The sequence below is a fragment of the Streptomyces sp. MUSC 14 genome (assembly GCF_001866675.1).
Taxonomy (GTDB): Bacteria; Actinomycetota; Actinomycetes; order Streptomycetales; family Streptomycetaceae; genus Streptomyces.
Window position 1 is genome coordinate 1 of the sequence record NZ_MLYN01000020.1, and the last position, 41,435, is coordinate 41,435.

At 72.8% G+C, this 41,435-nt stretch carries 31 protein-coding genes and 1 pseudogene; 18 read left to right on the forward strand and 14 right to left on the reverse strand.

The genetic code is table 11. The features are described from left to right. The 8 genes from BIV25_RS12400 to BIV25_RS12435 all read left to right on the forward strand — a co-directional run. Positions 1 to 467, forward strand: a 467-nt coding sequence (locus tag BIV25_RS12400) for an alpha-glucosidase C-terminal domain-containing protein (protein WP_143076618.1), incomplete at its 5' end; no start/stop codon positions are given. 30 nt (positions 468 to 497) lie between these two features. Further along, positions 498 to 1,862: a maltokinase gene (locus BIV25_RS12405; protein ID WP_071372320.1), complete on the forward strand. Its 1,365-nt coding sequence runs from the start codon at positions 498 to 500 to the stop codon at positions 1,860 to 1,862. Between the two features lie 4 nt (positions 1,863 to 1,866). Then, positions 1,867 to 4,080: a 1,4-alpha-glucan branching enzyme gene (glgB, locus tag BIV25_RS12410; RefSeq protein ID WP_071372321.1), complete on the forward strand. Its 2,214-nt coding sequence runs from the start codon at positions 1,867 to 1,869 to the stop codon at positions 4,078 to 4,080. Between the two features lie 92 nt (positions 4,081 to 4,172). After that, the gene (locus BIV25_RS12415; RefSeq protein ID WP_071372322.1) at positions 4,173 to 5,261 is read left to right on the forward strand and encodes a glutamate--cysteine ligase; all 1,089 of its coding nucleotides are present in this window, start codon (positions 4,173 to 4,175) and stop codon (positions 5,259 to 5,261) included. Between the two features lie 203 nt (positions 5,262 to 5,464). Continuing rightward, positions 5,465 to 7,363: a long-chain fatty acid--CoA ligase gene (locus tag BIV25_RS12420; protein ID WP_071372323.1), complete on the forward strand. Its 1,899-nt coding sequence runs from the start codon at positions 5,465 to 5,467 to the stop codon at positions 7,361 to 7,363. A 242-nt stretch (positions 7,364 to 7,605) separates the two neighbouring features. Next, on the forward strand, positions 7,606 to 8,982 hold the full coding sequence (locus BIV25_RS12425; RefSeq protein ID WP_071372324.1) for an NAD(P)/FAD-dependent oxidoreductase: 1,377 nt from the start codon (positions 7,606 to 7,608) through the stop codon (positions 8,980 to 8,982). 180 nt (positions 8,983 to 9,162) lie between these two features. After that, positions 9,163 to 11,412: an FUSC family protein gene (locus BIV25_RS12430; RefSeq protein ID WP_071372325.1), complete on the forward strand. Its 2,250-nt coding sequence runs from the start codon at positions 9,163 to 9,165 to the stop codon at positions 11,410 to 11,412. A 280-nt stretch (positions 11,413 to 11,692) separates the two neighbouring features. Continuing rightward, positions 11,693 to 12,151, forward strand: a complete 459-nt coding sequence (locus BIV25_RS12435; RefSeq protein ID WP_071372326.1) for a cyclic nucleotide-binding domain-containing protein — start codon at positions 11,693 to 11,695, stop codon at positions 12,149 to 12,151. 228 nt (positions 12,152 to 12,379) lie between these two features. Here the strand turns inward: BIV25_RS12435 and BIV25_RS12440 are convergent, their stop codons facing one another. Next, positions 12,380 to 13,681 (reverse strand): MFS transporter, encoded by a 1,302-nt coding sequence (locus BIV25_RS12440; RefSeq protein ID WP_071372327.1) that lies wholly within the window; start codon positions 13,679 to 13,681, stop codon positions 12,380 to 12,382. Positions 13,682 to 13,764: 83 nt separating this feature from the next. Then, complete coding sequence (locus tag BIV25_RS12445; RefSeq protein WP_071372328.1) at positions 13,765 to 14,379, reverse strand: LysE/ArgO family amino acid transporter; 615 nt, start codon at positions 14,377 to 14,379, stop codon at positions 13,765 to 13,767. A gap of 66 nt (positions 14,380 to 14,445) precedes the next feature. Between BIV25_RS12445 and BIV25_RS12450 the strand changes: the two genes are divergently transcribed. Further along, a complete protein-coding gene (locus tag BIV25_RS12450) occupies positions 14,446 to 15,330 on the forward strand; it encodes a LysR family transcriptional regulator ArgP (RefSeq protein WP_071372329.1) in 885 nt (294 codons plus the stop codon). Between the two features lie 287 nt (positions 15,331 to 15,617). Further along, positions 15,618 to 15,869 carry a WhiB family transcriptional regulator gene (locus tag BIV25_RS12455; RefSeq protein WP_071372330.1) on the forward strand — a complete coding sequence of 84 codons (252 nt, stop codon included), beginning with the start codon at positions 15,618 to 15,620 and terminating at the stop codon, positions 15,867 to 15,869. A gap of 34 nt (positions 15,870 to 15,903) precedes the next feature. Here the strand turns inward: BIV25_RS12455 and BIV25_RS12460 are convergent, their stop codons facing one another. The 6 genes and pseudogenes from BIV25_RS12460 to BIV25_RS12485 all read right to left on the reverse strand — a co-directional run bounded on the left by BIV25_RS12460 (position 15,904) and on the right by BIV25_RS12485 (position 23,054). Further along, positions 15,904 to 17,751 carry a cell wall metabolism sensor histidine kinase WalK gene (locus BIV25_RS12460; RefSeq protein ID WP_071372331.1) on the reverse strand — a complete coding sequence of 616 codons (1,848 nt, stop codon included), beginning with the start codon at positions 17,749 to 17,751 and terminating at the stop codon, positions 15,904 to 15,906. A gap of 35 nt (positions 17,752 to 17,786) precedes the next feature. Further along, positions 17,787 to 18,491 carry a response regulator transcription factor gene (locus BIV25_RS12465; RefSeq protein ID WP_071372332.1) on the reverse strand — a complete coding sequence of 235 codons (705 nt, stop codon included), beginning with the start codon at positions 18,489 to 18,491 and terminating at the stop codon, positions 17,787 to 17,789. Positions 18,492 to 18,519: 28 nt separating this feature from the next. Beyond that, positions 18,520 to 18,748: pseudogene (locus tag BIV25_RS54320) on the reverse strand (hypothetical protein); the annotation flags it as partial. 269 nt (positions 18,749 to 19,017) lie between these two features. Continuing rightward, entirely contained in the window at positions 19,018 to 20,445 is a 1,428-nt protein-coding gene (locus tag BIV25_RS12475) for a M1 family metallopeptidase (protein WP_071372333.1), read from the reverse strand. A 261-nt stretch (positions 20,446 to 20,706) separates the two neighbouring features. Then, positions 20,707 to 22,380, reverse strand: coding sequence for an FAD-binding dehydrogenase (locus BIV25_RS12480; RefSeq protein ID WP_071372347.1), 1,674 nt, complete (start codon positions 22,378 to 22,380; stop codon positions 20,707 to 20,709). A gap of 35 nt (positions 22,381 to 22,415) precedes the next feature. Continuing rightward, on the reverse strand, positions 22,416 to 23,054 hold the full coding sequence (locus BIV25_RS12485; protein ID WP_371273015.1) for a TetR/AcrR family transcriptional regulator: 639 nt from the start codon (positions 23,052 to 23,054) through the stop codon (positions 22,416 to 22,418). Positions 23,055 to 23,178: 124 nt separating this feature from the next. Between BIV25_RS12485 and BIV25_RS12490 the strand changes: the two genes are divergently transcribed. From BIV25_RS12490 to BIV25_RS12500, 3 genes are all read left to right on the forward strand, one after another. Then, positions 23,179 to 23,808 carry an alpha-ketoglutarate-dependent dioxygenase AlkB gene (locus BIV25_RS12490; protein WP_071372334.1) on the forward strand — a complete coding sequence of 210 codons (630 nt, stop codon included), beginning with the start codon at positions 23,179 to 23,181 and terminating at the stop codon, positions 23,806 to 23,808. Between the two features lie 81 nt (positions 23,809 to 23,889). Continuing rightward, positions 23,890 to 24,636, forward strand: a complete 747-nt coding sequence (locus BIV25_RS12495) for an MBL fold metallo-hydrolase (RefSeq protein ID WP_071372335.1) — start codon at positions 23,890 to 23,892, stop codon at positions 24,634 to 24,636. A 247-nt stretch (positions 24,637 to 24,883) separates the two neighbouring features. Beyond that, positions 24,884 to 26,119 carry a DUF4032 domain-containing protein gene (locus BIV25_RS12500; protein WP_071372336.1) on the forward strand — a complete coding sequence of 412 codons (1,236 nt, stop codon included), beginning with the start codon at positions 24,884 to 24,886 and terminating at the stop codon, positions 26,117 to 26,119. A 1-nt stretch (position 26,120) separates the two neighbouring features. Here the strand turns inward: BIV25_RS12500 and BIV25_RS12505 are convergent, their stop codons facing one another. Next, positions 26,121 to 26,987, reverse strand: a complete 867-nt coding sequence (locus BIV25_RS12505; RefSeq protein ID WP_071372337.1) for a universal stress protein — start codon at positions 26,985 to 26,987, stop codon at positions 26,121 to 26,123. A 241-nt stretch (positions 26,988 to 27,228) separates the two neighbouring features. Between BIV25_RS12505 and BIV25_RS12510 the strand changes: the two genes are divergently transcribed. The 3 genes from BIV25_RS12510 to BIV25_RS12520 are packed head-to-tail and all read left to right on the forward strand — an operon-like array spanning position 27,229 to position 30,758. Next, positions 27,229 to 28,905 carry an FAD-dependent oxidoreductase gene (locus BIV25_RS12510; RefSeq protein ID WP_071372338.1) on the forward strand — a complete coding sequence of 559 codons (1,677 nt, stop codon included), beginning with the start codon at positions 27,229 to 27,231 and terminating at the stop codon, positions 28,903 to 28,905. 36 nt (positions 28,906 to 28,941) lie between these two features. Beyond that, the gene (locus BIV25_RS12515) at positions 28,942 to 30,402 is read left to right on the forward strand and encodes an ATP-binding protein (RefSeq protein WP_071372339.1); all 1,461 of its coding nucleotides are present in this window, start codon (positions 28,942 to 28,944) and stop codon (positions 30,400 to 30,402) included. Next, on the forward strand, positions 30,399 to 30,758 hold the full coding sequence (locus tag BIV25_RS12520) for a UBP-type zinc finger domain-containing protein (protein ID WP_071372340.1): 360 nt from the start codon (positions 30,399 to 30,401) through the stop codon (positions 30,756 to 30,758). The genes BIV25_RS12515 and BIV25_RS12520 overlap by 4 nt, the downstream gene beginning before the upstream one ends. A 22-nt stretch (positions 30,759 to 30,780) precedes the next feature. Here BIV25_RS12520 and BIV25_RS12525 read toward each other — a convergent pair whose 3' ends face one another. From BIV25_RS12525 to BIV25_RS12545, 5 genes are all read right to left on the reverse strand, one after another. Then, positions 30,781 to 32,001 carry an SGNH/GDSL hydrolase family protein gene (locus BIV25_RS12525; protein ID WP_071372341.1) on the reverse strand — a complete coding sequence of 407 codons (1,221 nt, stop codon included), beginning with the start codon at positions 31,999 to 32,001 and terminating at the stop codon, positions 30,781 to 30,783. Continuing rightward, entirely contained in the window at positions 32,001 to 34,349 is a 2,349-nt protein-coding gene (locus tag BIV25_RS12530; protein WP_071372342.1) for a glycoside hydrolase N-terminal domain-containing protein, read from the reverse strand. The genes BIV25_RS12525 and BIV25_RS12530 overlap by 1 nt, the downstream gene beginning before the upstream one ends. 14 nt (positions 34,350 to 34,363) lie before the next feature. Continuing rightward, the gene (locus BIV25_RS12535) at positions 34,364 to 36,166 is read right to left on the reverse strand and encodes a carbohydrate-binding protein (RefSeq protein WP_071372343.1); all 1,803 of its coding nucleotides are present in this window, start codon (positions 36,164 to 36,166) and stop codon (positions 34,364 to 34,366) included. A 36-nt stretch (positions 36,167 to 36,202) separates the two neighbouring features. After that, positions 36,203 to 37,390, reverse strand: a complete 1,188-nt coding sequence (locus BIV25_RS12540; protein WP_071372344.1) for an ROK family transcriptional regulator — start codon at positions 37,388 to 37,390, stop codon at positions 36,203 to 36,205. Between the two features lie 159 nt (positions 37,391 to 37,549). After that, positions 37,550 to 39,328 carry a M4 family metallopeptidase gene (locus BIV25_RS12545; protein ID WP_071372345.1) on the reverse strand — a complete coding sequence of 593 codons (1,779 nt, stop codon included), beginning with the start codon at positions 39,326 to 39,328 and terminating at the stop codon, positions 37,550 to 37,552. A 309-nt stretch (positions 39,329 to 39,637) separates the two neighbouring features. On the opposite strand from BIV25_RS12545, the gene BIV25_RS12550 reads away from it, so the two are divergent. Then, the gene (locus tag BIV25_RS12550; protein WP_071372346.1) at positions 39,638 to 40,819 is read left to right on the forward strand and encodes a serine hydrolase; all 1,182 of its coding nucleotides are present in this window, start codon (positions 39,638 to 39,640) and stop codon (positions 40,817 to 40,819) included. 76 nt (positions 40,820 to 40,895) lie between these two features. Next, on the forward strand, positions 40,896 to 41,435 hold a 540-nt coding region (locus BIV25_RS12555), incomplete at its 3' end, for a TerD family protein (RefSeq protein ID WP_143076619.1).

Genomic DNA, 41,435 nt, shown 5'->3' on the forward strand with positions numbered 1-41,435 from the left:
AGTGGACCCCCGACCGCAACGCCGGCTTCTCCAGGTCCGATCCGGGGCGCCTGTACCTGCCGACGATCATGGACCCGGTCTACGGCTACCAGGTCACCAACGTCGAGGCCTCGATGTCCTCGCCGTCGTCGCTGCTGCACTGGACCCGGCGCATGATCGAGATCCGCAAGCAGAACCCCGCCTTCGGGCTCGGGTCGTACGACGAACTCCAGTCCTCCAACCCGGCGGTGCTCGCCTTCCTGCGCGAGTACGGCGACGACCTCGTGCTGTGCGTGCACAACTTCTCGCGCTTCGCCCAGCCGACCGAACTCGACCTGCGCGCCTACGACGGCCGGCATCCGGTCGAGCTGATCGGCGGGGTGCGGTTTCCCGCCATCGGCGAACTGCCGTACCTGCTCACCCTGCAGGGCCACGGCTTCTACTGGTTCCGGCTCACCCGGGCCACGTCCCGCATCGGCAGCCGCTGAACGCCCGACGCCGAGGAAAGGACGCGCGTCATGCCGAAGACCATCACTGTCGGACCGGGAACCGCGACCGGTCGGGGCGGGCCGCCGGCCTCGCTGGGCGGGCTGTTGCGCGAGTGGCTGCCGAGGCAGCGCTGGTTCGCGGGCAAGGACCGCCCCGTCACGGACCTGTCGGTGCTGCACGGGGCGGAACTGTTCCCGGGCTGTCTGCATCTGCTGGTGCACGCCTCGCACGCGCCGGTGCCCACACCCGGCGGCACTGCCCCGCCCGGCGACTGCTACCAGCTGCTGCTGTCCTTGCGCGAGCAGCCCGCTCCGCGGCTGGAACGGGCGTTCCTCGGCCGCGCGGAACAGGGACCTCTCGCCGGGCTCGCGGTGTACGACGCGCTGCACGACCCCCGCTCGGCGCATCTGTTGCTGGAGCGACTGCGGCACCCGGGCGCGGCGGGCCCGCTGCGGTTCGAGGCGGACCCGGCCGTCCGGGTGCCCGGCGGGCTGCCGCCACGGCTGCTGGACGCCGAGCAGTCCAACACCTCGCTCGTGTACGGCGACGCGTACATCCTGAAGGTCTTCCGGCGCATCCAGCCGGGTGTCAATCCGGACCTGGAGGTGTCGGCCGCGCTGGCCGCGCAGGGGTGTACCCGGGTACCGGCGCCGGTGGCCTGGTTCGGCACGAGCGCGCCGCAGCCGGCGACGCTCGGGGTGCTCCAGCCGTTCCTGCCGGACGCGACCGACGGCTGGACGCTGGCGTTGCGCGCGCTCGCCGCGGGCGAGGACTTCACGGCCGAGGCCTGGGAGCTGGGCCGGGCGATGGCCGAGGTGCATCTGGCGCTGGCCGAGGCGTTCGGCCCGGCCGGGCCGGGTGAGAACGGCCGTACGGCGCAGGCGATGTCCGCGCGGCTGGACGCGGCCGCGCACGCCGTACCGGGGCTGCGGCCGTTCGTGCCGGGGCTCAGGGCCGCGTTCGGGGCGCTCGCCACGTGCGACGCGGGGCCGCCCGCGCAACGGGTGCACGGCGACCTGCATCTCGGGCAGGTGCTGCGGGCCGGCCGGGACTGGTTCGTCATCGACTTCGAGGGCGAGCCGTCCCGGCCGCTCGCCGAGCGCAGGGCCCCGCAGTCCCCGGTGCGGGACGTGGCGGGGATGCTGCGCTCCTTCGACTACGCGGCCCGGCAGCGCCGCCCCTGGCGACCCGAATGGGCGCGCCGCTGCCGGGAGGCGTTCTGCGCGGGCTACGCGGCCCGCGCCGGCTGGGATCCACGCAAGAAGCACGCGCTGCTGCGCGCGCACGAGACGGACAGGGCGGTCTACGAGGTGCTGTACGAGGCGAGACACCGGCCGGACTGGCTGCCGGTACCGATGGCGGCGATCAAGCGGCTCGCCGTGTGGGGAGGCTGACGGCATGGCTCTGCGTGACACCTCGCTCCCCGAGGCCGCCGGTCCCGCACCGGTCACGGCCGGCCCCCTGGACCCGGCCGAGCGCGGCCGGCTGCTGGGCGGCGCCCATCACGATCCGCACGCCCTGCTGGGCGCCCGTCCGGTGCCGGGCGGCATCCTGTTCCGGACACTGCGCCCGAACGCCCGCGCGGTGAGCGTCGTGGCCGGCGGCACGCGCCATCCGCTGGTGTCGGAGGGCGGCGGCCTGTTCGCGGCCGTGCTGCCGCTGCCGGAGGTCCCGGAGGCGTACACGCTGCGGGTGGCGTACGACGACACCGAGCAGGAGGTGCACGATCCGTACCGGTTCCTCCCCGCGCTCGGCGAGCTGGACCTCCATCTGATCCGGGAGGGCCGGCACGAGCAGCTGTGGCAGGCGCTCGGCGCCGAGCCGATGACGCACCAGGGCGTGGCCGGCACCCGCTTCACGGTGTGGGCGCCGAACGCCCAGGGCGTGCGGGTGGCCGGGGACTTCACGTACTGGGACGGCACCCAGTACCCGATGCGCTCGCTCGGTGCGTCCGGGGTGTGGGAGCTGTTCCTGCCCGGGATCGGGGAGGGCGCCCGGTACAAGTTCGAGATCACCTCCCGGCACGGCGACCGGTTCCTCAAGGCCGACCCGATGGCCCGGTGTACGGAAGTGCCGCCGGACACGGCATCGGTCGTCACGGTGTCGCGGTACGAGTGGGACGACGCGGAGTGGATGGCCCACCGGGGCGACACGCCCGTGCACCAGGCGCCGTTCTCGGTGTACGAGGTACATCTCCCGTCCTGGCGGACTGGATTGACGTATCGTCAGCTGGCTGACGAACTGCCCGCGTATGTAAAGGAGTTGGGCTTCACACATGTGGAGCTGATGCCGGTCGCCGGGCATCCCTTCAGCGGCTCCTGGGGCTACCAGGTCACCTCCTACTACGCGCCGACACCCCGGCTCGGCTCGGCGGACGACTTCAAGTACCTGGTGGACGCGCTGCACCGGGCCGGGCTCGGCGTGATCATGGACTGGGTGCCGGCGCACTTCCCGAAGGACGACTGGGCGCTGGCCCGGTTCGACGGGGAGCCGCTGTACGAACCCGGGGACTGGCGGCGGGCGGAGCATCCGGACTGGGGGACCTACGAGTTCGACTTCGGCCGGACCGAGGTGCGCAACTTCCTCGTGGCCAACGCCGTGTACTGGTGCCAGGAGTTCCACATCGACGGGCTGCGCGTGGACGCCGTCGCGTCGATGCTGTACCTCGACTACTCGCGGGACTCCGGGCGGTGGCAGCCGAACGTCTTCGGCGGGCGGGAGGACCTGGACGCGGTCGCCTTCCTGCAGGAGATGAACGCCACGGTCTACCGGCGGTGTCCGGGCGTGGTGACCATCGCCGAGGAGTCCACGGCCTGGGACGGGGTGACCCGGCCGACGGACACCGGCGGGCTCGGCTTCGGGCTGAAGTGGAACATGGGCTGGATGCACGACTCGCTCCAGTACGTCCAGAAGGAGCCGGTGCACCGCAAGTACCACCACCACGAGATGACCTTCTCGATGGTGTACGCCTACAGCGAGAACTACGTCCTGCCCATCTCCCACGACGAGGTCGTGCACGGCAAGCAGGCGCTGGTGTCGAAGATGCCCGGCGACTGGTGGCAGCGGCGCGCGAACCACCGGGCCTACCTCGGCTTCATGTGGGCCCACCCCGGCAAGCAACTCCTCTTCATGGGGCAGGAGTTCGCGCAGGGCGCCGAGTGGTCCGAGGCACACGGCCCGGAGTGGTGGCTGCTCGACGACGACTACCACTCGGCCGGCGACCACCGGGGCGTGCGGGACCTCGTACGGGACCTGAACAGGAAGTACCGGGCGACACCGGCCCTGTGGCAGCGGGACACCGATCCGGGCGGTTTCCAATGGGTGCTGTGTGACGCTGCGGACGACAACGTATTCGCGTTCCTTCGCTTCGGCGCCGAGGGCTCGGCGCTGCTCGCGGTCTCCAACTTCTCGCCGGCCGTCCGCGCCGACTACCGGCTGTGGGTTCCGGATTCCCTCCCGGCCTGGCAGGAGGCCCTGAACACGGACGACGCCCGCTACGGCGGCAGCGGCGTCGGTGCCGGGCAGCCCGGCGCGGTGCTGCGGCCCGAGCACGGATTCCTCCGGGTCACGCTGCCGCCGCTCGCCACTGTCTGGTTGACGCCTGTGCGCTGAACTCGCAGGAGTCGGCCGGACGCCCGAGGGGCAGTCAGGGTCGTACAGACTTTCGTCTGCCCCTCGCGGTCTGAACAGAAGGGCGGCCCCACGTGCGCACTGTCGGTGTGGAGGAGGAACTCCTTCTGGTCGATCCGGACAGCGGTGAGCCGAAGGCACTGTCGGCCGCCGTGCTGACCCGGGCGGTCCAGGACGATCCCGGGCAGGACCTGTTCCAGCTGGAGCTGTTCGGGCAGATGCTGGAGCTCGCCACGCATCCGCACACGGACATGGCCGAGCTCGGCGCCGAGATCGTGCGCTCCCGCAAGGAGGCGGCCCGGGTCGCGGGCGAGGTGGGCTGCGCCGTCGCCGCGCTGGCCACGTGCCCGATACCGGTCACGGGCGCGCTCACCGCGGACGACCGCTACCGGTGGATGGCCGGGCGGTTCGGGATCGCCACCCAGGACTGGCTCGTCTGCGGCTGCCACGCGCATGTGGCGGTGGACTCCGACGAGGAGGGGGTCGCGGTCCTCGACCGGCTGCGGCCCTGGCTGCCGGTGGTGCGCGCGCTCAGCGCCAACTCGCCGTACTGGCAGGGCCGGGACACCGGGTACGCCAGCTTCCGCAGCCGGCTGTGGAGCCGTGGTCCGTCGGCGGGGCCGACCGAGCTGTTCGGCTCGCCCGCGGGCTACCACCGGCGGGTGGCGGACATGCTGGCGAGCGGGGTGATCCTGGACCACGGGATGGTGTACTTCGACGCGCGGCTGTCCGTGAAGTACCCGACGGTGGAGATCCGGGTGGCGGACGTGTGCCTGCGCGCGGAGACCGCGGTGCTCGTCGCCGCGCTGGTCCGCGCCCTGGTGGAGACGGCCGCGCGGGACTGGCGGGCGGGCCGGCCGCCGGCCCGCCACAGCGTGAGTCTGCTCCGGCTGGCCGCCTGGCACGCCGCACGCTCCGGCCTGGAGGGGGAACTGCTCGACCCCGCGACGATGCTGCCCCGGCCTGCGCCCGAGGTGGTGCGCGCGCTGCTGGAGCACACCGCGGAGGCACTCGCCGACAGCGGGGACGCGGCCCTGGCCGAGGAGGCCGTCGGCGAACTGCTGGGCCGCGGGACGGGCGCGCGCGAGCAGCGCGGGGTGCTGGAGCGGGTCGGCAGCCTGCGGGAGGTCGTCACCGAGTGCGTACGGCGCACCCAGGGCTGAACACCCGGGCCGAGCCGGACGTATGACCTGCCGGATCCGTGCCGTGGAGGTCGTACGGCACCGGTTCGTGACACGGCCGGATCATCAACCGATCACGACTTCACCGTTCCCCGCACCGAACGCGCTCGCCTCGGCTACATTCGAGCACCGCCGACCACAGAGCCGATCGGCGGAGTGACCCTCCGTACATCCAGGAGCAGCGCATGCGCGACGTCGCCCTCGCTCCCGCCGTGGCCCCGCCGCTCGTCGGGGGCCTCGCCGACAGCCTCTTCGAGACCGCGGAACGCAGCCCTGCCCTGCCGCTCCTCGCGTACCGCGCGGACACCGCCGCCGGCGGCTGGCAGGAGATGACCGCGGTCGAGCTGCGCGACGAGGTCGTCGACGTGGCCAAGGGGCTGATCGCCACCGGGATCTCGCCCGGCCACCGGGTGGCCGTGATGGCCCGCACCCGCCACGAGTGGACGGTCTTCGCGCACGCGCTGTGGACCGTGGGCGCGGAGGTGGTGCCCGTCCATCCGGCCTCCTCGCGCGACCAGGTCGAGTGGATCCTGCGGGACGCCGGCTGTGTCGCCGTGATGCTGGAGGACGAGCAGGGCGTCATGACCGTCGGCACGGTGTGCACCCGGCTGCCGCGGCTGCGCCATGTGTGGCAGCTGGACGCGGGCGCGCTGCCCGAACTCGTCGAGCGGGGCGCGGTCGTGCCGTTCACCACCGTGGAGTCGCTGCGCCGGATCGTGCTGCCGGACGCCACGGCGGCCGTCGTCTACACCTCCGGCACCACCGGCCACCCCCAGGGCTGCGCGCTCAGCCACCGCTCCCTCGCCTACCCCTGCGACACTCTGCTGGCCGGCTGGGCGCATGCCGCGGCGCCTGCGGGCGAGCAGCCGTCCGTGCTGGCGTTCCTGCCGTTCTCCCATGTGTACGGCATCATGATCATGCTCACCTGTGTCCGCGGCGGCGCCCTGATGGCGCACGAGCCGGAGCTGTCCGAGGCCGCCCTCGCGTCGGCGCTCGGCACGTTCCGGCCGACGTATCTGTACGGCGTGCCGTCGGTGTTCGAGAAGCTCTACAAGATTTTCCTGCGCACGGCCGAACAGACCGGCCGGGGTGCCCTGTTCGAGCGGGCGGCGCAGACCGCGCGGGACTTCGCCGCGGCCGAGGAGCGCCGGCGGCTGGGCACGGGGCCGGGTCCCGGTCTCGAACTGCGCCTCCAGCACGCCCTGTTCGAGCGGACGGTGTACCGCAGGCTGCGCGCGGCGCTCGGCGGCCGGGTGGTGCGCGGCACCTCCGGCGGTTCCTCGCTCAGCCGCGAACTGACCCTGTTCTACGAGGGGATGGGTGTCGTCATCACCGACGGGTACGGACTCACCGAGTCCTCCGGCGGGATCACCATGCAGCCGCTCGGCCGGGAGAAGTCCGGGACCGTGGGCCGGCCGCTGCCCGGCACCGACGTCCACGTGGCGGACGACGGGGAGATCCTGGTGCACGGTCCGTCGGTGTTCCAGGGCTACATCGGTGACGAGGCGGCGAGCCGGGCCACGCTGCGCGGCGGCTGGCTGGCCACCGGGGACATCGGACGGCTGGACTCCGAGGGCTATCTGACGATCACCGGGCGCAAGAAGGACATCATCGTCACCAGCGGCGGCAAGAGCGTCGCCCCGGCCCCGCTGGAGCAACGGCTGCGCATGCACCCGCTGATCCACCAGGCCGTCGTGCTCGGCGACGACCGGCCGTGCGTGGGCGCGCTGATCACGCTGGACCCGGAGTTCCTCGCGCACTGGCGGGCCGCCCTCGCGCTGCCGGGCGGCAGCCCCGGCCGGGAGGGCCGGGAGGAGAACGCGCTGCGGGAGGAGATCGCACGGGCCGTGGCCTCCGCCAACAGCGCGGTGTCCCGGGCGGAGTCGATCCGCGTCCACCGCGTCCTGCCCGAGCCGTTCGCCGTGGCGGACGGGCTGCTCACCCCGTCGTTGAAGCTGCGCCGGGACGCGATCGTGCGGCACTACGCCGCCGAGATCGAGGCGATGTACCAGGCGCGCTCGCGGGCCGGACGGGGGGTGCGGGAGCCCGCGGACTGGGACGAGCCGGACGACGTCTTCCGCTGAGCGGACCCGCTTGATCCGCTCAGCGGACACGGCCTGACCGGCGCCGACAGTTGTCCGACGGTTTTCCGTGCGACAACCGCTCACCCGGCCCTGATCGGGTGCATGCTGGTGGCCACGCGTTCGTCTGCCTGCCGCACCCGGCTGGCGGAACGGCTCGGTGCGCGGTGGGATCGGACATGGTGCGAGGCGGTCCAGGGCATGCGAACGGCGTCGAGTCGGATCGCCTGGAGCCGCAGAAAGGGATGAACACCGTGACACGACCCAGGATCCTGGTGGTTGGCGCCGGCTTCGCCGGAGTCGAGTGCGTCCGCCGCCTGGAGCGGAAACTCGCCCCCGACGAGGCCGACCTCACCTTGGTGACGCCGTTCTCGTATCAGCTCTACCTGCCGCTGCTGCCCCAGGTCGCCTCGGGTGTGCTCACGCCCCAGTCGATCGCGGTCAGCCTGCGCCGCAGCAAGAAGTACCGCACCCGGATCCTGCCGGGCGGCGCGATCGGCGTGGACCTGAAGGCCAAGGTGTGCGTCGTCCGCACCATCACCGACAAGCTCGTGAACGAGCCGTACGACTACCTCGTGCTGGCCCCGGGCAGCGTGACCCGGACCTTCGACATTCCCGGGCTGACCGATCACGCCTTCGGGATGAAGACCCTCGCCGAGGCCGCCTACGTGCGCGACCACGTCATCACCCAGCTCGACCTCGCCGACGCCAGCGACGACCCGGCCGAGCGGGCCGCGCGGCTCCAGTTCGTGGTGGTCGGCGGCGGATACGCGGGCACCGAGACGGCCGCCTGCCTGCAACGGCTCACCCACGCCGCCGTGCAGCGCTATCCACGCATCGACCCCGGCCTGATCCGCTGGCACCTGATCGACATCGCGCCCCGGCTCATGCCGGAGCTGGGCGAGAAGCTCGGCCGCAGCGCGCAGGAGATCCTGCGCCGGCGCGGTGTCGACGTCTCGCTGGGGGTGTCGATCGAGAAGGCGGGCGCCGAGGAGGTCACCTTCACCGACGGCCGGGTGGTGCCGACGCACACGCTGATCTGGACCGCCGGGGTGGTCGCGAGCCCGCTGATCGGCACGCTCGGCGCGGAGACGGTGCGCGGCCGGCTCGCGGTCACCGCCGAGATGACCCTGCCCGGGCACGACGGGGTGTTCGCGCTCGGGGACGCGGCGGCGGTGCCCGACCTGGCCAAGGACGAGACGGGCGCGGTCTGCCCGCCCACCGCGCAGCACGCCATGCGCCAGGGCAAGAAGGTCGCCGACAACGTCATCGCGACCCTGCGGGGCGAGCCCCTCGTGCCGTACGTGCACAAGGACCTGGGCCTCGTCGTCGACCTCGGCGGCAAGGACGCCGTGTCCAAGCCGCTCGGCATCGAACTGCGCGGGGTGACCGCCCAGGCCGTGGCCCGCGGCTACCACTGGTCGGCGCTGCGCACCAACGTGGCCAAGACCCGGGTCGCGACCAACTGGCTGCTGAACGCGGTCGCGGGCGACGATTTCGTCCGCACCGGATTCCAGGCCCACCGGCCCGCCCGGCTGAAGGACTTCGAGTACACGAACTCGTACCTGACACCGGAACAGGTGCGGGCGCGGGTGGAGGGCGGGGCCGGGACGAAGAGCTGATGCGACCCGGATGACCGGGCGGGACACACCGGCATGACGAAGCACATGGAGCTGGTCGCCGCGACCCTGGCCGAGAGCCAACAGTTCGGGCACTCGTGCGATGCTGGAACGTAGATCGATTTCTGGCACGGGAGAGAGCGCGGCGGCGTGAGGGCAGCGGGACGGTCGGGACGGGTACGGATGCGGGACCGGCTCGCGGCGTCCGATCCCGGGCTGCTGCGGCTCACCGCGGGGCTGCGCACGGTCACCGCGATCGCGCTCACTCTCGCCGTCCTGGCCGCCCTGCGGGTGCCGGTGCCGCAGCTGGTCGCCGGTGCCATAGCGGCGATGGTGGCGACCTTCGCCATCCGGGAGAAGTCGCGCGCCCAGCAGGCGATCACGCTCGCGCTCGGCCTGCCGGTGGCCCTGGCCTCGGTGTCGCTGGGCGCACTGCTGAACCAACGGGTCGTCGCCGGCGACCTGTTCTTCGTCGCCCTCATCTTCAGCGCGGTCTACGGCCGCCGTTTCGGTGACCGCGGTACGGCGCTGGGCCTGATCGGATTCCAGGTCTACTTCCTCTCCCTGTTCGTCCACGCGACCACCGCCCTGCTGCCCGCGCTGTGCGGGGTCATCTGCGTGGCGTTCGCCTCCAGCGCCCTCGCGCGGTTCGTGCTGCTGCCGCAGACCCCGGCGGGCACCCTGGACCGGCTGCGGCGGGCGTTCCGCGCCCGGCTCGCCCAGCTGATCGCCGTACAGGCCGAGTTGCTGGACGCCGGTCCGGACGACGTGGACACGGTTCTGGAGGACCTGCGCACCGCCACCGCCCGGCTGCACGAGACGGCGCTGATGATCCAGGGGCGGCTGGAGGACGGCACCTCCGAACCTGCGGTGGCCCGGCTGCTCCAGCGGCGGATCGCCGACGCCGAGATCGCCTCCGAGCGGCTCGGTCTGCTGCTGCTCACCGCGCGCAGCGCCGAGCGGACCGACACCCTGACCCTGCACCTGCCGGGCGCCCATCTGCCCTCGGGCGGTGCCCTGCCCGTGCGGGACGAGGCGACGGAGGCGCTGCGCCGGGACCTGGAGGCGCTGCGGCTCTTGATGCTGCGGCCGGTGGGCGAGGCCCGCGGCACCGCGCTCGCCCATCTGCGCAACCGGCTGCTCGGCTACCGCGACGAGGAGAACCTGCCGAAGGCCTCCCCCGCCGTGCAGGACGTCTTCCGTGGCCTCGGCGAGGCCGCCCGTGCCGCGCTCGGCCTGCGGGTCGCCCTGGACGGGGCGCTGGACGAGTCCGACGACAGCCCGGCGACCGTCCGCTCGCGGGCGGAGCTGGACGCGGAGGACGCCGCGATCGAGGCAGTCGACGCGGGCGCGGAGAGCGGGGGCGAGGAGCCGGAGCCGACCGGTCTGCGCCGGCCCACGACGCGGGCCGCGGTCCAGGTGGCCGTCGGCTCCTCGCTGGCCATCGCGGGCGGCGAGCTGCTGTCCAGTCAGCGTTGGTACTGGGCGGTGCTGACCTGCTGGATCGTGTTCATCAACACCGCCTCCACGGGCGAGATCCTGGTCAAGGGCTACCGTCGGCTGCTGGGCACGGTGCTCGGTGTGGTGGCCGGCATCGGGCTCGCCGGGCTGGTCGGGCACCACACCTGGACGGCGTTCGCGCTGGTGCTGCTGTTCATCTTCGCGATGTTCTACACGGCGCCCCTGTCGTACACGTTGATGTCGTTCTTCGTCACGGCGATGCTGGGGCTGCTGTACACGCTGCTGAACACCTACAGCCTGTCGGTGCTGGTGCTGCGGATCGAGGAGACGGCACTCGGTGCGGCCTGCGGGGTGATCGCGGCGGCGGTGGTGCTGCCGATCCACACCGACCGCCGGACCAACGAGCTGCTTGTCCAGGTGCTGGAGCGGCTGGAGGTCGTCACCCGGGCCGCCGTCGAGCAGCTGAGCGGTGGGGCGGGCGCCGATCTGGTGGAGCAGGCGCGCGAGCTGGACCAGGCGCTCGCCGACCTGCGCGCGGCCACCGACCCGCTGACGCATCCGATCACCCCGATGCGCTCGCGACGGGACACCGCCCGGTACGTGGTGGCGCTGCTGGAGACGTGTGCCTATCACGCGCGTTCCCTCGCAGCCACGGCCGAGCTGCTGCCCACGCACCCGTCGATAGCGGCGGATCCCCGGCTGAGCGGGGCGTGTGCGCGGATCCTGCACAACATCGGGGCGATCGCCGAGCATGTCGCCGATCCGCGTTCGCCGGTCATGACCGAGACCGGCCCCAGCATCGCCTCGATGCTGGAGCCGGGCACCCTGCGCACCCCCCGCTACGGCCGGGTGACCGACCGGGTGCTGCGCCACCTCCAGCGTCTGGACGAGGCGGTCTCGGGTCTGGCCCGGCCGCTGGGCGTCCCCCGGCCGGCTGCCGGTGCGGGCGGGAAGGTGAAACCGGTCACGTGACCCGTTCGGGATTGCACACCCGCACCCCAGATGGTTTATCGTTCATACATACGTGATGCCGGAGCGGACCGGAACGTCCTTCCCGCCCGCTACGCGTCACCTCAAGCTGCCCTGGCCGGCCTCCCCCGTCCGGCCAGGGCTTTCTCATGCCCGCATGCGCCACCGGACAGGTGATCCGGCGCCCGGCTCCGTGTCCTTCGAGGTGCCCCGATCGGCGGCAGCGGCTGAAATGGGCTTACACACATCACCCGGAACCGCCGCCGGCGAGGAGCCCCGCGCCATGACCAAAGCGATCAAACTGCTCACCGCGCTGCCCCAGGCACAGCGCGAGCGCCTGATGGAGCTGGCCGAGGAGGTCTCCTTCCCGGAGGACACCCGCATCTTCGAGGCGGGCGGCACCGCCGACCGGTTCTGGGTGATCCGGTCGGGCGCGGTCCACCTGGACACGGAGGTCACCTCGCGGCAGCGGGTCACGGTGGCCACGCTCGGCGCGGGCGACCTGCTCGGCTGGTCCTGGCTGTTCCCGCCGTACGCGTGGGACTTCGGCGCGGTCGCCTTCAGCAACGTGCGGGCCTACCAGTTCGACGGGCCCGCCGTGCTCGCGCTGTGTGTGGAGGATCCGCTGCTCGGGCTGTCGCTGGTGCGGACGGTGGCCGAGATCCTCGCGGGCCGCCTGGAGACGACCCGCGGCAAGCTGATGGACCAGTACGCCATCCGCCGGCGCAGCGGCCTGATCTGACACCGGGTGCGCCGCGCACCGGCCGGAACCTGCCATCGAACGCCCGCTGCGGGCCCGGCAGGCGGAAGGACGGCGGGCGGCGGGCGGATGACGGACGCCGGACGGACGACGGGCTGACGACGGACGACGGGCGGGCCGACAGGGGACGCCGGACGGACGGCGGCGGCAGGCAGCGGGCGGACGGCAGCGGACAGCGGCGGGCGGACGGGCCTGGCGGTGCGCCGCGGGTCAGATCCGGTACCGCCGCAGCGCCGGGGCCGCGGCGGCCAGGATCAGCATCACGACGACGACCAGGGCGCCGCCGCCCGCCACGGCCGCCCGGGGGCCGAGGACGGAGCCGGCGGTGCCGTGGAGCACGTCGGCCAGGCGAGGTCCGCCCGCGACGACGACCGTGAACACGCCCTGCATCCGGCCGCGCATCTCGTCGGTCGCGGCGGACAGCAGGATCGCGCCGCGGAACACCATCGAGACCATGTCGGCGACCCCGGCCAGGGCGAGGAAGGCCATGGCGACCCAGAGGTTGCCGCTCAGCCCGGACGCGGCGACCGCCGCGCCCCAGCCGACGACCGCCCCGATCACCATCCAGCCGTGCCGCCGGGCCCGCGAGAACGCCCCGGAGAACAGGCCGCCGAGCACCGCGCCGACCGGGATGCCGGCGAACAGCACACCGAGGGCGAGCCCCTCGCCGTACGACTGGTAGGTCTGCGCGGCCAGTTGCGGGAACAGGGCGCGGGGCATACCGAACACCATCGCGACGATGTCGGCGAGGAAGGACAGCAGCAGCACCTTGTGCCGGGATATGTAGGCGAAGCCCTCGGCTATCTGCCGTATCCCGGCCCGGCGGGCGGGGGCGTCGCCGAGCGGCGGCAGCGCGGGCAGCCGGAAGACGGCCCAGACGGTGACGCACAGCGCGAGGGCGTCGACGAGGTAGAGCTCGGGCAGCCCGATCACCGGGATGAGCACACCGGCGAGCAGCGGACCCGCCACGAGTCCGGTCTGCATCACCGTGGAGCTGAGGGCGTTGGCAGCCGGCAACTCCTCGGCGGGCACGAGCCGGGCGACGGAGGCGTTCCGGGCCGGGGAGTTGAGACCGAAGAAGGCCTGCTGGAGGGCGAGCAGCAGCATGAGGACGACGACCGAGTCCAGGCCCGCGATCGCCTGCGCCCAGAACAGCAGCGAGGTCACCGCGATGCCGCTGTTGGTGACCAGCAGCAGTTTGCGCCGGTCCACGGTGTCGGCGACGGCCCCGCCCCACAGTGCGAACACCACCATGGGCACGAGCCCGGCGAGGCTCGCGTAGCCGACCCAGGCCGAGGAGTGGGTGATGTCGTAGATCTGCTTCGGCACGGCGACGGCGGTGAGCTGACTGCCGACGGCGGTGACGATGGTCGACGTCCACAGGCGCCGGTAGGCGGGGATCCGCAGGGGGCGGGTGTCCATCGCCCAGCGCCGCCAGCCGCGCCGGGGCGGTGCCTTCGTCTCCTCCCGTATCGGTCCCGGTTCGGTGGTACTGCTCTCACTCGTGTCCACAGGTGTCCTGGTTGCTCGCTACATCTTTTCCATTCGAGAGCCTAACTATCTCAGCAACACCCGTGTTCGCCGAACCCGTTGTCTCAGGATCCGGCCATGAGCGTGGCGCCGAGCGCCAGCATCGTGACGGCGACCAGGCCGTCCAGCACCCGCCACGCGGCGGGCCGGGCCAGGAAGCGGCCCAGCAGCCGGGCGCCGAAGCCGAGCGCGGTGAACCAGCACAGGCTGGCGAGCGCGGCACCGAGCCCGAAGGTCCAGCGCAGCGCACCCCGGTCGGCGGCGAGGGAGCCGAGCAGGAACACCGTGTCCAGGTAGACGTGCGGGTTGAGCCAGGTCATGGCGAGGCAGGTGAGCACCGCACGGCGCCGCGAGCCGGCCGCCTCGCCCTCGGTGCGCAGGCCGGGGCCGGGCCGCAACACCCGGCGGGCGGCGAGGGCGCCGTAGCAGAGCAGGAAGGCGCCGCCGACGAGTCCGACGGCACGGACGGCGCCCGGCCAGGCCACCACGACCGCCCCGACCCCGCCGACGCCGAGCGCGATCAGCACCGCGTCGGACACCGCGCAGATGCCGACCACGGCGAGCACGGCGTCGCGACGCACCCCCTGCCGCAGGACGAAGGCGTTCTGGGCGCCGATGGCGACGATCAGGGAGAGTCCGCTGCCGAATCCGGCGGCCGCGGCGGTCAGTGCGTGGTTCATGCGGTCGACGCTAGGAAACGGATCCGGGCAAGTACAGCTAAATATTCTTACGTATCCTTAGCACTCGTGATGGCAGAGCTTCCCCTGGAGCAGGTGCGCACGCTGCTCGCCGTGGTGGACGAGGGCACCTTCGACGCCGCCGCGGCGGCCCTGCACGTGACGCCGTCGGCGGTCAGCCAGCGGGTCAAGGCGCTGGAGCAGCGCACCGGCCGGGTGCTGCTCCAGCGCACCAAGCCGGTGCGGCCCACCGAGTCCGGGGCGGTGCTGGTGCGCTTCGCCCGGCAGCTCGCGCGGCTGGAGCGGGACGCATGGGGCGAGCTGGGGCTGAGCGGCGCCGGGGAGCCGACCCGGGTGTCGGTCGCGGTGAACGCGGACTCGCTCGCGACCTGGTTCCTGCCGGCGCTGACCCGGGTGGCGGGACTCTGCTTCGAGCTGCACCGGGAGGACGAGGACCACACGGCGGCACTGCTGCGCGAGGGCCTGGTGATGGCGGCGGTGACCACCCTGCCCGAGCCCGTGCCGGGCTGCTCGGTCCGCCCGCTCGGCCGGATGCGCTATCTCCCGGCCGCCGCGCCGGAGTTCGCCGAGCGTCATCTGGCGGGCCCGCTGCCCGAGCTGCTGCCCGCGGCCCCCGTCGTGGTCTTCGACCGCAAGGACGACTTCCAGGACGGCTTCGTCCGCCGGCTGGGCCGCGGAGCCGCGAGCCCGCTGCGCCACTACGTGCCCACCTCCGAGGGGTTCGCCGACGCCGTCGCCGCGGGCCTCGGCTGGGGCCTGGTCCCCGAGGCCCAGGCCGAACCGCTGCTGGCCGAGGGGCGGCTGCGGCTGCTCACACCCGGGCGGTGGGTGGACGTCACGCTGTACTGGCAGCAGTGGAAGCTCGACTCCCCCGCGCTGGCCGCGCTGGCCGACGCGGTGACGGCGACGGCGGCCGACACACTGCGCGGCTGACCCCGGCGCCCGGTCCGTCACGGGACGGTGCCGGGCGGCGGATGGCGGAGTACGGTGGTGGACGGTCGCGCGGCGGACCCCGGTTCGTCCGGTCGTCGTCCCCAACTCCGCGCCCCTGCTGCCCGGTCGGACACGGCTGCCCTCGGCCCTCGCGGCCCTCCGCCCCGTTTCCCTGTCCGCCCGGCGCGAGCGGCTCGCCCTCTTCCGGTTTCCCGTCGCGCCGACCGGTCACCCGCATCCCGAGAACGGTTCCGATCCAGTCCAGCAGACGCATCCAGGAGACCCCGATGGACAACTGGCGCGACCACGCCGCCTGCCGTCATGTGGACCCCGATCTGTTCTTCCCCGTCGGCACCACCGGACCGGCACTGGTGCAGACGGAGCGGGCCAAGGAGGTGTGCGGGCTGTGCCCGGCCCGCGAACCGTGCCTGGACTGGGCGTTGGCCACCGGCCAGGGCGCCGGTGTGTGGGGCGGGACCAGCGAGACGGAACGCCGGTCGCTGCGTCACCGGGCCCGCTCCCGGCCGCGCTCGCGCTGATCCGGCGCCGCCTCGGCGTTCGCCGCCCGTGCCGTCAGGATCCGTCGGCCGGGGCCTGGATGCCGGGCAGCCGCAGGGTGAGGACGGCGCCCTCGCCGGGAGCGCTCGCGGCCTCGGCGGTGCCGCCGTGCGCGGCGACCAGGTGGCGCACGATGGACAGGCCCAGGCCGCTGCCGCCGGTGCGCCGGCTGCGGGACTTCTCCGCGCGCCAGAACCGCTCGAAGACATGCGGCAGATCCTCGGCCGCGATGCCCGTCCCGGTGTCGCCGACGCGGAGCACGACGTCGGTGTCCTCGCGGCGGGCGGCCAGGGTGACCGTGCCGTCGGCCGGGGTGTGCCGCAACGCATTGGAGACCAGGTTGCCCAGGGCCTGCCGCATCCGCACCGGGTCGGCGTCCAGCCAGGCGGCGGGGTCGGCGGCGGTGTGCAGGGCGACCCCGGCGGCGTCGGCGGCGACGCGGTGCGCGGCGGCCACCTGGTCCAGCAGGTCGGCGGCGCGCAGCGGTTCACGGTGCAGCCGCAGCGTGCCGGCGTCGGCGGCGGCGAGGTCCTGGAGGTCGTCGATGATCCGCTGGAGGACGAGCGCCTCCTCGTGCAGCGAGTCCAGGAGGGCCGGTTCGGGCTCGACGACGCCGTCCCGGACGACCTCCAGCCAGCCGCGGATGTTGGTCAGCGGGCTGCGCAGTTCGTGCGCGATATCGCTGACCATCGCCTTGCGCTGGGCCTCCAGGCGTTCACGCCGCTCGGTCAGGTCGTTGAACGCCTCGGCGAGGATGCCCGTCTCGTCCCGGGTGGTCACCGGGACCCGTACGTGCAGCTCGGGCGGCGCCCCCGCGGCCTCGGTCAGCGCGCGCAGGGGCCGTACCAGCCGGATCGCGACGACGGCGGTGACGGCGACGGTGACGGCGAGGACCAGTCCGGCCGCGCCGATCACCTTGGCCTTGTTGGCCGTCGACATGTCGAAACGGCCCGGGCTCTGGTCGCCGATGCCGAGGAACAGCTCGGCCACCGGGGCGACGTAGGGCTCCAGTTGGGTGCGCCGGGCGCTCAGGAGGCACGTCCGGGCCGCGCGTTCCGTGGCCGCCGGGCTCGCCCTGGTGGTCCTGCTGACGTACTTGGCGATGAGGTGGTCACCGGAGAGGGGGTCCTTGGCGGCGGGGTCGTAGAGGGGGAACAGCGGGCCGACGACGTCGAGTCCGGCCTTGTTCAGGCAGGGGCGGGCCAGGTCCGTGAGCGCGTCCAGGGCCCTGCTCTCGGTCGGGGTGGGCGTGCCCAGCCTGCCGTCCTCGCAGTCGGTGGCGCCGTAGCCCGCGGGGTCGGTGCCGTCCGCGGTGGTGACGACGGGCCTCCCGCTCGCCGTCCGGACGATGCCGGCCTGCAGGCCGTGGCGTGCGTAGCACCGCTTGCGGGCGGCGGCCAGCGCGTCCAGCGTCGCCCGCTCCGCCGCCGGGAGCCGGTACGGGCCGACCACCCGGGGGTCGATGCCGCTGAGCTGGGCGCCGGTCTCACTGTAGGTGTCGGTGCGCAGCGGGTCGACGGTGGCGGCGGGCCGGGGTGGCAGCGGGGTGCCGCGGGGCGCGGAGTCGGCGAGCACGGTGCGGTCGGCGGTGGTGAGCGCGATCCGGCGCCCGGTCCTGGCCGCCAGGTCCTGGACGGTGCGCCGAGCACCGGACCAGTCGGCGTGTGTCGCGGCGTACCCGCTGAGTTCGGCCAGGATGCTGTTGTCGGCCGCGAGGTCCTGCCCCTGTTCCTCCTTGAGCGCGCTGGTCGTCGTCGTGACGGCGAGCCAGGCAGTGGCGGCCACCGAGCAGACCGCGATCAGGGCGGAGACGAAGAGCAGCCGGACGAGCAGCCGTTTGCGCACCGGGATCCGCCGCCGCACGCGCGTCTCCTGCCCCGCTCGCGACCGCCCGCGCATCACGGCCGGGTGCCGGTCAGCTTGTAGCCGACGCCGAAGACGGTCAGCAGGCGGACCGGGCGGCGGGGGTCGGGTTCGATCTTGCGGCGGAGGTTCATGATGTGCACGTCCACGGCGCGCTCGGTGGAGGCCCGGTCGAAGCCGCGGGTGCAGTGCAGCAGTTGGCGCCGGGTGAAGACGCGGTCCGGCTCGCCCGCCATGGTCAGCAGGATCTGGAACTCGGCGGGCGTGCACTCCACCGGTGCGCCGTCGCAGCGCACCTCGTGCCGTTCGGGGTCGACCGCGAGCCCGGCGGCCCGGACGACGAGGTCGCCGTCGCGGGCACCGCCGCCGTGCCCGCTGCGCCGGAGCACCGTACGGATGCGGGCCATCAGCTCGCGCGGGCTGTAGGGCTTGGTCAGGTAGTCGTCGGCGCCCAGTTCGAGGCCGAGCAGCACGTCGTCCTCGGCGGCGCGGGCGGTGAGCATGACCACCGGGATCTCCGGGTCCGTGCCGCCGCGCAGTACCCGGCACACGCCGAAGCCGTCGACGACGGGGAGCATCAGGTCGAGGACGACGAGGTCGGGCCGCAGGCGCCGGGCGGCGTCCAGCGCGGCGCCGCCGTCGTGCACCACCGTGGCGGTGTGTCCCTCGGCCAGCAGCGAGCGGCGGATCAGCTCGGCCTGTTTCTCGTCGTCCTCGGCGACCAGCACATGTGCGCACACGAGTTCGGATCCTAAGCGGCGCGGCGGCTCAGACGGCCGGCCGGTCGGCGTGTCCCGTGACGACGACCGGATGCCGGGTCGGGTCGGGGGTGCGCAGCAGGTCCTTCATACGGGCCTTGGAGACGCTGACGCAGCCGTGGGCGGTGCCGCCGTGGTCGACGTGCGGCCACACTCCCCCCGCCCCGTTCCGCGCCGAGCGGCCGGGTCCGGTCCAGGGGCGAGGTGCCCGGCTTCCGGTTGTGGTCGATGGCGACGACGGCCTGCGTGCGGCGTGCGGGTGTCGCGGCCTGCCGGGTGGGGCCGAGGCCGGGTATGCCCTGCGGTGCCTGGGCGGCCTGGACGTGGGAGGTGGGGGTACCGGTGGGCGCCGGACGGCCGCCCGGCGCCCGGCGCCCGGTCGCCTCGGCTCCGCCGCCGCAGCCGGTGAGCAGCAGCGTAGAGGCGAGGAGAGCGACGGCGGTTCCGCGCTGGATCATGGTGCCGACCTTGGCCGACACTTGTTTGAAAAGGGTTAGGGGTTAAGGATTCAGGTGCGGTTCGGCTTTCCCCTGGTGAACAGCCAGGTGTGGAACAGCCCGTCGAGCCGCTTCCCGGACGCCCGCTCGGCGAGCTGCGTGAACTGTGCGGTCGTTCCGTGGCCGTCGCGGTGCTGTGCCGCCCAGTCGCGCAGGATGCGGAAGAATTCCCGGTCGCCGACCGCCTTGCGCAGCTCGTGCAGGGCCATGGCGCCGCGGGCGTAGACGGGTTGGCCGAAGATGTTCTTGCCGCTGCCCGGGTCACCCGGCGGGTACGCCCACAACGCGCCGCCGGGCGGGGTGGCGTAGAGGGCGTCGAAGGCCTTCTGGGCGCTGTCGCCGCCGTGCTGCTCGGTGTAGAGCCACTCGGCGTAGGTCGCGAAGCCCTCGTTGAGCCAGATGTCCTTCCAGGTGGTCAGCGACACGGAGTCGCCGAACCACTGGTGGGCGCTCTCGTGGACGAGGGTGGCGAGGTCCGGCGCGGAGTCGTACAGCGGCCGGGTCTGGGTCTCCAGCGCGTAGCCGATGCCCGGGGCGTGGTCGACGATCGCCCCGGCGGACCGGTAGGGATACGGTCCGAACAGCCTGCTCTCCCAGGCGAGGACGGACGGCAGCTGCCCCAGCACCGGCGCGGCGGCGCTCGCCTCCCGCGGGTCCACGGCGTTGTAGACCTGGATGCCGTCGCGGGTGGTGTAGCGCTGGACCTGGAAGGTGCCGATGGTCGCGGTGGCCAGGTAGGCCGCCATCGGGCGGTCCTCGCGCCAGTGGAACGTCGTCCGCCCCTGTGCGGTGTGCTGCGCGACCAGTGTGCCGTTGGCGACCGCGGTGCGGCCCTGCGGGACCGTGATCGTGATGTCGTACGACGCCTTGTCCTTCGGGTGTGCGTCGGCCGGGAACCAGGTCATCGCGCCCTGCGGCTCACCCGCCACGAACGCTCCGTCGTCGGTGGGGATCCAGCCGTCCTGGGAGCCGTCCGGGTCGGTGACCGGCTTCGGGGTGCCCTGGTAGGTGACGGCGATCCGGAACGCGCGGCCGGCGGGCAGGGTGCGGCGCGGGGTGACGACGAGTTCCTGGCCGGCGCGCCGGAAGGCCGCCGGGGTGCGGTCGACGGTGACGCCGGTGACGGTCAGGCCCGTCAGGTCGAGGTCGAAGCGGCTCAGCCGCTGGGTGGTGCGGGCGGTGAGGACGGCCGTGCCGTCGAGGTGCCGGCGCGTGATGTCGTATCGCAGCGTCAGGTCGTAGTGCTGTACGTGGTAGCCGCCGTTGCCGCTGAGCGGGAAGTAGGGGTCGCCCGCGCCGGGCGCGCCGGCCGTGCCCGGTGCCGAGGGTGCGGCCGCGCCGACGAGGGCCGTGAGGGCGACGGGGACGGTGGCGAGGGCCGCCCGCCGGCGCGGGACGGTGGTGCCGCGCCGGGCGGACGGTCTGGGAGATGGCGTCACATGGTCTCCTCGGGGAGCGGCCGGTGATCGTCTGGCCGTCAGCGTAGGCGCGGTCCGGTCCGCGTGATGCGCTCCTTCAGGTCACGTTACGCCGCGTCGCACCGGGTGGCCGCGGTCCGCCACGGTGCGGCTCGCGGCACCGTCCGTGAGGCGGGAGGGGCCCGCGGTGAGCTGCGCACGTGGCTCCACGGCGGCGGGTCCGGGGAGTTCCGCCGCCGTTACGAGGAGGAGCCGGAGGCTCGGGGCCCCTTCGCGTACCCGTCAGCCCGTCTGCCGGGCCGCGTGCCGGCCCGCCGCCCGGCCGGAGAACAGGCAGCCGCCGAGGAACGTGCCCTCCAGCGCGTTGTAGCCGTGCACCCCGCCGCCGCCGAAGCCGGCCACCTCGCCCGCCGCGTACAGCCCCTCGATCGAGGTGCCGTCGGCGGCCAGGGCGCGGGAGTCGAGGTCGGTCTGGATGCCGCCGAGGGTCTTGCGGGTCAGCACGTGCATCCGCACGGCGATGAGGGGCCCGGCGGCCGGGTCGAGGATGCGGTGCGGTCCGGCGACCCGGCCGAGACGGTCGCCGATGTAGCGGCGGGCGTTACGGATGCCCTGGACCTGGGAGTCCTTGCTGTACGGGTTGGCGATCTGGAGGTCGCGGGCCTCGATCTGGCGGCGCACCTCGGCAGCGTCCAGCAGCGGTTTGTCGGTGAGGGCGTTCATCTTGCCGACCAGTTGCTCCAGATCGCCGGCGGTCACGAAGTCCGCGCCCCGGTCGAGGAAAGCCTGCACCGGTCCGGGCGCGCCCTTGCCGAGCAGCCGGTCCTTCAGCACGGCGCCCCGGTCCTTGGCGGTGATGTCCGGGTTCTGCTCGGAGCCGGAGAGCGCGAACTCCTTCTCGATGATCTTCCGGGTGAGGATGAACCAGGAGTGGTCGTACCCGGCGATGTCCTCGGTGGTGCGCAGGTACTTGAGGGTGCCGAGGGTGTCGTAGCCGGGCAGGCAGGGGTCGGGCAGCCGGCGGCCGAGGGCGTCCAGCCAGATGGAGGACGGGCCGGGCAGGATCCGGATGCCGTGGCCGGGCCAGATCGGGTCCCAGTTCTGCAGGCCCTCGGTGTAGTGCCACATGCGGTCGCGGTTGACCAGGCGGACGCCCGCGCCGGCGCTGATGTCGAGCATGCGGCCGTCGACGTAGGCGGGGACGCCGGTGACCATCTCGGCGGGGGGCGTACCGAGCCGCTCGGGCCAGTAGCGGCGGACGATGTCGTGGTTCGCGCCGATGCCGCCGGTGGTGACGACGACCGCCTGGGCGGTGAGTTCGAAGTCGCCGGCGCGCTCGCGGTGGGAGGCCACCCCGCGTGGCGAGCGGTCCTCGGCGAGCACCGTGCCGCGTACCCCGCGGGCCGTGCCGTCCTCGATGACCAGCTCGTCCACCTGGTGGCGGTGGTGGAAGGTGAGCAGCCCGTCCCGGGCGGCCCGGCGGGCGTAGGTCACGAACGGCTCGACCACGCCGGTGCCGGTGCCCCAGGCGATGTGGAAGCGGGGCACGGAGTTGCCGTGGCCGTTCGCCCGCAGGTCACCGCGTTCGGCCCAGCCGACGGTCGGCAGCAGTTCGATGCCGTGCCCCTGGAGCCAGGAGCGCTTCTCGCCGGCCGCGAACTCGACGTACGCGCGCGCCCAGCGCACCGCCCAGGAGTCCTCGTCCTCCAGCCGGTCGAACTGCGCGCTGCCCTGCCAGTCGTTCCAGGCGAGGTCGAAGGAGTCCTTGATGCCGAGGCGCCGCTGCTCCGGGGAGTCGACGAGGAAGAGCCCGCCGAAGGACCAGAACGCCTGGCCGCCGAGGTTGGCGGCGTTCTCCTGGTCGACCAGGGCCACCCTGCGGCCCCGGCGGTTGAGTTCGTGCGCCGCGACGAGCCCGGCGAGGCCCGCTCCGACGACGATGACGTCCGCGTCCATGGCGGCTGTGTCCTTCCTGACGGTGCTGACGGTGCTCATACGGGGGTGCGGCTGCCGTCGGTGAGCAGCGCGGTGAGCAGCTGCTTCAGCCAGGCCCGCGCGGCCTCGACGTCCTTGTCCAGCAGCAGTTGGGTGGTGACCCCGTCGTACGCGGCGACCACGGCGTGCGCGGCGCTGTCCACGTCGCCGAGCACGGCGGGCAGTTCGGTGTGGCCGCGGGCCCTGAAGAGCCGGTCGGCGACAGCCTCCCGCAGGCGTGCGCGGTGGTCGAGGAGGGCGCGGGCGACGTCCGGGTCACGGGCGGCGTGCACCAGGAAGTCGGTCTTGACCAGCAGCCAGTCCACGTCGAGCAGCAGCACCTCGGTGACCCGGTCCACGGCGGCCGGCACGTCGAGGCCGGGCCCGTCCTGGGCGAGGGCCTCGGCGACCTGGGCCGCGATGAGGTCGGCGCGGTCCTGGTAGAGGGCGAAGAACAGCTCGTCCAGGGTGGCGAAGTTCGAGTAGAAGGCGCCGCGGCTGTAGCCCGCGGCCTCGCAGATCTCCTCGATGGAGACCCGGCCGAAGCCCTTGGCGGCGAACACCGTGAAGGCGGCGTCGAGCAGCCGGGCCCGGGTCGCGACGCGGCGCCGGGTGACGCGTCCGGGTGTGCCGCCCAGCGACATCGGCATCGGCATCGATCCTCCATTCGATACATGAATGTATCCGATACATCGATGTATCGAAAGGGCCACGCGACACCCCCGCTCCCCCCATCAAAACAATGGGAACGCATTTTCGATTACGAGGTACGCTGGACGCATGTCCACGCACGTGCAGGGCTCCCTGTTCGACCAGACCGACGAGCTGCGCCTCGGCCCGCTCGACGGGCTGGGCCGGACCGAGCTGGGCGCCGGCGCCTGGATCGATGTGCTGCCGGGATGGCTGAGCGGGGCCGACGCGCTGTTCGAGCGGCTCGTGGCGGACGTGCCGTGGCGGGCCGAGCGCCGCACGATGTACGACCACGTGGTGGACGTGCCGCGACTGCTGGCTTTCTACGCGGCCGGGGAGCCGCTGCCCCATCCCGTGCTGGACGAGGCGCGCGACACCCTCTCGCGGCACTACGCCGAGGAGCTGGGCGAGCCGTTCACGACGGCCGGGCTGTGCCTCTACCGCGACGGCCGCGACAGCGTGGCCTGGCACGGCGACCGGATCGGGCGGGGCGCCCGCGAGGACACGATGGTCGCGATCCTCTCCGTCGGCGCGCCCCGGGACCTGCTGCTACGGCCACTCGGCACCGGCGGCGCGACGGTCCGGCGCCCGCTCGGGCACGGCGACCTGATCGTGATGGGCGGCTCCTGCCAGCGCACGTGGGAGCACTGCGTGCCGAAGAGCGCGCGGGCCGCCGGAGCGCGCATCAGCGTCCAGTTCCGCCCGCGCGGCGTGCGGTGACGTGTGCGGCACCCGCCGGTGCGCGACGGCTCCCGATCTGGTTGGCTGTCCGGCGACGACCAGCGGCCGGGCGGGGAGACCATGCGGGCAGAAGTACACCAAGTCGCCGACGGCACCTATCTGGTGCACGGCAGCAACGTCAACTGGGTGATCCTCAAGGACGGTGACGCCGTCACGCTGGTGGACACCGGCTATCCCGGGGACCGACAGGGGGTCCTGGAGTCCCTCGCCGCGGTGGGCGGTTCGCCGGAGGCGGTCGCCGCCGTGCTGATCACCCACGCGCACAACGACCATCTCGGCTCGGCGGAGTACCTGCGCGCGACCTACGGCACCCCGGTCGTCCTGCATCCCGTCGAAGTCCCGCACGCGCGCCGGGAGTTCCTGCAGCAGGCCGCCGTCGGCGACGTGGTGCGCAACATCTGGCGGCCGGGCGTCCTGCCCTGGGCCGTGCACACGCTCCGGGTCGGCGGCATGCAGCAGCACCCCGTCGCCGCTCCCGAGCCGTTCCCGGCCGACGGCCCGCTGGATCTGCCCGGCCGTCCGGTGCCGGTGCACACCCCCGGCCACACCGACGGCCACTGCGTCTACCACCTGCCCGACGCGGGGGTCGTCATCTCCGGCGACGCGCTGGTCAGCGGGCACGCGATCTCACGGATCAAGGGCCCGCAGCTGCTGACCGACTTCTTCCACCACGACCGCGCCCAGGCGCTCGCCTCCCTGAAGCCGATCGGTGAGCTGGAGGGCGACATCCTGCTGCCGGGCCACGGGCCGGTCCACCGGGGCTCGGTGCGCACGGCGGCCGACCTGGCCCTGGAGCGGGCTTCCTAGACCCTGTCGTCACACGTCACACTCCCTCCCCCAGCCTCCGGCACGGAGGTGCTCCCAGCCCCGCGACGCCATGCACGTCCCCCGGGCGAGCGCACCCCCACTCGCCGCACCTACGGTGCACATCAGCCGCTCCGCGGCGGGCGCGAGGCCCGTTCTGCGGGCGGCCGCCGGGAGTTCGGCGACAGAGCCCTGCCCGTCCGGGAAAGGGCTCTCCGGAACGTCCGCGCGGGGCCTTAGGGTTCATGACATGGCCTTGCAGATCAACGCCACGAACCCGGAGCACCCCGCGCTCCTGCTCGCGCTGCCCTGGGACGTGCCGCTGGAGGAGTGGCCCGAGGAGTACCTCGTGCCGCTCCCGCGCGGCATCTCGCGGCACGTGGTGCGGTACGCGCACGCCGGTGCCGAGGTGATCGCCGTCAAGGAGCTGGCCGAGCGGCCCGCGCTGCGCGAGTACGAGCTGCTGCGCGACCTCGACCGGCTCGGCATCCCGGCCGTCGACCCGCTCGCGGTGGTCACCGGCCGCGCCGACGCCGCGGGCGAACCGCTGGAGCCGGTCCTGATCACACGGCATCTGCGCGGCTCGATGCCGTACCGGTCGATGTTCGAGACGACCATGCGTCCGGCGACCATGCACCGGCTGATGGACGCCCTCGCCGTGCTGCTGGTCCGGCTGCACCTGGCCGGGTTCGCCTGGGGCGACTGCTCGCTGTCCAACACCCTCTTCCGGCGTGACGCGGGCGCCTACGCCGCCTATCTCGTCGATGCCGAGACCGGCGACCTGCACCCGCGGCTGAGCCCCGGGCAGCGGGAGTACGACCTCGACCTGGCCCGGGTGAACATCAGCGGCGAGCTGCTGGACCTGGAGGCGTCCGGCGCGCTGCACCCCTCGGTCGACCCGGTGGAGTTCGGGCACGAGATCTGCACCCGGTACCAGGGGCTGTGGCAGGAGCTGACCCGGACCTCGGTGTACCCGGCGGGCAAGTACCACTACATCGAGCGCCGTATCCGCCGGCTGAACGAGCTGGGCTTCGACGTGGCCGAAATGCAGATCGAGCACTCCTCGAACGGCGACTCGGTCACCTTCGTGCCGAAGGTCGTGGACGCCGGCCACCACCAGCGCCAGCTGCTGCGGCTGACCGGTCTGGACGCCGAGGAGAACCAGGCGCGGCGGCTGCTGGGCGACCTGGAGAGCTGGATGGCCACCCAGGACGACTACGCGCCCGGCGATCCTCTCGCCGCCCGCCCCGAGGTGCTCGCCCACCGCTGGGTGCGGGACGTGTTCCGGCCGACCGTGCGGGCCGTGCCGCCGGACCTGCGCGGCTCGTTGGACCCGGCCCAGATCTACCACGAGCTCCTGGAACACCGCTGGTACCTGTCGGAGCGCGCGCAGCACGACATCGGCCTCGGCACGGCCGTCGAGGACTACATCGGGAACGTCCTGCCCGGGGCGCGGGCGGCCCTGGAGCCCGCCGGCCCCGAGTAGTTCAGTCGTGCGGGACGACGGCGACCGGGCACCCGGCGTGGTGCAGCACCCCGTGCGCGACCGACCCGATCCGGGCGCCCACGGCGCTGCGGTGCGCCCGGCGCCCGACGACCACCAGCTGGGCCCGGCCCGCCGCCGCCAGCAGCACCTGGCCTGCGCTGCCCATCTCGACCTGCTCTGCCACCGGCACCTCGGGGAACCGCTCCCGCCAGGGCTTCAGCGCCTGGCTCAGGGCCTCCCTCTCGTACGGTTCGAGGCCGCCGGCGTCGTCCAGCAGCTCCAGCGAGCCGGGGCTGTAGGCGAAGACCGGCGGCAGCGTCCACGCCCGCACGGCGCGGACGGTCGCACCGCGCGCCGCCGCCGTCTCGAACGCGAACCGCAGCGCGGCCGCGCTGTCGTCGCCGTCGCCCTGCTGCCCGACCACGACGTCCCGCCCGGCGGCCTCGGCCGCCGCCCGGTCCCCGGCGCGCACGAGCACGACCGGCCTGCTCGCCTCGGCGATCACCTGCCGGCCGACGGAGCCGAGCAGGAACCCGACGACCGGGCCGTGCCCCCGCGAGCCCAGCACCAGCATCTCGGCCTCCGCCGCCGCCCGGGCCAGCGCGTGCACGGGCTCGCCCTCGACGACGTCGACGGCCGGGTCGAGGCCCGGATGCCGTTCGGCGACGCCCAGCACGGCCCGCGCCACGCCGTCCGACACCCACCCCTGCTGGGTGCTCCGGCCGGCCGTGGCGAGCTGCTCGGTGTAGCGCCACGCGTGCACCACCCGCAGCGGCAGCCCCCGCCGTACCGCCTCCCGGGCGGCCCAGTCCAGTGCGGCCAGGCTCTCCTCGGAGCCGTCCACCCCGGCCGTGATCGGGCGTGTCATGCATGGGCCTCCTCGTCGTCGCGGCGCGTCCCGCGGGGACGATCATCTCGCGGCCACGGCACAGGTGCAGAGACACGGGTGCCGGCCCGGGCCGAGGCGCTCGGCCGGGTCATGGTGAACGACGACCGTCTCCGCGGTATCCCGGGGCGAACCGGCGCTATCGAACATACGATGGCTGAGAACCGGTGCGGCGCTCCCCGGACGCCGGGCCGCGGGAACCGAAGCTCGGGGTGGGAGAGGCATGGCACAGGCCGCCGAGGCAGCGCGGACCGTCATCCTGACCGTGGACGACGACCCGGGCGTGTCCCGTGCCGTCGCCCGCGATCTGCGGCGGCGCTACGGCGAGTCGTACCGGATCGTGCGGGCGGAATCCGGCCAGTCCGCGCTGGAGGCGCTGCGTGAGCTGAAGCTGCGCGGCGATCTGGTGGCGGTGATCCTGGCCGACTACCGCATGCCGCAGATGAACGGCATCGAGTTCCTGGAGCTGGCGCTCGACGTCTATCCGGGGGCGCGGCGCGTGCTGCTCACCGCGTACGCGGACACGAACGCGGCGATCGACGCGATCAACTTGGTCGATCTCGACCACTATCTGCTCAAGCCGTGGGACCCGCCGGAGGAGAAGCTCTATCCGGTGCTCGACGATCTGCTGCAGGCCTGGCGGTGCAGCGCCTACCGGCCCGTGCCCAGCACCAAGGTGGTCGGGCACCGCTGGTCGGCCCGGTCGTCGGACGTGCGCGAGTTCCTGGCCCGCAACCAGGTGCCGTACCGCTGGTACTCGGTGGACGAGCCGGAGGGGCGGCGGCTGCTGGGCGCGGCCGGGCAGGACGGGCAGCGGCTGCCGCTGGTGATCACCCCGGACGGCACGGCCCTGGTCGAGCCGGAGGCACCCGAGCTGGCGGCGAAGGTGGGGCTGGCGACGACGCCGACGGCCGACTTCTACGACCTCGTCGTGATCGGCGGCGGGCCCGCCGGGCTCGGCGCCGCCGTGTACGGGGCCTCCGAGGGGCTGCGGACCGTGCTGGTGGAGCGGTCGGCGACCGGCGGGCAGGCCGGGCAGAGCTCCCGGATCGAGAACTACCTGGGCTTCCCCGACGGGGTCTCCGGCGCCCAGCTCACCGAGCGGGCGCGACGGCAGGCGGCCCGGTTCGGCGCCGAGATCCTGACCGCGCGGGAGGTGACCGGGCTGGAGGTCAACGGCGCCGCCCGCGTCGTCCGGTTCGCGGACGGTACGGCGATCGCGGCGCACAGTGTGATCCTCGCGACCGGCGTGCAGTACCGGCAGCTGGACGCCGCCGGCTGCACCGACCTGACCGGCTGCGGGGTGTTCTACGGCTCGGCGCTGACCGAGGCGGCGGCCTGCCAGGGGCAGGACATCTACATCGTCGGCGGCGCCAACTCGGCGGGCCAGGCGGCGATGTACCTGTCCCGGGGCGCGAAGTCGGTGACGCTGCTGGTGCGCGGCCCGGATCTGTCGGCGTCGATGTCGTACTACCTGATCCAGCAGATCAACGAGGCGCCGAACATCTCGGTGCGCCCGCACACGGTCGTGGACGCGGCGCACGGCTCGGACCACCTGGAGCAGGTGACGCTGCGGCACACGGGGACCGGGGAGTGCGAACGGGTCGACGCGCAGTGGCTGTTCGTGTTCATCGGTGCCGCCCCGCTGACGGACTGGCTGGGCGATTCCGTGCTGCGCGACGAGCGCGGGTTCATCCTGGCCGGGCCCGACCTGAGCCCCGACGGGAGCCCGCCGCCCGGCTGGGAGCTGGACCGGCCGCCGTACCACCTGGAGACCAGCGTGCCCGGTGTGTTCGTGGCGGGTGACGCGCGGGCCGAGTCCGCGAAGCGCGTCGCGTCCGCGGTCGGCGAGGGAGCCATGGCCGTGATGCTCGTCCATCGCTATCTCGAACAGTCATGAACGGTCTGAAGCAGCCATGAACGGTCTGGAGAGGTCATGAGCGGTCGGATCATGCCATGCAGTCCGAAGGAGATCAGCTCGCTGTTCCTCTTCGAGAAGCTGAGCCCCGAGCAGCTCGGGCGGCTGTGCAGCGACGGGCGGGTGGAGCTGTTCGAACCCGGCCCGGTGTACACCGAGGGTGACGCCGCCACCTGCTTCTTCGTGATGATCGAGGGCACGGTGGTGCTGTCCCGCCGGGTCGGCGGCGACGACGTGGAGGTCACCCGCACCTCCCAGTCCGGGGTGTACGCGGGCGCGATGCAGGCCTACATCGGCGACCGGGTGCGGCAGGTCTACAACAACTCGATGCGGGTGACGGTGCCGACCCGCTTCTTCGTGCTGCCGGCGGACGTCTTCGCGGAGGTGATGACCGACTGGTTCCCGATGGCCGTGCATCTGCTGGAGGGGCTGTTCTTCGGGTCGAAGAGTGCCCAGGCGGCGATCGGGCAGCGGGAGCGGCTGCTGGCGCTCGGCTCGCTGTCGGCGGGGCTCACGCACGAGCTGAACAACCCCGCGGCGGCGGCCGTGCGGGCCACGGCCACGCTGCGCGAGCGGGTCGCGAAGATGCGGCACAAGCTGGCCGTGATCGCCGAGGGCCCCTTCTCCCGCGAGGCGTTGGCCAGCCTCATCGAGGTCCAGGAGCGCACCGCCGAGCGGGTCGCCAAGGCCCCGGTGCTCAGCCCGATCGAGGCCGCCGACCGCGAGGACCTGCTGACCGACTGGCTGGACGACCACGGCATGGACAACGGCTGGCAGCTGGCGCCGGCCTTCGTGCAGGCCGGGCTCGACGTCGACTGGCTGGAGCAGGTCGCGGCGGCCGTGGACACGGAGATCCTGCCCGGAGCGGTCGGCTGGCTCAACTACACCATCGAGACCGAGCTGTTGATGAACGAGATCGAGGACTCCACCACCCGGATCTCGCATCTCGTGGACGCCGCCAAGCAGTACTCCCAGCTGGACCGGGCACCGTACCGGGTGGTCGACGTGCACGAACTCCTCGACAGCACCCTGCTGATGCTCTCCGGCAAGATCGGCGCGGGCATCGAGGTCGTCAAGGAGTACGACCGCACGCTCCCGCCGGTGCCCGCCTATCCGGCGGAGCTGAACCAGGTATGGACCAACCTGATCGACAACGCGGTGTCCGCCGTCAACAGCGCGGGCGGCACGGGCACGTTGACCGTGCGCACGGCGCTCGACCACGAGCGGCTGCTGGTGGAGTTCCGGGACACCGGGCCCGGCGTGCCGGCGGAGAACAAGGACCGGATCTTCGACCCGTTCTTCACCACGAAGCCGGTCGGCGAGGGCACCGGGCTCGGCCTGGACATCTCCTGGCGGATCGTCGTCAACAAGCACCACGGCTCGTTGCGTGTGGAGTCGGTGCCCGGCGACACCCGGTTCCAGGTGCTGCTGCCGCTGACCGCCGAGTCACCCGGCGAGGAAACGGAGGAGAGCCCATGAGCACCACCGACGGTACCGAGGCGATCGACCCGGCCGTCCCGCCCAGCGGCACCGGGTGCGTGGAGTGCGAGGAGGCCGGCGGCTGGTGGTTCCATCTGCGCCGGTGCGCGCAGTGCGGACACATCGGCTGCTGCGACGACTCCCCCGAGAAACACGCCACCGCCCATTACCACGCCACGGGGCACCCGGTGATCCGGAGCTTCGAACCGGGCGAGGAATGGTTCTGGGACTACGCCAAGGACGAGTTGTACGTCTCCGGGCCCGAACTCGCCCCGCCGGCCTGCCACCCCGCCGACCAGCCGGTACCCGGCCCGGCGGGACGGGTACCGGCGAACTGGGCCGAGCGTCTGCGCTGAACCGGCGGCGGACTCGGCGGGTTCAGCGGGCGCAGTCCAGACGGCCCAGGTCGACGGCGTCGGCCATGGCCTGCATCCCCTTGTCATTGGGGTGCAGATGGTCGCCGCCGTCGAAGAACGGCAGGATCCGTGCGGGGTCGTAGGGGCTGCGCAGGACCCGGTCGAAGTCGGCGAGGGCGTCGACGTCATGGGTGGTGCGCAGGTACCGGTTGACCTCCTGGCGTACGGTCTCGGCGGCCGGGTCCCAGTCGGACCAGCCCTTGAACGGGGCGACGGTGGCGGCGACGACGCACTTTCCGGCCGCGTGCGCCCGCCGGGCGATCTCCCGGTAGCCGGCGATGAGTCGGTCGGCGGTGACTCCGGTGTGCGCCTTGATGTCGTTCACGCCCTCGAAGAGGAACACGGTGCGCACGCCCGGCAGGGACAGCACGTCGCGGTCCAGCCGGTGCAGGGCGCTCTGGCCGGCTCCGTCCGCGAGGACCTGGTTGCCCGAGATCCCTTCGTTCGCGACTCCTTCGAGGTCCGTGCGGGCCGTGTGCAGGCGCCGGGCGAGGTAGTCGGGCCAGCGGTGGTTCAGGTCGGTGGTGGAGTGCCAGCCGTCGGTGATGGAGTCGCCGAGCGCGGCGACCGCCCGGACTACGGCGCGGGACGGCCGTACGGAGACGGCGTCGAGGTACCACCAGGAGCCGGTCGTCCCCGTCCAGTTGGCGCCGCTCTCCTCGGCGGTGCGGTCACCCCGGCCGGTGTACGACGTCTGCATCGCCATCCCGTGGCCGGTCGCGGGGCCGGCCGCGTGCGGGGTGTGCAGGCTGACGGCGAGGTCCGTGCCGGGCGGCAGCGTGCCGGGCAGCGGATCGCTCCAGGCGACGGCGCCCGGCGGCACGGTGACCGTGCGGGCACCGCCGAAGGTCAGCCGCCGGTTGCTGCCCTGCCGCAGTGCGGCGCCCCGGTCGCGCCGGCCGGCCCAGACACTGTCCAGGGTCAGCGGGCGGTCGCCGAAGGCGTTGGTCACGCGGACCCGCAGAGCGCTTCCGCCGACGCTGGTGTGCACGATCATCCGGTAGCTCTCGTCCGCCGCGCCCTCGCTCATCCGGTCGGCGCTCGCGGCCCAGGTGACGACTCCGGTGACACGGGTGACGGATCCGGGCAGGGCGGCGGCGGCCTGGGCGGGCAGGGACTGGCAGACGGCGGCCGTGAGCAGGGCGGCGACGACGCGGGAGCGGCGTCCGATCCTGCCGCTCATCACGCGAAGTCCCGGAGTGTGACGGACTCGCCGGGCCGTACGCGGACGGTCCGGGACGTGCCTGCGTACCCCACGGAGGTCATCGTCCCGCCGATGCTGCGGATGCGCACCTCGGTGGGTCTGCCCTCCCGCCAGGCGAGGTCGACGACGAACCCGCCGCGGGCCCCGGCCCCGGTCACCGAGCCGGCGTCCGCCCAGGCGTCCGGCAGGGCCGGGAGCAGTTCGAGGTGTCCGGGGCGGGAGTACAGCAGCATCTCGGTGACGGCGGCCGGGGTGCCGAAGTTGGCGTCGATCTGGAAGATGCCCCGGCCCTGGGAGACCTCGTAGATGTCGAAGAGGTTGGGGGCGGTGCCGTTGCTCCCGCTCTCGGAGGGGCGCAGGTTGTTCACGACGAGCTGGTAGGCGTTCTCGGCGTTCTTCAGCCGGGCCCAGCACAGGGCCCGCCAGGCGTTGGCCCAGCCGAAGCTGTTCATGCCGCGCGCGGTGAGCAGGGCGGTGGCACCGGCGACGATCTCGGCGGGGGTGGAGCCGTCGGGCCGGATGCGGTCGCCGGGGAAGAGGCCGATCAGCGGGGACAGATGCCGGTGCGTGGTCTCGCCGAGGTTGTCCGGGGACATCCACTCCTCCAGCCACCCGGTCTTCGGGCTCACCACCGGCAGGTACAGCCGCTCGCGCAGGCCGCCGACGGTGGCCGCGTGGTCGGCGTCCCGCCCCAACCGGGCAGCGGCTTCCCGGTAGTTGCCGAACAGCGCCCACACCAGTTCCTGTGCGTAGGTGATGCCCTTGGCGTCGAGCGGGCCCTGTTCCGGGGACCAGTCGCTGTCGGCGATCAGGACCTCCTGTCCGGTGTCGGGCAGGGTGGTGGGGAGGAGTCGGGCCTCCCAGAACTCACAGGCGCCCTTCAGCAGCGGGTAGATCTTCGCCAGATGGGTGCGGGAGCCGGTGAACTCGTAGTGCTCGAACAGGGTGTTGGCGAGCCAGGCGTTCCCGGCCGGGTGCCACCACCAGCCGCCCCCGCCGTGGGGGTTGGTGGAGATGGCCAGGGTCCAGCCGGCGTTCTTTCCCCTGGAGTTGCGGTAGCGGTTGCGCGGGTCGTCGAACAGGCGCCGGGTGAGGTCGGTCCAGGACGGGAGCTGGGCGAGGCAGTAGTCGGTGAGGGCGTCGAAGCACGGGGTGAGGCCCGCCCGGTCGGCCACCCAGTAGTTCATCTGGAGGTTGATGTCGGTGTGGTAGTCGCCCATCCAGTCCGGGTCGTTGCCGTCGAGCCAGAGCCCCTGGAGGCCGAGCGGCAGACTGCCCCGGGAGCCGGAGATCATCAGGTACCGGCCGAACTGGACGTAGGCGGCCTCCAGTTCGGGATCGGGCGCGCCGTCCCGGGCGCGGGCCTGGATCCGCTCCCAGGTGTCCAGCGCGCGCTGGTCGGCGGTCGAGGTGCCAAGGGTGAGGCCGAACCGGTCGAAGAGGGCGCGGTGGTCGGCGGTGTGTGTGCGCAGCAGGGTGCCGGCGGAGTGGCGGGCGGCGGCGCGGACCTTGTCGCGGGCCAGTGTCAGGGGGTCGAGGGAGGGGTCGCGGTAGTGGGCGGCGGGGTCGGGCGCGTAGTTCGTGCCGCCGCTCAGGATCACCGTCAGCTCCCGGCAGCCGGAGAAGGCGATGCGGGGGCCGTCGACGCGGACGCTGCCGCCGCTGCCGTGGGCGGTGACGGCGGCGCCGTACGTCAGCCCGTTGGGGAACGCCCCGCCGAAGGAGTCGGCCGCTCCCCCGGTCTCTCCGTGGGTGCCGTCGAGGGTGACGGTGCCGGTGTACTGTCCGCCGCCGCTCTGCGTGAGGTGCAGGACGAGGACGTCGTCGGGGCGGCTGGCGAACAGCTGCCGCCGGTAGGTGACTCCGGCGTGGACGTACGACGTCGTCACGACGCCCTGGGCGAGGTCGAGGGTGCGGCGGTAGCCGTCGACGGCGGACAGGTCGTGGTCCGGCAGGCCGACGGTGAGCCGGGCCAGCAGGGTGAGGGAGCCGAAGTCGTCGCGGCCGTAGGGGAACTGGCCGTCGGAGTCGAGGGTGTCGTTGCGGCCGCCGGTCCACATCGTGGCGTCGGTGACGAGCAGCAGTTCCCGGCCGGGGTCGTTGGCCGCGAGGGCGCCGAGCCGGCCGTTGCCGACGGGCAGGCCCTGGGTGATCAGCGACTTCTCATCGGCCGGTGCCTGCCACCAGAGCTGGTGCCGGGGATCCGGCACGGGCCCTTCGGCCGGGCGCCGCGGTGCGGCGGTGGCGGTGAAGGCGGGGAGGCCGGCAAGCGCTCCGGTGGCGACGGCGAGGGCGAGGAAGCCGCGTCTGCTGGGCGGGGTGTCCATGGCGGGCTCCGATCTCACTGGCGAGGGGATACGGGGACGTCGATCCGGTCGATGTCCGGTGCGTAGTCCGAACCGGAGTCGAACGTCACGGTGTTGGCGCCTGCCTTGAGGGTGACGGGGACGCTCACGGTCTCGACGGTGCTCCAGTCGCCGGTCGAGGGGAAGCGATGGGACGTCGCGGCACCGGAGTTGGCCGAGATGTTGACCGAGCGGGCGTCCCCGCTGACGTAGGCGACCTTGATCAGGTAGGTGCCGGGCCGGTCCACGACGATGTCGTTGAAGCGGAGGGCGCCGCCGAGGTAGAGGTTGCCGACCTTCTTGCCGCCGGAGCAGGCGGAGCAGTCGGCGACGGAGGCGTTGCCGGTCAGGGTGTTGGCGGCGGACTCGGCCTCGTGGCCGGTGGTCCGCACGGCGCCGCCGTGCGGGGTGACGGTGAACAGGCGGGAGCCGTGCGCGGGCAGGGCCTCGGTGATCCGGTTCCGGTACGAGCCCAGGTTCTCGTGGTTCCACAGGTCCCGTACGGCCGCCCTGCCGGTGAAGCCTAGGGCGGAGAAGTCGGCGGTGACGGCGGCGGGGTGGTCGGCGAGGTTGAACAGGGCGACGGTGTACGTCCCGTCGGGGTTCTTCGCCGCCCAGACCTGCTGCGGGTCGGAGGGGGTGATCGGCCGGGCGGGCGGGGTGTCGCCCTGGTCGACGGCGATGACCTCGCGGTTGGCGAGGAGCCTGACGCCGTAGTCGTCCAGCCTGGTGAGGTCGTCGCCGGTGTAGAGAGGCGACTTGGCGATGGCCCACAGCGTGGCGTAGCTCTGTCGCTCGGCCTTGGTCAGGCCGTCCATGGCGCCGTTGCCGACATCGAGGGAGTCGAGGTCGTTCCAGCCGCCGGGGCCGGCGTGCCGCGTCCAGCCGGGGGCGTCGTCGAAGCGGTCGTCGACGGAGTTCTCCCAGGTGACGAGGGTGTTGCAGTAGCACTCGACGTCGGTGTCGATGCGCCAGCCGTTGGAGTACTTCTTCCAGTCGGCGGCGTGGCCGATGTCCAGCGACCAGGAGAGCTCCAGATGGACCGGGCGGCCGGTGGCGGCGAGGGCCTGCTGCCAGGCGGCCACGTCGGCGACGTTGTCGTAGTTGTCCCCGCTCTTGAAGGAGCCGGGGCCGACGCCGTCGAGCTTGAGGAAGTCGTAGCCCCAGGAGGTCAGCGACTGGGCTTGCGAGTCGATGTACTTCTGGGCGCAGGGTTTGGCCAGGTCGAGTTTGTAGGCGCTGTCCCAGCCGTTGGTCGTGCGCAGGTCGTTGTAGACGATGTCGGCGGTGGTGCAGCCGTCGGCGTGCCAGACGGGCACCTTGCCGTCACCGTAGGCCTCCTTCTCCAGGCCGACCGGCAGATAGATCCCGGCCTTCAGGCCGAGCGCGTGGATGCGGTCGGCGACCGCCTTCATGCCGTGCGGGAAGCGGACCGGGTCGGCCTGCTGGCGCGCGTAGCCGTCGTACCCGGGCTGCCAGCTGTTGTCCCGCCACCAGCCGGAGTCGATGTCGACGTGGTCGTAGCCGTACGGCTTCAGCTTGGCGGCCAGGGCGCCGGCCTGTTTCAGGACGTTGGCCTCGGTGAGGTAGCTGTAGTCGCCGTCCGGGTTGAGGCCGGGGTACCTGGAGGACTGCATGCTCCAACTGGACCAGCCCATATAGGGTTTGGCGGCCGTGACCGGCGCGGGTGCCGCGCGTGCGGTGGCCGGGACGGCGGTCGCGAGGCCCGCGACGAGGGCGAGGACGACGGCGGCTCTGAGTCCGCGGGCGGGCAGGACGGGGTGCGAGGGTGACCGCATGGGCCGTACCTCCAGGGTGGGTTCGGGCAGGGCGGTTCAGCCCTGTCCGGTGCCGGGGGTGTGGGTGATGAAGGACTGGATCGCGGCGGCCGCGGCGCCGCGCGCCCACTGTTCGAAGGGCAGCGGGCGGGTCAGGACGTCACACCGGGCGGCGGAGCCGAAGGCGGCCGTGGTGAAGGCCCGGCGGATCTGGTCGGCGAAGAGGTCGTAGGCCGCGAGCCCCTCGCCGGAGATGATCACGCGCTCGGGACCGAGCAGGTTGGCCACGGTGGCGATGCCCCGGCCGATGGCCTCCCCGGCGCGCTCGTACACCTCCCGGGCGCCGGGCACGCCCTCGCGCGCGAGGGCCACCGCCTGTGCACTGTCGGCGATATGACGTTCCGTCATTTCGCGCATGCGGGCGACGATCGCGGACTCACCGGCGATCGCCTCGACACAGCCGCGGTTGCCGCAGTGGCACGCGGGTCCGGCGGGGTCCACGACGACGTGCCCGATCTCCCCGGCCACACCACGGGCGCCGGCGACCACCCGCCCGTGCACGACGAGCCCGCAGCCGATGCCGGTGCCGACGGTCACGAGGGCGAAGTCCGCGAGCCCGGCGCCGGCGCCGAACCACTGCTCGGCGACGGTGAGCGCGCGCACGTCGTGGTCGACGGTGACCGGCAGTCCGGTGGCGGTCGCGGCGAGCTCGGCGAGCGGCACGTCCCGCCAGTCCAGGAACGGCGAGTAGCGCACGACGCCCTCGGCGCGGTCGACGTCACCGGAGACGGCGATGCCGAGCCCGGCAACCGGCGCGTCCGACTCGGCCGCGTGCGCCAGGAGTTCCTGGACGAGGTCCGCGATCGACGCCAGCACGGGTCCGGGCGCCCGGTCGGGCAGGGGCCGCCGTCGGGCGATCCGGATGCGGCAGCACAGGTCCGTCAGGACCGCGATCAGCTCACCGCCGGTGACCTTCACCCCGAGGAACAGAGCCCGTTCGCCGTTGACCCGGACCAGGGCGGCGGGGCGGCCGGGGGTGGGCCGCGCGTCGTAGTCGGCGCCCTCGGCCAGGTATCCGGCGGCCAGCAGGGGGCGTACGGCCTTGGTGACGGCGGCCGCGGACAGCCCGGCCCGGCGGCCCGCCTCCAGCCGGGTCAGCGGGCCGTGGGACAGCACCGCCGTGAAGACCTGCGCGGCGGCCGGGGTGTGGGCGGGGAACGTCTCGGCATGCGGGGTCGAACGCATGGCGGGGAACCTAAGGCTGTTATTTTCCGCTGTCAATAAAAGAAACAGGTGCTGTTACGGAGGCAGTTGGGGCAACCACGGATGTCTGCCGGCGACCGCGCGGCCCGGACATGCGGATGCCCCGCACGGGGCGGGGCATCCAGGGGTGCGGCGGCCGCGTCAGTGACGGGCGGCCGGGGTGTTGGCGGCGGTGACGTTGACCGCCGCCCACGCCTTGTCCAGCGTCTTGTACTCGGTGCTGTTCGCGCCGTACAGGTCCTTGGCCGCCTTCAGCGTCGCGACGCGCGCGCCGTGGAAGTCGGTCGTGGAGACCATGTAGCGGGTCAGCGCGCGGTAGAAGATGGCGGTGGCCTTGGTGCGGCCGATGCCCTTGACCGTGGAGTGGTTGGAGGTCGGCGAGTCGTAGGCGACGCCGTTGATCGTCTTCTTGCCGCTGCCCTCGGCGAGGAGGTAGTAGGCGTGCGAGGAGACACCCGAGCCCGCGTGCACCTCGGTGTAGTAGGTGTCCGGCGTCCAGGAGTCGATCGTGCCCTCGAGCTTGTCGAGCGAGGGGTGGTCCAGGCGGCGCAGGAACTTCTGCGCGAGGCCCAGCTTCTCGCCGATCAGGTAGTCGGGCGTGTCGTTCTTGTTGTTGGCGTAGAACTCGACGTTCGAGCCGAAGATGTCCGCGAGGGACTCGTTCAGCGCGCCGGGCTCGCCGTACTGGTTGCCCTTGGAGTCGACGTAGGTCGGCTCCAGCTTGGCGGTCGCGTCGACGACGCCGTGGGTCAGCTCGTGACCGGTCACGTCGAGGACGACGAGCGGCTTCTTGAAGGTCGTGCCGTCACCGTCGCCGTACAGCATGCAGTTGCAGGTCGGGTCCCAGAAGGCGTTGGCGACCTTGCTGCCCCAGTGGACCATGCCCTGGGCGGCCTTGCTGTTGTTGGCTATGCCCTTGCGGCCGAAGGTGGACCGGTAGAAGTCCAGCGTCTTCGTGATGCCGTACTGGGCGTCCGCTGCGGCGCTGGCCCGGTTGCTCGTCGTGCCGTTGCCCCACACGTCGGTGGTGCTGGTGATCGCCGAACCCGCGCTGAACTTCTCGGTGGTCGAGCCCTTGGCGTCGCGCGTCTCGGTGCCGTACCGGGTCGGGTCCTTGAGCTGGTAGTGCCCCTTGGAGGTGGCCGTGGTGGTCAGGCCGACGGTGCCCACGAAGAGGGTCTTGCCGGTGCCCTTGCCCGCCGTGGGGTACGGGGCGACGCCGGAGGCGGCCAGGGCGGACTCGGGCGCGGCGGTGCCGGTGGCCGGGTCGAGCGTCTGGCCCTTCCTGCGCAGGTCGTCGAGCAGCTTCGGGGACAGGAACTCGTCGCTGTCGGGGGTGTTGCTGCGCACCTTGCCGGTGACGGCGTCGACGACGACCGTGTTGGTGCTGCCCTGCTGGTCGGTCACCGTCACCTGGTAGGCGAGGGCGGAGGCTCCGGCGCGGGCGTCGACCACGAGCTGGGCGCTGCCGGCGTCGCCCTTGGCCGCTTGGGCGGCCTTGGCGGCGGCCTGCTCCGCGGTCAGTCCGGGCCGCGTGGTGGCCGGCGTGACGGTGTGGCCGGCCGCACGGGTCACGCCCGTATAGGCGAGCTTGGCGTCGAGGTGGACGACGAGGTCGCCACCGAGCACCGGCATGCCGTTGTGGGTGCGTTCGAAGCGGACGTGCCGCGCGCCCTCGGGGTCGATCATCACGTCCCGGGCGTGCAGTTCGTCGCCCTGCGCGACACCGGTCGCCGAGGCGTGCGTGAAGGCCGCGGTCTGCGCCGCCTTCACCACCGCCGCCGAGGTGTTCGTGCCGGCGGACGCGGCGGACCGCTCCACCCCCGTGTCGGGGCCCGCGAAGGCCGTACCGGCCAGGCCCGTGGCAGCGGTCGTCACCGCGACGGCGACGGCGACGCTGCGTATGTGCGGTCTACGCACTGATCAGGGTTCCTTCGTTCGAAGGCGGCCGGGATCGCCAACCGCCTTGCGGCGCGGCGCGGTTCGGCGCCACGGGGGCCGGACCGGCCCCGAGGGGTAACCCTTACGGATCAGTCATGTGCACGTAAAGACGGAATGATTGGTTTCGCAATATTCCATGACAATCCTTTACAAACATGCGCCACAGAGTGATCACAAGCTGACCAACTGTGTGTCGGTTGTGGAGATGGCGACGCAATCCCCTAGGTTCCAGGGCCGGAATGTGATCGACGTCGCATCACATGTCGTACGGAGGGAAGTGGGTGCCGGATGGTCTCAGCAACGGTGGGCAGGGGCGCGGTCCTCGGCGCGGTCGTGCTCTCGCTCCTCGCGGTTCCGGCACGGGCCGCGACGGCCGAGCCGGACACCGCGGAGCAGGCGACGCTCGCGGCGCCCGACACCGCGGGCGTGGCCGCGGCGCTGCGGTCGGCGGTGACCGCGGGCGCGCCGGGCGCCATGGCGCGGATCGACGACCACGGCACGGCGTACGGCGTGACACGCGGCCTCGCCGACCGGAGCACCCGGCGAGCCCTGACCACCGACGACCGGTTCCGCATCGGCAGCGTCACCAAGACCTTCTCGGCCGTGGTCCTGCTCCAGCTCGTCGACGAACACCGGCTGTCGCTCGACGCGCCGGTCAACCGCTATCTGCCCAAGCTGCTGCCGGACGACCGGATCACCGTCCGCCATCTGCTGAGCCACCGCAGCGGCCTGTACGACTACACCAACGACATGTTCGCGGACAGCGAGTCCGGCTTCGAGGCGGTGCGGAACAAGGTCTTCACCTACCGCCAGCTGGTCGCCCTCTCCCTGAAGAAGCCCCGCACCAACGCGCCCGGTGCCGCGTACGCGTACTCCAACACCAACTTCGTGGTCGTCGGGATGCTCATCGAGAAGCTCACGGGGCACTCCGTACGGACGGCGTACGAGAACCGCGTCTTCAAGCCGCTCAAGCTGCGCGACACGTTCTACGTCCACCCGAGGACCACGATCCCCGGCCGGTACGCCCGTGGCTACCTCACCCCCGGCCGGGCCGGCGCCCCGCTGATCGACGCCACCGCGCAGACGGTGTCGTGGGCGCAGAGCGCGGGCGCGATCATCTCCAGCACACGGGACCTCGACACGTTCTACTCCGCCCTGCTGCGCGGCAGGCTGCTGTCCGCCGCGCGGCTTCGCGAGATGGAGGAGTTCAGCCGGGTCGACAGCACGACGGCGTACGGGCTGGGGCTGCGCAGGCGCTCGCTGCCGTGCGGGGTGTCCGTGTACGGGCACACCGGGATCGTGCAGGGGTACTACACCTACGCCTTCGCCACGAAGGACGGCTCGCGGTCTCTCGCGGCCGTCGCCACCACGTCGAACAACGGGCAGGTGCAGCAGGCGATGTGGGGTGTGCTGGATTCGGCGTTCTGCGGGAAGTCCGCGAAGGCGACCGACAGGAACAGGAAGAAGTAGGAAGGAGCGGGAACCAGCGGGGGATCTCGTCCGGGAGGCGGGAACCTCCTCGTGGGCGCGCGGCGTTCTCCCAGGCATGACGTCCGAGTTGCTTCCCGGCGCGAATCTGGTCCTGCCCGACGGTCCGGTCCGGCTTCGGGTGGCCGGTGCGTTCGATGTGTCCGCGCTGGTCACCGGGGCCGACGGGAAGGTCGGGGCCGACGCGGACCTCGTGTTCTACAACCAGCCGCAGGCGCCCGGGGTTCGGCTGCTCGGTGACACGCTGACCGTCGAGCCGGGCCGGCTGCGCGGCGGTGCGTGCCGCGTCACCGTCGTCGTCAGCGCGGCCGAGCCCGGTACGGCGCTCGGCCGGCTGCCCGCTCCGCGGCTTGAGGTCAGCGACGGCGGCGGGCGGCCGGTGGCCCGGTTCGCACCGCCCCGCCCCGGACCGGAGACCGTGCTGCTGCTCGCCGAGCTGTATCCGCGGGCCGGCGCCGGCTGGAAGCTGCGAGCGATCGGTCAGGGGTACACCGACGGGCTGGCCGGGCTCGCCCGGGACTTCGGGGTGAACGTCACGGATGCCGGCGGGCAGCCCACCACGAGACACGGCTCCGGCTCCGGCTCCGGCTCCGGCTCC

Coding starts and splice junctions, on each gene's coding strand:
- BIV25_RS12405 (WP_071372320.1), top strand. CDS start 498: ATGCCGAAGACCATCACTGTCGGACCGGGAACCGCGACCGGTCGGGGC.
- BIV25_RS12445 (WP_071372328.1), bottom strand. CDS start 14,379: ATGAACCACGCACTGACCGCCGCGGCCGCCGGATTCGGCAGCGGACTC.
- BIV25_RS12520 (WP_071372340.1), top strand. CDS start 30,399: ATGAGCACCACCGACGGTACCGAGGCGATCGACCCGGCCGTCCCGCCC.
- BIV25_RS12420 (WP_071372323.1), top strand. CDS start 5,465: ATGCGCGACGTCGCCCTCGCTCCCGCCGTGGCCCCGCCGCTCGTCGGG.
- BIV25_RS12505 (WP_071372337.1), bottom strand. CDS start 26,987: ATGACACGCCCGATCACGGCCGGGGTGGACGGCTCCGAGGAGAGCCTG.
- BIV25_RS12495 (WP_071372335.1), top strand. CDS start 23,890: ATGCGGGCAGAAGTACACCAAGTCGCCGACGGCACCTATCTGGTGCAC.
- BIV25_RS12490 (WP_071372334.1), top strand. CDS start 23,179: ATGTCCACGCACGTGCAGGGCTCCCTGTTCGACCAGACCGACGAGCTG.
- BIV25_RS12480 (WP_071372347.1), bottom strand. CDS start 22,380: ATGGACGCGGACGTCATCGTCGTCGGAGCGGGCCTCGCCGGGCTCGTC.
- BIV25_RS12425 (WP_071372324.1), top strand. CDS start 7,606: ATGAACACCGTGACACGACCCAGGATCCTGGTGGTTGGCGCCGGCTTC.
- BIV25_RS12510 (WP_071372338.1), top strand. CDS start 27,229: ATGGCACAGGCCGCCGAGGCAGCGCGGACCGTCATCCTGACCGTGGAC.
- glgB (WP_071372321.1), top strand. CDS start 1,867: ATGGCTCTGCGTGACACCTCGCTCCCCGAGGCCGCCGGTCCCGCACCG.
- BIV25_RS12530 (WP_071372342.1), bottom strand. CDS start 34,349: ATGGACACCCCGCCCAGCAGACGCGGCTTCCTCGCCCTCGCCGTCGCC.
- BIV25_RS12500 (WP_071372336.1), top strand. CDS start 24,884: ATGGCCTTGCAGATCAACGCCACGAACCCGGAGCACCCCGCGCTCCTG.
- BIV25_RS12540 (WP_071372344.1), bottom strand. CDS start 37,390: ATGCGTTCGACCCCGCATGCCGAGACGTTCCCCGCCCACACCCCGGCC.
- BIV25_RS12455 (WP_071372330.1), top strand. CDS start 15,618: ATGGACAACTGGCGCGACCACGCCGCCTGCCGTCATGTGGACCCCGAT.
- BIV25_RS12485 (WP_371273015.1), bottom strand. CDS start 23,054: ATGCCGATGCCGATGTCGCTGGGCGGCACACCCGGACGCGTCACCCGG.
- BIV25_RS12515 (WP_071372339.1), top strand. CDS start 28,942: ATGAGCGGTCGGATCATGCCATGCAGTCCGAAGGAGATCAGCTCGCTG.
- BIV25_RS12435 (WP_071372326.1), top strand. CDS start 11,693: ATGACCAAAGCGATCAAACTGCTCACCGCGCTGCCCCAGGCACAGCGC.
- BIV25_RS12525 (WP_071372341.1), bottom strand. CDS start 32,001: ATGAGCGGCAGGATCGGACGCCGCTCCCGCGTCGTCGCCGCCCTGCTC.
- BIV25_RS12550 (WP_071372346.1), top strand. CDS start 39,638: ATGGTCTCAGCAACGGTGGGCAGGGGCGCGGTCCTCGGCGCGGTCGTG.
- BIV25_RS12535 (WP_071372343.1), bottom strand. CDS start 36,166: ATGCGGTCACCCTCGCACCCCGTCCTGCCCGCCCGCGGACTCAGAGCC.
- BIV25_RS12430 (WP_071372325.1), top strand. CDS start 9,163: ATGCGGGACCGGCTCGCGGCGTCCGATCCCGGGCTGCTGCGGCTCACC.